Annotated in this window: 43 protein-coding genes and 1 pseudogene; 14 read left to right on the plus strand and 30 right to left on the minus strand. The window is 71.8% G+C overall.

The genetic code is table 11. The features are described from left to right. The 16 genes from ACFWBB_RS33475 to ACFWBB_RS33550 form a co-directional block, all read right to left on the minus strand. Positions 1-182, minus strand: a 182-nt coding sequence (locus ACFWBB_RS33475; protein ID WP_385280049.1) for a flavodoxin-dependent (E)-4-hydroxy-3-methylbut-2-enyl-diphosphate synthase, incomplete at its 3' end; no start/stop codon positions are given. Between the two features lie 4 nt (positions 183-186). Beyond that, positions 187-1,209, minus strand: a complete 1,023-nt coding sequence (gene hpnH, locus ACFWBB_RS33480) for an adenosyl-hopene transferase HpnH (RefSeq protein ID WP_385280052.1) — start codon at positions 1,207-1,209, stop codon at positions 187-189. A 5-nt stretch (positions 1,210-1,214) separates the two neighbouring features. Further along, positions 1,215-1,856 carry a 1-hydroxy-2-methyl-2-butenyl 4-diphosphate reductase gene (locus ACFWBB_RS33485; RefSeq protein ID WP_385280055.1) on the minus strand — a complete coding sequence of 214 codons (642 nt, stop codon included), beginning with the start codon at positions 1,854-1,856 and terminating at the stop codon, positions 1,215-1,217. Then, positions 1,856-3,877, minus strand: a complete 2,022-nt coding sequence (gene shc / locus ACFWBB_RS33490) for a squalene--hopene cyclase (protein WP_385280057.1) — start codon at positions 3,875-3,877, stop codon at positions 1,856-1,858. The genes ACFWBB_RS33485 and shc overlap by 1 nt, the downstream gene beginning before the upstream one ends. A gap of 117 nt (positions 3,878-3,994) precedes the next feature. Next, entirely contained in the window at positions 3,995-5,023 is a 1,029-nt protein-coding gene (locus ACFWBB_RS33495) for a polyprenyl synthetase family protein (protein ID WP_385280167.1), read from the minus strand. Positions 5,024-5,133: 110 nt separating this feature from the next. Then, positions 5,134-6,555, minus strand: a complete 1,422-nt coding sequence (hpnE, locus tag ACFWBB_RS33500) for a hydroxysqualene dehydroxylase HpnE (protein ID WP_385280060.1) — start codon at positions 6,553-6,555, stop codon at positions 5,134-5,136. Continuing rightward, the gene (locus tag ACFWBB_RS33505) at positions 6,552-6,704 is read right to left on the minus strand and encodes a DUF6380 family protein (RefSeq protein WP_385280063.1); all 153 of its coding nucleotides are present in this window, start codon (positions 6,702-6,704) and stop codon (positions 6,552-6,554) included. Before ACFWBB_RS33505 ends, hpnE begins: the two co-directional genes overlap by 4 nt. Continuing rightward, positions 6,704-7,657 (minus strand): presqualene diphosphate synthase HpnD, encoded by a 954-nt coding sequence (hpnD, locus tag ACFWBB_RS33510; protein WP_385280066.1) that lies wholly within the window; start codon positions 7,655-7,657, stop codon positions 6,704-6,706. Before hpnD ends, ACFWBB_RS33505 begins: the two co-directional genes overlap by 1 nt. Beyond that, on the minus strand, positions 7,654-8,565 hold the full coding sequence (gene hpnC, locus ACFWBB_RS33515; protein WP_385280069.1) for a squalene synthase HpnC: 912 nt from the start codon (positions 8,563-8,565) through the stop codon (positions 7,654-7,656). Before hpnC ends, hpnD begins: the two co-directional genes overlap by 4 nt. A gap of 359 nt (positions 8,566-8,924) precedes the next feature. Further along, entirely contained in the window at positions 8,925-9,713 is a 789-nt protein-coding gene (locus ACFWBB_RS33520; protein WP_385280072.1) for an ABC transporter ATP-binding protein, read from the minus strand. Further along, positions 9,706-10,635, minus strand: a complete 930-nt coding sequence (locus ACFWBB_RS33525) for an ABC transporter permease (protein ID WP_385280075.1) — start codon at positions 10,633-10,635, stop codon at positions 9,706-9,708. Before ACFWBB_RS33525 ends, ACFWBB_RS33520 begins: the two co-directional genes overlap by 8 nt. Positions 10,636-10,734: 99 nt before the next feature. Further along, positions 10,735-11,607, minus strand: coding sequence for a glycosyltransferase family 2 protein (locus tag ACFWBB_RS33530; protein ID WP_385280170.1), 873 nt, complete (start codon positions 11,605-11,607; stop codon positions 10,735-10,737). Between the two features lie 8 nt (positions 11,608-11,615). After that, positions 11,616-12,395, minus strand: coding sequence for a CDP-alcohol phosphatidyltransferase family protein (locus ACFWBB_RS33535; protein WP_385280078.1), 780 nt, complete (start codon positions 12,393-12,395; stop codon positions 11,616-11,618). Further along, positions 12,373-13,434 carry an iron-containing alcohol dehydrogenase family protein gene (locus ACFWBB_RS33540; protein ID WP_385280081.1) on the minus strand — a complete coding sequence of 354 codons (1,062 nt, stop codon included), beginning with the start codon at positions 13,432-13,434 and terminating at the stop codon, positions 12,373-12,375. Before ACFWBB_RS33540 ends, ACFWBB_RS33535 begins: the two co-directional genes overlap by 23 nt. Beyond that, a complete protein-coding gene (locus ACFWBB_RS33545; protein ID WP_385280084.1) occupies positions 13,422-14,174 on the minus strand; it encodes a sugar phosphate nucleotidyltransferase in 753 nt (250 codons plus the stop codon). Before ACFWBB_RS33545 ends, ACFWBB_RS33540 begins: the two co-directional genes overlap by 13 nt. Further along, on the minus strand, positions 14,171-16,009 hold the full coding sequence (locus ACFWBB_RS33550; RefSeq protein ID WP_385280087.1) for a DUF5941 domain-containing protein: 1,839 nt from the start codon (positions 16,007-16,009) through the stop codon (positions 14,171-14,173). Before ACFWBB_RS33550 ends, ACFWBB_RS33545 begins: the two co-directional genes overlap by 4 nt. Before the next feature lie 337 nt (positions 16,010-16,346). Between ACFWBB_RS33550 and galE the strand changes: the two genes are divergently transcribed. The 3 genes from galE (at position 16,347) to idi (ending at position 19,200) form a co-directional block, all read left to right on the plus strand. Beyond that, complete coding sequence (galE, locus tag ACFWBB_RS33555; protein WP_385280090.1) at positions 16,347-17,315, plus strand: UDP-glucose 4-epimerase GalE; 969 nt, start codon at positions 16,347-16,349, stop codon at positions 17,313-17,315. Between the two features lie 159 nt (positions 17,316-17,474). Further along, positions 17,475-18,416: a cation diffusion facilitator family transporter gene (locus tag ACFWBB_RS33560; RefSeq protein WP_385280093.1), complete on the plus strand. Its 942-nt coding sequence runs from the start codon at positions 17,475-17,477 to the stop codon at positions 18,414-18,416. A gap of 190 nt (positions 18,417-18,606) precedes the next feature. Beyond that, complete coding sequence (gene idi / locus ACFWBB_RS33565; protein ID WP_385280096.1) at positions 18,607-19,200, plus strand: isopentenyl-diphosphate Delta-isomerase; 594 nt, start codon at positions 18,607-18,609, stop codon at positions 19,198-19,200. Positions 19,201-19,203: 3 nt separating this feature from the next. On the opposite strand, the gene ACFWBB_RS33570 is transcribed toward idi, so the two are convergent. Further along, complete coding sequence (locus ACFWBB_RS33570; protein ID WP_385280173.1) at positions 19,204-19,722, minus strand: ATP-binding protein; 519 nt, start codon at positions 19,720-19,722, stop codon at positions 19,204-19,206. Between the two features lie 308 nt (positions 19,723-20,030). Here ACFWBB_RS33570 and ACFWBB_RS33575 point away from each other — a divergent pair, with 308 nt between their 5' ends. Next, positions 20,031-20,780: an enoyl-CoA hydratase/isomerase family protein gene (locus ACFWBB_RS33575; protein ID WP_385280099.1), complete on the plus strand. Its 750-nt coding sequence runs from the start codon at positions 20,031-20,033 to the stop codon at positions 20,778-20,780. Here the strand turns inward: ACFWBB_RS33575 and ACFWBB_RS33580 are convergent. Next, on the minus strand, positions 20,767-21,420 hold the full coding sequence (locus ACFWBB_RS33580; RefSeq protein ID WP_385280102.1) for a DJ-1/PfpI family protein: 654 nt from the start codon (positions 21,418-21,420) through the stop codon (positions 20,767-20,769). The two genes, ACFWBB_RS33575 and ACFWBB_RS33580, sit on opposite strands and share 14 nt — an antisense overlap. Positions 21,421-21,571: 151 nt before the next feature. Here ACFWBB_RS33580 and ACFWBB_RS33585 point away from each other — a divergent pair. Further along, positions 21,572-21,693, plus strand: a pseudogene (locus ACFWBB_RS33585) (LPFR motif small protein); the annotation flags it as partial. Positions 21,694-22,078: 385 nt separating this feature from the next. Here ACFWBB_RS33585 and ACFWBB_RS33590 read toward each other — a convergent pair. Further along, on the minus strand, positions 22,079-22,810 hold the full coding sequence (locus ACFWBB_RS33590) for an SDR family NAD(P)-dependent oxidoreductase (RefSeq protein ID WP_385280105.1): 732 nt from the start codon (positions 22,808-22,810) through the stop codon (positions 22,079-22,081). 95 nt (positions 22,811-22,905) lie between these two features. On the opposite strand from ACFWBB_RS33590, the gene ACFWBB_RS33595 reads away from it, so the two are divergent. Together ACFWBB_RS33595 and ACFWBB_RS33600 are read left to right on the plus strand one after the other, a co-directional pair. Continuing rightward, positions 22,906-23,757, plus strand: coding sequence for a LysR family transcriptional regulator (locus ACFWBB_RS33595; protein ID WP_385280108.1), 852 nt, complete (start codon positions 22,906-22,908; stop codon positions 23,755-23,757). A gap of 211 nt (positions 23,758-23,968) precedes the next feature. After that, positions 23,969-26,389 (plus strand): Tex family protein, encoded by a 2,421-nt coding sequence (locus ACFWBB_RS33600; protein ID WP_385280112.1) that lies wholly within the window; start codon positions 23,969-23,971, stop codon positions 26,387-26,389. Between the two features lie 188 nt (positions 26,390-26,577). Here the strand turns inward: ACFWBB_RS33600 and ACFWBB_RS33605 are convergent, their stop codons facing one another. Beyond that, positions 26,578-28,218 carry an ABC-F family ATP-binding cassette domain-containing protein gene (locus tag ACFWBB_RS33605; RefSeq protein ID WP_385280115.1) on the minus strand — a complete coding sequence of 547 codons (1,641 nt, stop codon included), beginning with the start codon at positions 28,216-28,218 and terminating at the stop codon, positions 26,578-26,580. A 94-nt stretch (positions 28,219-28,312) separates the two neighbouring features. Here ACFWBB_RS33605 and ACFWBB_RS33610 point away from each other — a divergent pair, with 94 nt between their 5' ends. Beyond that, positions 28,313-29,278: an FAD-dependent oxidoreductase gene (locus ACFWBB_RS33610; protein ID WP_385280117.1), complete on the plus strand. Its 966-nt coding sequence runs from the start codon at positions 28,313-28,315 to the stop codon at positions 29,276-29,278. A gap of 42 nt (positions 29,279-29,320) precedes the next feature. Here the strand turns inward: ACFWBB_RS33610 and ACFWBB_RS33615 are convergent, their stop codons facing one another. Then, positions 29,321-31,264, minus strand: a complete 1,944-nt coding sequence (locus ACFWBB_RS33615) for a Xaa-Pro dipeptidyl-peptidase (RefSeq protein ID WP_385280120.1) — start codon at positions 31,262-31,264, stop codon at positions 29,321-29,323. Positions 31,265-31,466: 202 nt separating this feature from the next. On the opposite strand from ACFWBB_RS33615, the gene ACFWBB_RS33620 reads away from it, so the two are divergent. Beyond that, positions 31,467-32,960, plus strand: a complete 1,494-nt coding sequence (locus ACFWBB_RS33620; protein ID WP_385280123.1) for a M1 family metallopeptidase — start codon at positions 31,467-31,469, stop codon at positions 32,958-32,960. A gap of 56 nt (positions 32,961-33,016) precedes the next feature. Here the strand turns inward: ACFWBB_RS33620 and ACFWBB_RS33625 are convergent, their stop codons facing one another. Continuing rightward, entirely contained in the window at positions 33,017-34,042 is a 1,026-nt protein-coding gene (locus ACFWBB_RS33625) for an adenosine kinase (RefSeq protein WP_385280126.1), read from the minus strand. A gap of 5 nt (positions 34,043-34,047) precedes the next feature. Beyond that, a complete protein-coding gene (locus ACFWBB_RS33630; RefSeq protein ID WP_385280129.1) occupies positions 34,048-34,530 on the minus strand; it encodes a macro domain-containing protein in 483 nt (160 codons plus the stop codon). 91 nt (positions 34,531-34,621) lie between these two features. Here ACFWBB_RS33630 and ACFWBB_RS33635 point away from each other — a divergent pair, with 91 nt between their 5' ends. Further along, positions 34,622-35,353, plus strand: a complete 732-nt coding sequence (locus tag ACFWBB_RS33635; RefSeq protein ID WP_385280132.1) for a MerR family transcriptional regulator — start codon at positions 34,622-34,624, stop codon at positions 35,351-35,353. Between the two features lie 36 nt (positions 35,354-35,389). Here the strand turns inward: ACFWBB_RS33635 and ACFWBB_RS33640 are convergent, their stop codons facing one another. The 3 genes from ACFWBB_RS33640 to ACFWBB_RS33650 are packed head-to-tail and all read right to left on the minus strand — an operon-like array spanning position 35,390 to position 40,160. Beyond that, positions 35,390-37,585, minus strand: coding sequence for a 3-hydroxyacyl-CoA dehydrogenase NAD-binding domain-containing protein (locus ACFWBB_RS33640; protein ID WP_385280135.1), 2,196 nt, complete (start codon positions 37,583-37,585; stop codon positions 35,390-35,392). A gap of 40 nt (positions 37,586-37,625) precedes the next feature. Then, complete coding sequence (locus ACFWBB_RS33645; protein WP_385280139.1) at positions 37,626-38,840, minus strand: acetyl-CoA C-acetyltransferase; 1,215 nt, start codon at positions 38,838-38,840, stop codon at positions 37,626-37,628. A 39-nt stretch (positions 38,841-38,879) separates the two neighbouring features. Continuing rightward, positions 38,880-40,160 carry a CaiB/BaiF CoA transferase family protein gene (locus tag ACFWBB_RS33650; RefSeq protein WP_385280142.1) on the minus strand — a complete coding sequence of 427 codons (1,281 nt, stop codon included), beginning with the start codon at positions 40,158-40,160 and terminating at the stop codon, positions 38,880-38,882. 183 nt (positions 40,161-40,343) lie between these two features. On the opposite strand from ACFWBB_RS33650, the gene ACFWBB_RS33655 reads away from it, so the two are divergent. Then, complete coding sequence (locus ACFWBB_RS33655) at positions 40,344-41,516, plus strand: saccharopine dehydrogenase family protein (RefSeq protein WP_385280145.1); 1,173 nt, start codon at positions 40,344-40,346, stop codon at positions 41,514-41,516. Between the two features lie 25 nt (positions 41,517-41,541). On the opposite strand, the gene mmpA is transcribed toward ACFWBB_RS33655, so the two are convergent. Then, a complete protein-coding gene (mmpA, locus tag ACFWBB_RS33660) occupies positions 41,542-41,688 on the minus strand; it encodes a morphogenic membrane protein MmpA (RefSeq protein WP_385280148.1) in 147 nt (48 codons plus the stop codon). A gap of 225 nt (positions 41,689-41,913) precedes the next feature. Between mmpA and ACFWBB_RS33665 the strand changes: the two genes are divergently transcribed. Then, the gene (locus ACFWBB_RS33665; RefSeq protein ID WP_385280150.1) at positions 41,914-42,102 is read left to right on the plus strand and encodes a hypothetical protein; all 189 of its coding nucleotides are present in this window, start codon (positions 41,914-41,916) and stop codon (positions 42,100-42,102) included. Here ACFWBB_RS33665 and ACFWBB_RS33670 read toward each other — a convergent pair. From ACFWBB_RS33670 to ACFWBB_RS33680, 3 genes are all read right to left on the minus strand, one after another. After that, positions 42,078-42,773: an endonuclease V gene (locus ACFWBB_RS33670; protein ID WP_385280153.1), complete on the minus strand. Its 696-nt coding sequence runs from the start codon at positions 42,771-42,773 to the stop codon at positions 42,078-42,080. The genes ACFWBB_RS33665 and ACFWBB_RS33670 overlap by 25 nt on opposite strands. A 61-nt stretch (positions 42,774-42,834) precedes the next feature. Continuing rightward, positions 42,835-43,164, minus strand: a complete 330-nt coding sequence (locus ACFWBB_RS33675) for a plasmid stabilization protein (protein ID WP_385280156.1) — start codon at positions 43,162-43,164, stop codon at positions 42,835-42,837. 48 nt (positions 43,165-43,212) lie between these two features. Continuing rightward, on the minus strand, positions 43,213-44,322 hold the full coding sequence (locus tag ACFWBB_RS33680; RefSeq protein ID WP_385280159.1) for a WD40/YVTN/BNR-like repeat-containing protein: 1,110 nt from the start codon (positions 44,320-44,322) through the stop codon (positions 43,213-43,215). A 224-nt stretch (positions 44,323-44,546) separates the two neighbouring features. Here ACFWBB_RS33680 and ACFWBB_RS33685 point away from each other — a divergent pair, with 224 nt between their 5' ends. Then, positions 44,547-44,963: an SsgA family sporulation/cell division regulator gene (locus tag ACFWBB_RS33685; RefSeq protein ID WP_385280161.1), complete on the plus strand. Its 417-nt coding sequence runs from the start codon at positions 44,547-44,549 to the stop codon at positions 44,961-44,963. A 267-nt stretch (positions 44,964-45,230) separates the two neighbouring features. Then, positions 45,231-46,853, plus strand: coding sequence for an ABC-F family ATP-binding cassette domain-containing protein (locus ACFWBB_RS33690; RefSeq protein ID WP_385280164.1), 1,623 nt, complete (start codon positions 45,231-45,233; stop codon positions 46,851-46,853). Positions 46,854-46,973: the final 120 nt, after the last annotated feature.

Here is a 46,973-nt window from a genome sequence, read left to right on the forward strand (position 1 = left end):
AGCTCGGCGATCTGCTGGAGGGTGGCGCCGATGTCGGAGGTACGGGTCGTGGTCATCGACTGCACGGACACCGGGGCGTCTCCGCCGACCGCCACCGGGCCGACCTGGATCCGCCGTGACTCACGTCGCGACGCCACCGGCCGGACCGGCACCTCGGGAACGCCCAGCGAAACGGCGGTCATGCCGTCACTCCCGGTTTCCGTTGACGGTCTCCCGCATGGCGCGCAGGGACTCCTTCAGCGAGCCCATGGTGGCCAGGACGGCGGTGGGCTCGTAGCCGCAGTGCGCCATGCAGTTGGCGCAGCGCGGGTCCTTGCCCCGGCCGTACTTGTCCCAGTCCGTCTTCTCGATCAGCTCGCGGTACGTCGGCACGTACCCGTCGCTCATCAGGTAGCAGGGCCTCTGCCAACCGAACAGCGAGTAGTTGGGGATCGCCCACGCCGTGCACGGGAAGTCGACCTTGCCCTCGAGGAAGTCGAGGAACAGAGGTGAGTGGTTGAGCCTCCAGCGCCGCCGGTTGCCGCCCGAGAAGGCCTTCTTGAACAGTTCGCGGGTCTGCTCCACCCCGAGGAAGTGCTCCTGGTCGGGAGCCTTCTCGTAGGCGTAGGCGGGCGAGATCATCATCTCGTCGACCTTGAGGTCGTCGTTGAGGAAGTTGAGCACCTCGATGATGGTCTGCGGGGTGTCGGTGTTGAAGAAGGTCGAGTTGGTGGTCACCCGGAAGCCGCGCCGCTTGGCCTCCTTGATGGCCGCCACGGCCTCGTCGAACACGCCTTCCTTGGCCACCGACTCGTCGTGCCGCTCCCGCAGCCCGTCGATGTGCACGGCGAAGGCGAAGTAGGGAGAGGGCGTGAACCTGTCCATCTTCTTACGCAGCAGCATGGCGTTGGTGCAGAGGAAGACGTACTTCCTCTTCGCCACCAACTGCCGCACGATCTCGTCCATCTGAGGGTGCATCAGGGGCTCACCGCCCGCGATGGACACCATCGGCGCACCGGACTCCAGCACCGCGCCGACGGCCTGGGCGACCGGCATGCGCTGCTTGAGCACTCCCGCCGGATGCTGGATCTTGCCGCAGCCCTCGCACTTGAGGTTGCAGGCGAAGAGGGGCTCCAGCTCGACGATGAGCGGGAACTTGTCCCGCTTGCGAAGCTTCTGTTCAGCCAGATATGTAGCGACCTTGATGGACTGACGCAACGGCATGGCCATGTGGCTCACCTCCGGGGGAGCAGAACATTACGGTGCCATTCGAAAAAAGCAGGCAGGACGGAGCGAAGGACGCGGAAAGCTGATATTCCACCGCGCACCGTGCCGATCCGGACGAGTTCATGTTCAGGAGCGTCCACGACCACCCGGACGGCCGCAACCGGGCGCGGTTCCTCGCGCACGGCGCTCAGAAGCGTGGCCGCCGACTCCATGTCGACGGCGATCGCGCCGGTCGCGAGCAGATCGGCCCGCTCGTGACCGCGAACGACGTGGTCGGAGCCGGTGAGCGGGCCGGTGTGGACGGTGCGCCCGGGCAGGGTGCGCACGAGTTCCTTGACGAGCAGCTCGGTGCCGACGCAGGGGACACCGCCGCGCGGATCGCGGGTCTCCTCGGCGACGACCAGGTCACCGGGGTGCATGCCGGGGGCGAGCCCCGCGCAGAAACCCGTGGCGAGCACCGCCGCCCCGGCGAACACCGGGTCGGCCAGCACGCGGGTGACGGAACGCTCCGCCGCCTTCGGCCCCATGCCCGTCCGCAGGACGGTGACCGGCCCGTCGGCTCCGCCGCGGTCACCCATGCGCAGGGCGAGGTGCTCGATGCCGAGGGCGCAGGCGATCAGCAGCGGGGCCGGGACGGGCTGCGTGCTCATCAGCTCCCCTTGGCCTCGGTGGGAGCCGCGTGCGTGGCGGACTGCTTGCCGAACGGCTCTCCGTGGACGTACCGGCCGAGCGCGGTCAGCGGGAAGACCTGTCGGTAGAGGTGGTAGTTGATCGAGAAGTCCCACGGGAAGCCGGTGCCGGTGAAGTAGGGCTCGTCCCAGGAGCCGTCCTCCCGCTGGGTCTGCGCCAGCCAGCCGACACCCCGCTCGACGGCCTTGGAGTCCTTCTCCCCGGCCGCCAGCAGCGCCATCAGCGCCCACGCCGTCTGCGAAGCCGTCGAGGCACCCCGGCCGCTCCAGCGGGCGGCGTCCTGGTAGGAGCGCAGGTCCTCGCCCCAGCCGCCGTCGTCGTTCTGCACCCGCTCCAGCCAGCCGACCGCCCGCCGGATCGCGGGGTGCTGGACGGGCATTCCCGCCGCGGTGAGGGCCGGCACCACCGACCCGGTGCCGTAGACGTAGTTGACGCCCCAGCGCCCGAACCACGAGCCGTCCGGCTCCTGTTCGGCCAGCAGCCACTCGATGCCGCGCCGGGTGCGCGGGTCGTGCGAGAGCCCCTCGATCGCCAGCATCTCGACGACGTGCGCGGTGACGTCGGCGGAGGGGGGATCGATGACCTCGCCGAAGTCGCAGAACGGCAGCCGGTTGGGGAACGGGCTGGTGTTGTCGACGTCGAAGGCGCCCCAGGCCCCGTTCCTCGACTGCATCCCGAGGTTCCAGCGCACTCCGCGCGCGACGGCCCGGTCCATCCGCTCCTGGTCGTGGTGCTTGACGCGGCGCAGCGCGAGGACGACCTCGGCGGTGTCGTCGATGTCGGGGTAGTTGTCGTTGTGGAACTCGAACGCCCAGCCGCCGGGCGGAAGCTGGGGCCTGCGCACCGACCAGTCGCCGGGCCGGACGACCTGTTCGCCGAGCATCCAGTCGGCGGCCTTGACCAGTTGCGGGTGGTCGGCGGGAAGTCCGGCGTCGGCGAGCGCGATGGTCGCCAGACAGGTGTCCCACACCGGTGACTGGCAGGCCTCGATCATCCGCGCGCCGTCCTCGCGCCAGACGGTGTAGCGGTCGAACGACTCCAGCCCCGCCCGCATCACCGGGTGTTCGAGGTCGTAGCCGAGCAGGTGCAGGGCGATCACCGAGTACACGGCGGGCGGCTGGATCCCGCCCCAGCAGCCGTCGTTCTCCTGCCGCTCGATGATCCAGCGGGCAGCGGAGTTCAGGGCCGCCTTGCGCAGCCTGCGCACCGCCACCGACCGGTAGCCGCGCACCACCTTGTCGAGCCGCTGGAAGAGTCCGTCCCAACTGTTGACCGGGGCAAGGGGTTTGGGCGGGTTGGGGTGGGAGGGATCGGTGTGCAGCTCATCGAGCGGGAACGGCGCCGGACGCACCGGACGCTTCGCCGACACGACGGTGAGCGGCACGATCGTCTGCCGGGCCCAGCAGCCGAAGTTGTAGATGCTCAACGGGAACCATTTAGGGAAGAACAAGAGCTCGGGCGGAAGTTCGGGCAGGTCCTCCCACTTCCACCAGCCGAACAGAGCAAGCCAGATCCGGGTGAAGACCCGGGCGGAGGCGATGCCCCCCTGCTCACGGACCCACCCGGAGGCCCGGCGCATGTGGGGTGCCTCGGGGTCGTCGCCGGCCAGCCGCAGGGCGACATACGCCTCGACGGTGGCGGAGAGGTCGGGCGGGCCGCCGTAGAACGTGGCCCAGGTCCCGTCCTCACGCTGCTCGCCGCGGACGAAGAGCGCGGTGGCGTGGGTGGTGGCCTCGTCGCGGATGCCCAGGAACTGACGGAGCAGCAGGTCCTCGGCGTCCATCGTGACGTTCGTCTCGAGGTCGCCCTTCCACCAGCCCTCGGCGTCCTGCTCGGCGAGCAGGAAGTCGGTGGCGCGTTGCATCGCGCGTGCGGCGGCTTCTTGTACCCCGGCCGCCACGGGGATGGTGATGTCGGTTTCGCTGGCCGCGGCAGCGCGGGGCGGGAGGGCCCCGGTGCTTCCGTCGGTCGTCGCTGTCATGGCTTCCCCTTCGTGCAGTGTGCATGGCGTTGCGTCTGCTGTGGGTCCGCCGTCGGCCGGTGCTCTCTCCTCGCACACCGGCCGGCGACTACGCGAGGGCTATTCGACCGATAGGGATCATCTCTTTCGTACGACGACGAAGTCGGCGAGCGCCGTGAACCGGTCCCGCACCTGCTCGGGCATGTCCACGACGTTCAGGGCTTCCAGGGCGACGGCGTGCTGGCGGCGCGCCTCCTCGGCGGTCCAGTCACGGCCGCCCGCCTCCTCGATCAGAGCGGCGCGGGCCGCGAACTCCCCCTCGGAGAAGGTCTCGAACTCGCTGCTCTTGGCGTCGGCGGCGAGGATCTCCCCGAGCCGCTCGGAGGCGGAACCGCCCGCCGCGAGCGCGGCCACCACCGGCAGGGACTTCTTGCGCTGGCGCAGATCGCTCCAGGTCTGCTTGCCGGTGGCCCCCGGGTCGCCCCAGATGCCGAGGAGGTCGTCGACGGCCTGGAAGGCCAGGCCGAGGTGGTAGCCGTACTTCTCCAAGGCGTCGGCGGTGCGCGCGTCCGCGCCGCCGAGCACCGCGCCGATGGAGCTGGCGCAGGCCAGCAGGGCGCCGGTCTTGTTGCCCTCCATCTCCAGGCACTCCTCGACGCTGACCCGGTCGCGGTGCTCGTAGGAGATGTCCTGGGCCTGGCCGTCGATGAGGGCGCGGGTGGCGACGGTCAGGCGGTGGGTGGCCCGGGCCGCTTCGACCGTGCCGAGCTCGAGGAGGATCTCGCCCGCGAGGGCGAACAGGGCGTCGCCGACCAGGATGGCCTGGGCGGGGCCGTGCACCTTCCAGACCGTGTCGCGGTGCCTGCGCTGTTCGTCGCCGTCCATCAGGTCGTCGTGCAGGAGCGAGAAGTTGTGGACCAGTTCGACGGCGACCGCGCCGGGGACGCCGACCTCGGGAGCGGCCCCGGTGACCTCGGCGGAGAGCACGGCGAGGGCGGGACGCACGGCCTTGCCGCCGTCGCCGTCGGTCGGGTTGCCCTGGGCGTCGATCCAGCCGAAGTGGTAGGCGGCGACCGTGTCCATGGGCGGTGCCAGACGGTCGACGGCCGCCCGCAGTACCGGTGTGGCCAGGGTGCGGCCGCGCTCCAGGAGCGCGGTCACGTCCACCGCGGTCCTCCGAGCGGCCGGCGTGGCCGGGGGCACAGTGGGCACAGTTTCTCCTCTTGTTGCGGTGCTGGAGAGGGTGCGGGGGTGTGCCGAGCCGTGCTGATCGAGCATCAGGCCGCCTCCTCGAACTCGAAGAGGTGGCGGGGGCGGGGCCGGCCCAGGGCGCTCAGTGCGGCGTCCGCCGCACTCACACCGCTGCGGACCGCACTCTCCATGGTCGCGGGCCACCCTGTGGCGGTCCACGCTCCGGCCAGGTACAGGCCGGGGGCTCTGGTGCGGGCGCCGGGCCGAAGGCGCCCGACGCCGGGGGCGGGGGCGAACGTCGCCGTACGCTCCCGGGTCACGAAGAAGTCCCTCACCTCGGCGCCGCGCGCACCCGGCAGCAGCCGTTCCAGTTCGGGCAGATAGCGCCCGCGCAGCGCGGCGACGGGTTCGTCGATGTCGTCCTGCGCGGCGGACTGGGACAGGGCGAGGTACTGGCCCTCGCGCAGCCCGGAGGCACTTGTGCGGTCGAAGACCCACTGCACGGGCGTGCCGAGCGCCGCGAAGAAGGGCTTGTCGAGCACCTTGCGGTCGTAGACGACGTGCACGTTGAGGATGGGCGCGGTGCCGATCTCCAGCAGCCGCCCCGCATCGTCGAGTGCCCCGTCGGGCAGCAGGTCGTACGCCTCGCGCTGCGGTACGGCGAGGACGACGGTGTCCGCGCGGAGCGTCTCGCCGGGAACCTGAACGCTCCACTTCCCGTTCCCGTCAGGAGAGAGGGAGGTGACGCGTGTACGGACCTCGGTACGCACGCCCGCGGAGTCGAGCGCCTCGCGGGCGAGCCGGTCGTGCAGTTCGCCCAGCGGGACATGCGCCCAGCCGATGTCGGCGGCGCCCGGGTCGGACAGCAGACCGGTCTTGAACACCATCGCGGCGAGCCCCAGCGAGGAGTCGCCCGCGACCGCGTTGAGGGTGGCGACCCCGACCAGGTCCCAGAGGGCCTCGACGGCGCGTGCCGACTGACCGTGCGCGGTCAGCCAGCTGCCGAAGTCCTGTCTGTCCAGGTCCGGATCGGTGAGGTCGAGCCCCTTGAGCGCGAGCGCGGCACGGCCCACCCTGGCGCGTTCGGCGAACGAGAGATGCGGATACGTGGCGAGGCTGCGCCCCAGGTGCAGCGGCACGGGCAGCGCGTCGCGCCGCAGTCTGCCGAGCCGCCGTCCCTCGGGTCTGGCCAGGTCGACGACGGGCACGTCGAGACGATCCTGCAACGGTGCCAGCGCACTGCCCTCGATGCGGTCGAGGAACCAGCGGTAAGCGGTGCAGCAGCGCAGGTACACGTGCTGTCCGTTGTCCACGGTGAGTTCGCCGCGCCGGAAGGAGAAGGCCAGGCCGCCGAGCCGGGGCCGGCCTTCGAGCAGGGTGACGCGCACCCCCGCGTCGGCGAGCGCGAGCGCCGCGGTCACACCGGCGAGCCCGCCACCCACGACGACGGCGGTACGCCCTGAGAAGCCGGACGCTTCCGAGGCGTCCGGGAACTGCTCGTCGTTCATCCTGCGCCCTCCCGTGCGGACCGGCCATGGTGTTCGAACTCTGCACCGCTGGCCGTCGCAGTCAGGGACGCCGCGCCGCACCGGAGGGTTGCGCGCCGCTTTACACGGGTGGAGTCGTCTTGGCCCACTTCGTCGCCCGCCGCGTCCATCAGATGTGCCTCCTGACGGTCTGCCGCGACACATGCCGGGTGTCCAGACCCGACAGCCCCCGCACGGCCACGTAGGCCTTCTCCCGTCCGGGCAGCGAGACCCGGCCGCGCAGCACGGCCTCGGGGTCGCGCTCGATACGGTCCAGGAGTCGGCGGTAGATGCCGGCCATGGCGGCGACACAGGCGCCGCTGCGGCGGTCCAGCATGGGGAGCAGCCGGTAGCCCTCGGCGAAGAGGGCCCGGGCCCGCCGCACCTCGAAGTGCACGAGGCCCGCGAAGTCGGAGCCCTCCGGCGGCTTCGACCCGTCGAACCCGGCCGAGCAGCCGAACTTCGCGAGGTCGTCGGCGGGCAGATACGTGCGGCCGCCCTCGGCGTCCTCGCGGACGTCTCTGAGAATGTTCGTGAGCTGGAGCGCGAGCCCGAGCGTGTCGGCGTACTCCGGCGCGCGTTCGGCACCGCGCGCCCCTGGTTCGGTACCGAACACGCCGAGCGAGAGCCGCCCGATGGCACCCGCCACACAGCGGCAGTACACCTTCAGGTCGTCCCAGGTCTCGTAGGTCTCGCCGCGCACGTCCATCAGCACGCCGTCGATCAGCTCGTCCAGGCCGCGCAGCGGCACCGGGAAGGCCCGGGCCGTGTGGGCGAGGGCGACCGCGACGGGGTCGGTGTCGTCCTCCTCGACCTCGCCCGCGCGGACCCGGGCGAGCAGCGCCCGGGTCTCCTCGAGCCTGGCGGTCTTGACCTCGCCGTCCAGTGCGCCGTCGCCGATGTCGTCGACGCGGCGCGAGAAGGCGTACAGCGCCGACATCGCGCGGCGCTTGGGCGTGGGCAGCAGCCTGATGCCGTACGCGAAGTTGCGGGCCTGCTGGCCGGTGACGGTCTCGCAGTAGCTGTAGGCGGCGAGTACCGGCGCGGACACGTGTGGTGACGACGACTCCACGACCCGGATCACCCCTCTCCTCGCAGGGTCACGCCCACCTCACGCAGCAGTTGGAGCCTGCCTGGCTTGGGCGGGCCGGGAAGTACGTCGTAGCCGGCGGCGGCGATCGCCTTGATCGCCGCCCTTCCCCCCGCCACGAAACCCGCGAGCAGCAGCCTCAGCCTGCCGTGAACGCTACCCACCAGGGGGGCGCCTTCATTCAGGAGATCGCCGGCGCGTTGCGCTTCGTACGCGACCAGTGCGCGCACCGACGCGCCCGCGGTCCTCGCGGCCAGATCGGATTCCCGGACGTGGAAGCGTTTCATGTCCGCGGCGGGGAGATAGACGCGGTCACGGCCGAGGTCCTCGGACACGTCCTGGAGGTGTTCGACGATCTGGAGTGCGGTGCAGATCGCGTCGGAGCGGCGGATCCGCTCGGGGGTGGCGGCGCCGGTGACGGCGAGGACCAGGCGGCCCACGGGGTTGGCGGACAGCGCGCAGTAGGCGAGGAGGTCGTCGTAGGTCTCGTAGCGGGTGACGAGCTGGTCCTGGCGGTTGGCCGCGATCAGCCCGAGGAAGGGCTCGGGGCCGAGCGAGCGGTCCCGGACGGTCGACTGGAGGCGGCGCAGCAGGGGATGACGGGGCGGGCCGTCGAATCCGTCGAAAACACGACGCAGATCGACCTCGAAGGCGTCCAGCAGGACGAGGCGGTCCTCCGCCCCGGTGGCGGACACGCCGAGCAGGCGGGCGTCGGCGCCGCCGGGGGCGAGGTCGCCGTCGCCGATGTCGTCGACGAGCCGGGCGAAGCCGTACACGGCCATCAGGTCCTCACGCCAGGCCCTGGGCAGGAAGAAGGGGGCTACGGGGAAGTTCTCGTCCGCGGCCTTGTCGAGGGTGCCGCGCTCCGGGTCGCCGACGCGCGGCACGGCGGGCGCCGTCATCGTCGGCCGCCCGGGGCGGGGACGGCACGGCCTGCGTCGATCTGGGGAGTTTCCGTAGCCATCGCCGTCACATCTCCCGTTCTACACTGCCGACCTGATACACACTATTTCGGACACGCCGCCCGGCCGCTCGTGCGGTGACCCCGACGGTGGGCGCTGAGCGTTATCACCCCACTTGACGCGATTCGGGGCCGGTCCAGCTTACGTTGTACAACGCCGCGTGGTTCGCGGGGGTGTCCTGGACATCACAACAACACACCGATTGGCGTCAAGATTCCTGGGCTGACCGGGAGTTGACGTTTCCTTTGCAGACGCAGGGCCCCGCCGGACAGTTCCGGCGGGGCCCTGGCCGAATCGCGCTACTTGCCCGAGAACTTCTCGTACTCCTTGAGGACCTCTTCGGTCGGGCCGTCCAACCGCAGTTCGCCCCGTTCCAGCCACAGCACGCGATCGCAGGTGTCCCTGATCGACTTGTTGCTGTGGCTGACCAGGAACACCGTGCCCGCGTGCTCGCGCAACTGCCGGATGCGTTCCTCCGAGCGCCCCCGGAACTTCGCGTCTCCGGTGGCCAGCGCCTCGTCGATCATCAGGACGTCGTGGTCCTTGGCTGCGGCGATGGAGAAGCGCAGCCGGGCCTGCATGCCGGAGGAGTACGTGCGCATCGGCAGGGTGATGAAATCGCCCTTCTCGTTGATGCCGGAGAAGTCGACGATCTCCTGGAAGCGCTGCTTGATCTGCTCACGGGACATACCCATGGCGAGCCCGCCCAGGGTCACGTTGCGCTCGCCGGTGAGGTCGTTCATCAGGGCCGCGTTGACGCCCAGCAGCGAGGGCTGGCCGTCGGTGTAGACCCTGCCGCTCTCCGGCGGCAGCAGACCGGCGATGGCGCGCAGCAGCGTGGACTTGCCCGAGCCGTTGGAGCCGATCAGACCGATGGCCTCGCCGCGGTGGGCGACGAAGGAGACACCGCGCACCGCGTGCACCTTGCGCACACCGCGTGCCGTGTCGTCGGAACCGCGCTTGACGATTCGGCTGAGCGCGGCGGTGGCACTGCCCTTGCCGGACTTGGCGCCGTTGACGCGGTAGACGATGTGGACTTGGTCGGCGATGACGGTCGGGACCCGTTGCCCCGGGAGCGGCTCAACCACGGCCGTACCTCTCCTCCGCCTGCCAGAAGTACACGAAGCCGCCGAGCGCGACGAGTACGGCCCAGCCGCCCGCGACCGCCCAGACGTGCGCCGGGAGGTTCTCGGCGTTGTACTCCTCGATGAGCGCGAAGCGCATCAGGTCCATGTAGATGGCGGCCGGGTTCCACTGGAGGATGTTGGCCACCCACTGCGGCTTGTCCGCGAGGAAGACGGGGATGGAGAACATCACGCCGGACGCGTACATCCACGTCCGCATGACGAACGGCATCAGCTGCGCCAGGTCCGGGGTCTTCGCGCCGGCCCGGGCGAAGATCAGCGCCAGACCGGAGTTGAAGCAGAACTGAAGGACGAGCACCGGGACGATCAGCGCCCAGGAGGCGTCCGGGTAGTTGCCGAAACCGATCACCACCAGGAACAGCACCAGCATCGAGTACAGCAGTTGCTGGAGTTGCTGGAGGGCGAACGAGATGGGCAGCGAGGCACGCGGGAAGTGCAGGGCGCGGACCAGGCCGAGGTTGCCGGAGATCGCCCGTACGCCGGTCATCACCGAGCTCTGGGTGAAGGTGAACACGAAGACGCCCGTGACGAGGAAGGGGATGTACACCTCCTTCGACATCCCCCGGCCGGCGTTCAGCAGCAGGCCGAAGATCATGAAGTACACGGCCGCGTTCAGCAGCGGCGTGGCCACCTGCCACAGCTGACCGAGCCTGGCCTGGCTGTACTGGGAGGCCACCTTCGCCCGGGAGAACGCCATGATGAAGTGCCGGCGCCCCCAGAGCTGGCGGACGTACTCCCGCAGCGGAGGCCGGGCGCCGCTCACGGCCAGCCCGTACCTGGCGGCCAGCTGCGCCGCCGTGAGGCCCTCGTCGGGCGACGGATACGCGGTCACCACGACTCCGACGTCATGCGTTGTCTCACTCACAAGTAGGAAACTTTCGTCTTCGGGATGCGCAGCCCTGACGAGGCCGGCACGAGCCGGGGGCCCGCGGGAAGGCCCGGGGTGCCCTCAGGAACGAGCTTGTCAGATCACCGGAGGCCGGCCCAGTCGGGTCAGCCGCCAGACCGTACGCCACTTCATGGGCCTACGAGGTCCGCACGGTGTGCTCCAGCCTTCCCGGAACCCGCCGAACCAGGCCTTCAGCGCGGACCCCGAGGGACGGCGCGCCAGCGTGAGCAGCAGCCAGACCCCGAGGTAGACCGGGACCAGCGGGGCGGGAAGGTTGCGACGGGCCAGCCAGACCCGGTTGCGGGCGACCATCCGGTGGTACACCGCGTGCCGCGAGGGCGCGGTCGTCGGGTGGTACAGCACCATGTCGGACCGGTAGTCGATCATCCAGCCCGCGTCGAGGGCCCGCCACGCCAGGTCGGTCTCCTCGTGGGCGTAGAAGAACTCGTCCGGGAGTCCGCCGACTTCCGCGAAGACCTTCGTCCGCACGGCGTTGGCGCCTCCGAGGAAGGTGGTGACCCGGGAGGAGCGCATCGGGTCGGAGGCACGCAGCCGGGGTACGTGGCGGCGCTGGGTGACACCGGTCTGCGGGTCGGCGATCCGGAAGCTGACGATGCCCAGCCCCGGATCGGCGCCGAAGGCCGCGCGGCACAGTTCGGCCGTGTCGTGGTGGGCCAGGAGACCGTCGTCGTCGAGGAACAGCAGGACGTCGACGTCGCGGCCGCTGGGGCCGAAGGCCTCGATGCCGACGTTGCGGCCGCCGGGTATGCCCAGGTTCTCGGGCAGCTCGACCGTCCTGACGCCCTCGGGGACGTCCGGGACGGGCGAGCCGTTGCCGACCACGACCACCTCGACCCGGTCGCCGTCCTGCTTGGCTATCGAGTCGAGCAGGGCCCTCAGCTCGTCGGGGCGGTTGCCCATGGTGATGACGACCGCCCCGACCTTCATGGGCGCGCTCACTTCAGCCTGCTCGACGCGAGGATGGAGACCAGGTGCAGCAGGGTCTGGAGCAGCGCGACACCGGCCAGTGCGGCGACGCCGAGCCGGGAGAAGAACAGGTCGCCGCGCACCTGGTCGAGGACGGCCAGGACCAGGATCAGCAGGGACGCCTCGATGCCGAGGATCAGCCGGTGGAACTGGAGCGCCGAGGCGGCCCGGCGGGCCAGTGCCATGCCGGAGGAACGCGGTTCGGACGCCGACTCCTTGACCGGCGGCAGCCCGCCCTGGTGCCGGGCGACGCCGACGAGGTCGGTCTCGGCCTTGATCAGGATCGCGCCGAGCGCGGCCAGCGTGCCGAGGAAGGCCCAGAGCCAGTCGATCCGCCCGGTGCCCCACAGGTCCGCGGCGCGCAGGCCGAAGCCGACGAGGACGGCGGCGTCGGTGAGATACGCCCCGACCCGGTCCAGATAGACCCCGCCCAGCGAGTACTGCTTCTTCCAGCGGGCGATCTCGCCGTCGACGCAGTCCAGCAGCAGGTACATCTGGACGCACACCACACCGAGCACGGCGCCCGCGATCCCCGGCACCAGCAGGGCCGGGGCGGCGAGCACCCCGAAGACGGTCATCAGGTACGTGAGCTGGTTGGGCGTGACCCTGGTGTTGACCAGGTAGCGGTCGACCCGCAGGGACACCTCACGCATGTAGAGGCGCCCCATCCAGTGCTCACCGCTGCGCCGGTCCTTCACCCCCGGAGGGTGGACGACCGGTCTGAGTTCAGCTACCGATGGCCTTGACATAGTCGGCGTAGATGTCCTTGATCTGTTCGGTCTTGAGGTCGAGGTGTTCGATGATCGTGTAGCGGCCGGGCCGGGTCTCGGGAGCGAACTCCACCACCCGGACGAATTCGTCGACGGTGAAGCCGATGTCCGTCGGCAGGACCGGGAGTCCGTGCCGTCGCAGCACCTGGGCCATGTGGGCCGACTCCTCGTGGGCTCCGCGCAAATACATCGCGAAGGCCGCGCCGAGTCCGCACTGCTCGCCGTGGGCGGCCGCCCGTTTGGGGAAGAGCAGGTCGAAGGCGTGGTTGATCTCGTGGCACGCGCCGGAGGACGGACGGGAGTCGCCCGACACCGACATGGCGACACCGCTGAGCACCAGCGCCTCGGCCAGCACTTGGAGGAAGTCGGTGTCGCCGATGCCGCCCGGGTGGCGCAGCACCGCCTCGCCGGCCTGGCGGGCGATCGCGGCGGCCAGGCCGTCGATCTTCTCGCCCTTGACCCGGTTGGCGAGTTCCCAGTCCGCGATGGCGGAGATGTTGGAGACGGCGTCACCGATGCCGGCCCGCACGTACCGGACCGGGGCCTCGCGGATGACGTCCAGGTCGATCACGACGGCGATCGGGTTCGGCACACCGTAGGAGCCGCGCCCCGCGTCGTTGTCGAGGGTGGCGACCGGCGAGCACAGGCCGTCGTGCGCGAGGTTCGTCGGCACGGCGACCAGGGGAAGGCCGACCCGTGCCGCGGCGAACTTGGCGCAGTCGATGATCTTGCCGCCGCCCAGACCGACGACCGCGTCGAAGTGGCCGGCCTTTATGTCGGTGGCCAGCTGGACGGCGTCGTCGAGGGTGCCGCCGCCGACCTCGTACCAGGTGGCGCCGGGCAGGGCCGGGGTGAGGCGCTCGCGCAGCCGGGCGCCCGAACCGCCGCTGACGGCGATCGCGAGCTTGCCGGAGTGTGAGATGCGCTCGTCGGCGAGGACCCCGACCAGGTCGTCGAGGGCACCCGGGCGGATGTCCACGACGACCGGTGAGGGGATCAGCCGGGTCAGTACTGGCACGCGATCTCCCGTCCACGGGCGAGATCGTCGTGGTTGTCGATCTCGACCCACTTGACGTCACCGATCGGCGCCACGTCGATCCGGAAGCCCCGGTTCACCAGTTCCTGGTACCCGTGCTCGTAGAACTGCTGCGGGTCGGCCTCCCACACGGCCTTGAGCGCGTCGGCCAGCTCGGGGGCGGCGTCGCCCTCGATGAGCGTGACGCCGATGTACTCGCCGGTGGCCTCGGAGGGGTCCATCAGCTTGGTGATCTTCGTCATGCCCTTCCCGGGGTCGACGACGACCTTCATCTCCTCGTCCGCGAGGGACTTCACGGTGTCCAGCGCGAGGATGATCCGCTTGCCCTCGCCACGGGCGGCGAGCAGCGTCTTCTCCACGGAGACCGGGTGGACGGTGTCGCCGTTGGCGAGGATCACGCCGTCCTTGAGGGCGTCCCGGCCGCACCACAGGGAGTAGGCGTTGTTCCACTCCTCGGCCTTGTCGTTGTCGATGAGGGTGAGCTTGAGGCCGTACTTCGCCTCCAGCGCCGCCTTGCGCTCGTAGACGGCCTCCTTGCGGTAGCCGACGATGACCGCGACCTCGGTCAGACCGATCTCGGCGAAGTTGCCGAGCGTCAGGTCAAGCACGGTGGGCTCGCCCTCTATGCCCGCGGGCCCCACCGGCACCAGCGCCTTGGGCAGGCTGTCGGTGTAGGGGCGCAGACGCCGTCCGGCGCCGGCCGCCAGCACGAGGCCGATCATGCGGGTTCTCCTTCATCGTGTACGGACGGGGCGCCCGCCCGGTGGGCGGCGACCCAGAAGCGGATGCTCTCGACGAGCACCACGACGGCGACGGCCACGGCGAGGGCCGTGAGCGCGACCGTGAACTGCGAAGCGGTGAGCACTGCGGCCAGCACGGCCACGAGCAGCGTGCGCCCGTCCTGGCCCCCGATGGCGCGCACCAGCCAGGCCGGCGGCGCTCCGGCGTCGCCGCGGATGCGGTACACCGTGTCGTAGTGATGGTAGGCGACGGCGGCGACGAGCCCGAAAGCCGCAGGGAGCGCTCCGTCCACCCCGGCCTTGGCCGCGAGGATGAGGATCGTGCAGTATTCGCCGGCCCGGAAGAGCGGCGGGACCAGCCAGTCGAGGGCGCCTTTGAGGGGGTGCGTGACGGCTTCGGCCGACAGCAGGACGTAGACGCCTGCCATCAGCACGACCCACCAGCTCGGTCCCCACGCCCAGGCCCCGAGCGTCACCACGACGGCGCCGGCGGCGGCGCTGAGGGACGCCGTCGCACGGCGCGAACCGGGCAGGAAGCGGACCAGTGACTCGGTCAGCGGCCCGCTGTCGGCCAGGTCGGCCAGTGCCTGTGCCGCCCGGTCCGTCCGCCTGGCCCTGCGGGTCAGTGAGCGCAGGACCCGGCCCGCCGTGGTGTAGGTCGCCGCGAACGCGCAGCCGACGAGCAGGGCGTAGAAGGTGATGCGGGGGGTGGTCAGAGCCGTCAGGACGGCGATCATGGCCCATCGTTCGCCGATGGGCAGGACTATCATCCGCCGCACCCAGACCGTCCAGCCGACGCTGTCCAGCTTGTCGGAGAGGGCGGCGGTGGGGCTGGTGTTGGCGGTGGCGTCGTGGTTGGCCTCGTTGAAGGAGAAGTCCACGACGTGCCGGCAGGTCTGGAGCACCATCGCGCCCAGCGCCAGCGCCCATACGTCGTCGCCGCCGCGGGCCGCTCCCAGCGCGAGGCCCGCGTAGTAGGCGTACTCCTTGGCCCGGTCGAAGGTGGCGTCGAGCCAGGCGCCGAGCGTGGAGTACTGCAGGGAGTAGCGGGCGAGCTGCCCGTCGGTGCAGTCCAGGACGAACGACGCGATCAGCAGGACGCCGGCCGCGACGAAACCGCCCCGGGTGCCGGTGGCCGCGCAGGCCGCCGCGATCAGCGCGGTGATCAGCGAGGCGGTGGTGACCTGGTTGGGGGTGAGGCCGCGGCGGGCGCACCAGCGGGCGAGGTAGCGCGAGTACGGGCTGATGCAGTACGTGGTGAAGAAGCCGTCGCGGGCCTTCACGGCCGACTTCAGGCGGATGGCCTCGTCGTCGACGGCGGCGACGGCCTGCCGTGCCTCGTTGCGGGCCTGCGGGTCGGCGGGGACCTCCGCGACCAGGCTGCCCAGTTCGGGGCGGTGCACGCCGGCGCCGTCGGCGTCGAGGGCGGTGACGATCCGGTCGGCGAGGCTGTCGTCCTCCCCCACGCTCGAGTTCGCTCGCGCGGGGGCACCCCCGTGGGCGGTGGCGCCACTCGCCGAGTTCTCCCGGGCCATCGCGCGGGTCAGGGCCTGACGACCGGCCGGTTGGGCGGTGAGCGCGCCCGGGATGGCGGCGAGCGGGAAGCGGGGGTCGGTGAGGCCGAGGCGCAGCGCGTGCTCGTGACCCACGAAGCGGGCGTCCACGACGGCGACGCGCTGGTCACCGGGGACGGCGGCGAGGAGGGTCTCGGCGTCACCGGCGTCGGAGGCGGTCCGGACGTCGAAGCCGAGGGACCGCAGGTCGCCCTCGATCGACGATCCGGGAACCGGCGAGCCGGTGAGGATGGCGGTCGACAACCGAACTCACTCCCTGGGTCCGGCGCGTTCACGCCGGTCATGTACACGGTGGAGGCGCCCCTGGGCCGCACCGGCGACTTCACCGGTGGCCGCACCAGGCGGGCGGCATGTCGGCAGAGGCTATCGGATGCCGGGAAGGCCGTGCTCACCGCCCGTTCAGGCGCGATCGGCGCGATCCGGCAGCACGGCTTGAACTCGCTTTGAACCGGCCTTTGCCGAGATCATCATCGGTGATCGGCGGCCCGGGCGACAAACCGCGCCCCTCAAGAGCCGACATCCGGGACATTGCCCACCGGCCCGGGGAGGGTCGCCTTCGGTCGGCATAGGGTCTACCGGCATGACGTGGCTGATCACCGGCGGGGCCGGATACATTGGGGCGCATGTGGCACGGGCGATGACCCGGGCCGGAGAGCACGTCGTCGTGCTGGACGATCTCTCCACCGGTGCCGCCACGCGGCTCGGCACGGACATACCGCTGGTCAAGGGTTCGGCGCTCGACGCTGGCCTGCTCGAGCGGGTCCTCGCCGAGCACGCCGTGACGGGCGTGGTGCACCTGGCCGCGCACAAGCAGGTCGCCGAGTCGGTGGCGCAGCCGACCCGCTACTACCGGGAGAACGTGGGCGGTCTTGCCACCCTTCTCGACGCGGTCGCCGCGGCCGGGGTCCGGCGGTTCGTGTTCTCCTCCTCCGCGGCCGTCTACGGCAACCCGGACGTGGACCTCATCACGGAGGACACCCCGTGCGCGCCGGTGAACCCGTACGGCGAGACCAAGCTCGCCGGGGAGTGGCTGGTCCGGGCGGCGGGCCGGGCGCACGGCATCGCCACGACCTGCCTGCGCTACTTCAACGTGGCCGGAGCGGCGGCGCCCGAGCTGGCCGACACCGGTGTCTTCAACGTCGTCCCGATGGTGTTCGACCGGCTCACCCGGAACGAGGCCCCTCGGCTCTTCGGCGACGACTACCCCACGCCGGACGGCACCTGCGTCCGTGACTACATCCACGTCGCCGACCTGGCCGAGGCGCACCTGGCGGCGGCCCGGCGGCTGACCGCGCCGGACACGGCGGGCGATCTGACGGTGAACATCGGCCGGGGCGTGGGCGTCTCGGTGCGCGAGCTGGTGTCCCTCATCGGCGAGGTCACCGGCGACAGCCGGCCGCCGGTCGTCGAGGGGCGCAGGCCGGGGGACGCGCCGCGCGCGGTGGCCTCGGCGGATCTGGCGGCCCGGGAGCTGGGCTGGACGGCCCGCCGCGAGGTGCGCGAGATGATCGAGTCGGCGTGGCGGGGATGGCGGCCGCTCCCCTCCTGACACAGGTGAGGATGCCCTGACCTGCGATTCGTTTACGCAGGTCAGGGCATATGACAACGGTGTTCAGTGCCGCGTTGCCGGGTACCCCCCAGCCGTAGTTCACTGTGATCCCGGGGCAGAACGCGACGGCCCGCTACGGACCACAGAAGGGCTGCTTCCATGGGGGCTGGGCACGACCACGGTCATACGCACACGCACGTGCCGGCCACCGGCACGGCCGCGGCGGCGTACCGGGGCAGACTGCGTGTCGCGCTGTCGATCACGCTCGGCGTCATGGTGGTCGAGATCGTCGGCGGGGTGCTCGCCGACTCCCTCGCGCTGATCGCGGACGCGGCCCACATGGCGACGGACGCGCTCGGCCTGGGCATGGCGCTGCTCGCCATCCACTTCGCGAACCGGCCGCCGAGCGGGAACCGCACCTTCGGGCTGGCCCGCGCCGAGATCCTGGCCGCCCTCGCCAACTGTCTGCTGCTGCTCGGGGTGGGCGGCTACGTCCTGTACGAGGCGATCCAGCGGTTCTTCACGCCGGCCGCCACCGAGGGCGGGCTGATGATCTGGTTCGGCGCGATCGGCCTGGTGGCGAACATGGTCTCCCTGTCGCTGCTGATGCGCGGCCAGGCGGAGAGCCTGAACGTGCGCGCGGCGTTCCTGGAGGTGGCGGCGGACGCGCTGGGCTCGGTGGCGGTGCTGATCTCGGCGGTGGTGATCCTGACCACCGGCTGGCAGGCCGCCGACCCGGTCGCCTCGCTCGTGATCGGCCTGATGATCGTGCCGCGGACCGTGAAGCTGCTGCGCGAGACGCTGGACGTGCTGCTGGAGTCGGCTCCCAAGGACGTCGACATGGCGGAGGTGCGGTCCCACATCCTCGCCCTGGACGGGGTGGAGGACGTCCACGATCTGCACGCGTGGACGATCACCTCCGGGATGCCGGTGCTGTCGGCGCACGTCGTGGTGCGCTCGGACGTACTGAACGCGATCGGCCACGAGAAGATGCTGCACGAGCTCCAGGGCTGCCTGGGCCACCACTTCGACGTGGAGCACTGCACCTTCCAGCTGGAGCCGAGCGGTCATGCGGAGCACGAGGCACGGCTCTGTCACTGACCGTGCACGGGCCGTCGGCGCCGGGTGATCCGCACAGGCGTTCCGGACGGTTCCGCGTGCCCGACCCCGGGCAAGATCACCTACCGGGTCCCCTGCCGGGCGCCGAACGTGCACGCTTTCGTGTGAAGTGCCGGGAGTGCCGGGCGCGTACGGCAGACTGGGGACGCGAGGACCGATGTTAAGGATGGGTATGCCGATCACACCTGCCACCGCGACACACACGTCGTCGAACGGCACCGCGGACGCGATCTTGCTGGAGCTGGTCGACGAGGACGGCGTCACGATCGGCACCGCGGAGAAGCTCGCCGCCCATCAGCCGCCGGGGCGGCTGCACCGCGCGTTCTCCGTGTTCCTCTTCGACGAGCGGGGCCGGCTGCTGCTCCAGCAGCGGGCGCTCGGCAAGTACCACTCCCCCGGTGTGTGGTCCAACACCTGCTGCGGTCACCCCTATCCCGGTGAGGCGCCGTTCGCCGCGGCCGCGCGGCGCACCTTCGAGGAGCTGGGGGCCTCCCCCTCGCTGCTCGCCGAGGCGGGCACCGTCCGCTACAACCACCCGGACCCGGACTCGGGTCTGGTGGAGCAGGAGTACAACCATCTCTTCGTGGGGCTGGTGCAGTCGGCGCTGCGGCCGGACGCGGAGGAGGTCGGCGACACGGCCTTCGTGACACCCGCCGAGCTGGCGGAGCGACACGCGAAGGGCACGTTCTCCTCCTGGTTCATGACCGTGCTGGACGCGGCGCGCCCGGCGGTCAGGGAGCTGACCGGGCCCTCGGCCGGCTGGTGACGCTCAGGACACCCGCACGGGCTTGAGCGGCAGGGCGGCCCAGATCACCTTGCCGCCGCCCGCCGTGTGCTCGATGTCGCAGATCCCGCCCGCCTCCCTGGTGATCTCACGCACCAGCAGCAGCCCGCGGCCGCCCGTCCGCCCGTGGTCGGTCTCCAGAGCGGTCGGGCGGTAGGGGTGGTTGTCCTCCACGGCCACCCGCACCCACTCGGCTCCGACGGCGACCTCCACGGCGAGCACCGGCGACAGCACCGCCGCATGCCGGACGGCGTTGGTCACGAGCTCGGAGACGATCAGCAGGAGCCCCTGGGCCAGGTCGTCGGAGACCGGCACGCCCTGGCGGTACAGCAGGTCCCGCACGGCGTGCCGCGCCTGCGGGACGGAGGCGTCCACGGCGGACGCGGTGAACCGCCAGACGCCCTCGTAGGGCAGCGGTCGCGGCTCGGTCTCCGAGGCGGATTCGGGAGGTTCGCCCGCGGCGCCCGCTGGGCGTGGGTCGGGCCCGCGCCCCTGATCGTCCATTGTCCGGTCGCCACCCTCGCGCTCGATTGTCACCACACGGGAAGTGTTGGCAACGACACACCCCCCTCCGGATGACTGAACAGAAGTCAGCAGTTATCGAGCGTTTCCGACCGGTCGTGGATGACGGAGTCGACCGCAGGACCGTTTCTGTCCGCTCCGCGCCGCGTTCGCGCACTTTTCGGGTTGTACGGGTTCGGCGGCGCCGCTCCTTCCCCTGACCGCCCTCCGGTGCTCCGTGCCTGCGGTGTCGTCCCTCTCACATCGGCCGCGGTGATCATGCGGGCAGCCCGGTGGCTAGCATCCGGAGCATGGAGCCCGAACTGCTGCACGGCATCACCGACGCGGTCGCCACCGTCGTCCTGCACCACCCGGCGAAGCGCAACGCCATGACGGCCGCGATGTGGGCCGCGCTGCCCCCCTTGCTCGACACACTGGCCGCCGACCCGGCTGTGCGGGCGCTGGTGCTGACCGGGGCGGGCGGCACGTTCTGCGCGGGGGCCGACATATCCACCCTGCGGGGATCGCCGGACGAGGCGCAGGCGCTCGCGGTGCGGGCCGAGGAGGCCGTGGCGGCGTTCCCGAAGCCGACCCTGGCGGCGGTCCGGGGGCACTGCGTCGGCGGCGGCGCCCAGCTCGCCGCCGCCTGCGACCTGCGGTTCGCCGAGGAAGGCGCGCTGTTCGGGGTGACGCCGGCGAAGCTCGGGATCGTCTACCCGTCCACCGCCACCCGCCGGTTGGTGTCCCTGGTGGGTCCGGCCGCCGCCAAGTACCTGCTGTTCTCCGGTGAGTTGATCGACACGGAGCGGGCCCTGCGTACCGGACTGGTCGACGAGGTGCTGCCCGCCGACGGACTCGACGAGCGCGTCACGGAGTTCACCCGCGTACTGGTGTCCCGCTCACAGCTGACGCAGGCCGCCGCGAAGGAGTTCGCGAACGGCCGCACGGACCGGGACGCCCACTGGAGCGCGCAGGCACGCGGCAGCGGCGACACCGCGGAGGGCGTCGCCGCGTTCCTGGAGCGCAGGGAGCCGCGTTTCACCTGGACTACGTCAGGATGAAGCGGCTGCGGGCCCGCAACTCCTCCACCAGGTGGGCGGGTGCCTTGTGCGGGGCGCCCGCGTCGTAGGGCGGCTGCGGGTCGTACTCCGTGCCCAGCTGCACGGCCCGGGCGTGGTCGTCGCCCGCGATCCGGCCGAGCAGGGCGAGCCCCATGTCGATGCCGGACGAGACACCGGCCGCGGTGACGTACTTGCCGTCGAAGACGACGCGTTCGTCGGTCGCCTCGACGCCGAATGCCGCCAGCTGACCGAGGGCCAGCCAGTGGGAGGTGGCCCGGCGGCCGTCCAGGAGACCCGCGGCGGCGAGCAGGGTCGCGCCGGTGCAGACCGAGACGCGGCGCTCCGCGCGCGGGGCGTGGACGCGCAGCCAGTCCGTCACCGGCGCGGTGTCCGGTCGGCGGGTGCCCCGGCCGCCGGGAACGAGCGGCGTGTGCGGGTCGCACGCGCGCGTGAGGGCTTCGTCCGGTACGAGGGTCAGCCCGCTGGAGGTGCGCACGGGAGCGCCGTCCAGGGAGGCCGTACGGATCCGGTATGTGTCCGGAGTGTGTCGCTCGGCGCCCGCGAAGACCTCCAGGGGGCCGGTCACGTCGAGACTCTGGACGCCGTCGAAGAGGACGACGAGAACCGTTCGCTGCGTCATGCGGACGATTCTTCGCGGACCGGGCGCAGGGCGGCAATGACGGGTTCCCCACCTTTCCTGCGATGAGTCGTCGGCACGGCCCGACGGTCTCGAGGTACCGGGACCTGCTCTGCCGGAGCGGCCGGGCGACGAGGAACGAAAGAGGAAGCTCGTGTTCCGTGCGACCGCGGACGTGCCGGGCAGACCGGTGGCGCCGACGCCACCGTGGTGACGCTCCCCTACCGGGCGCCGGCCCGGCTCCTCGGCGGGACGTCGGGCTCCGCCGGGAGCCGGAGTGTGACTGGGCGGGACAGTTCTCACCGAGGTGGGTCGGTGAGCCGGCGCCGGGCATCGACTTGAGCGCGGTATCACGCAGGCCAACAGCTCCTCGACCTTCCACAGGCATACTCAGAGGACCTTGCGCACCAGTGTGACGGGACGCGGCAGTCGGAACCATGGGGGTGTGGTGACCTTGCGCTTCGGGCCCCGCGGGTCACGCTTGTTGGAACCAGATGGTCACGTCGCCTACGACCTGCGGTGAATTGCCATTCATGTGGGAACCAGTAGCGGTGCGGAGCGTTGCCCCGGGCAGCGGAGCGTCGGCCGCCGCAGCCGATGAACCTGTTCGAGACACGCGGGCGAATCAGCCTGACCCGGCGGGAGATGACCGCCGTTCACATCACCAGGGCACTACGCCGGCGTCCTCGAAGAACTTGCCGGTCGGGCCGTCGTCGGGCAGGGTCGCGAGTTCGATGGCGATCGCCGCGCCCTGTTCGGGGGTGCGCACGCCGCGGAAGCCGTTGAGGTCGGTCGCGACGTAGCCGGGGCAGCCGGCGTTGATCAGGATGTTCGTACCGCTCAGTTCCCGGGCGTACTGGAGGGTGACGGCGTTCAGGAACGTCTTCGACGGCGCGTACGCCACGGCGATCGGACCCGTCGTCTGCTCAGCAGCGGTTCCTGACTGCCGGGTGAGGGAGCCGACACTGCTGGACATGTTCACGATCCGTGGTGAGGCGGAGCGGCGCAGCAGCGGCATCATGGCGTTGGTGACGCGGATGACGCCGATCACGTTGGTCTCCACGACCGTCCGGATGGTGGCGGGGTCGACCCGGGTGGGCTCCTGCGGCATGCCGCCGGTGATGGCGGCGTTGTTGACGAGCACGTCGAGGCGCCCGGCCTGTTCCTCGATCAGCCGTGCGGCGGCGGTCGCGCTCGCGTCGTCGGTCACGTCCAGTGGTACGCCGAACGCGTCGACGCCGGCCGCGCGCAGTCTTTCCACCGCGGCCTTACGGCGCTGATCGTCGCGGGCGCCGACGCCGACGCTCCAGCCGAGGGCGCCCAGGCCCGCGGCGATCTCGTAACCGATTCCCTTGTTCGCGCCGGTGACCAGCGCAATCGTTCGTTCACTCATGGGGACCATGCTGCCCTCGGACTCCGGTTGGGGTCCAAGACCGATCGGGTGGGCAACGATACTGCCAGGGTATTGATCCGGGGTACCGTGGCCGGATGGAGAGCCGGGAACTGCGATATTTCGTCGCTGTCGCTGAAGAGCTGCACTTCGGGCGCGCAGCGCAGCGGCTCGGGATCGCGCAGCCGCCCCTGTCGCGGGCGATCCAGCAGCTCGAACGCCGGCTCGGGGCAGCGCTGCTGGATCGGACCAGCCGCACCGTCACGCTGACCGAGGCCGGCTCGGTGCTGCTGGCCGAGGGCCGGGCCGCCCTCAACGCGGTCGACGCTGCTGAGCGCCGGACCCGCCGCGCCGCCCTTTCCGCGACCGGCCGTCCCGGCCTGGTCCTGGTGACGAAAGCCAGCGCGTCCCGCGAACTGCTGGCGAAACTGCTCGACGCGTACGCCGCCGAACCCGGCGCGGTCCCCGTCGACGTCATCCTGTGCGGCCCGGCCGAGCAGGAACGACTTCTGCGTGAGGGCCGGGCCGACGTGGCGCTGCTGCACCGGCCGTTCGACTCGACGGCCGGGTTCCACACCGAAGTACTCAGCACGGAGGGCCAGGTCGTGGTCCTGCCGGCCGGGCATCCGCTCACCGTCCGGGCCCAGGTGCACATGGCCGACATCACCGGGCTGCCGGGCCTGCCCCTGCCACGCTGGCCCGACCGCGACGGCACCTACCCGCCCGGCCCCGGCCCGCAGGTCCGCGACCACGCACAGTTGTTGCAGCTCGTCGCGCTCGGCCGGGCCTGCGCGGTCTCACCGGAGTCGTGCCGGACCCAACTGCACGGTGACCTCGCCGCCGTGCCCGTGCTGGACGCGCCGAAAGTCACCACCGTGATCGCCTGGCCACCGCACAGCCGGTCCAGAGCCGTCGCCGACCTTGTCCGGACGGCTACACGTCTCCAGTAGTTCCAACATGTCTGGCCAGGTTCCACCTGTCGTGGCCCGGCTCAACCATGATCCACCACCGAATCCAGGCCCAGGGACAGGTGTCGTGCCCAGATGACAACCATCTCGCCCAGTCACCCGGAGTGCCCGATGACCGCGCCCTGATCCCCGGGTGTCGGTGCCACCTGCCACAATTGCCGCGCAACCTCAGTGGAGAAGGCGGTACGGGATCGTGACGACACCCGGGTCCATCGAAGTAGGGTCCATCGAAGGCAGGATCGCCGAGGAGCTCGGCGTACGGCAGCGGCAGGTGAAGGCCGCCGTGGAGCTGCTCGACGGCGGCTCGACGGTGCCTTTCATCGCCCGCTACCGCAAGGAAGCGACCGAGATGCTCGACGACGCGCAGCTGCGCACGCTCGAGGAGCGGCTGCGCTACCTGCGGGAGCTGGAGGAGCGGCGGACGGCGATCCTGGAGTCGGTGCGTGAGCAGGGCAAGCTCACCGACGCGCTTCGGGCGCAGATCCTCGGCGCAGAGACCAAGGCGCGGCTGGAGGACATCTACCTGCCGTACAAGCCCAAGCGGCGCACCAAGGCGCAGATCGCGCGTGAGGCGGGCCTCGCACCGCTCGCCGAGGGGCTGCTCGGTGACCCGACGGTCGATCCGCTCGCGGCGGCCGCCGCGTTCGTCGACGCCGACAAGGGCGTCGCCGACCCGCAGGCCGCGCTGGACGGCGCGCGGGCGATCCTCACCGAGCGGTTCTCGGAGGACGCCGACCTGATCGGCGAGCTGCGCGAACGCATGTGGGCGCGTGGGCGCCTCGTGGCCAGGGTGCGCGACGGCAAGGAGGAGGCGGGCGCGAAGTTCGCCGACTACTTCGACTTCGCCGAGCCGTTCACCGCGCTGCCCTCGCACCGCGTCCTGGCGATGCTGCGGGGCGAGAAGGAGGAGGTCCTCGACCTCGTCCTGGAGCCGGAGGAGCCCTCCGGGCAGCCCGGCCCCTCCTCGTACGAGGGAATCGTGGCCGGCAGGTTCGGCATCGCCGACCGGGGCCGTCCGGGTGACAAGTGGCTGACGGACACGGTCCGCTGGGCCTGGCGCACCCGTCTCCTCGTCCACCTCGGCATCGACCTGCGGCTGCGGCTGCGGACGGCCGCCGAGGACGAGGCGGTGAACGTCTTCGCCGCCAACCTCCGCGACCTGCTGCTCGCCGCCCCGGCCGGCACGCGCGCGACGCTGGGCCTGGACCCCGGCTTCCGTACGGGCGTGAAGGTCGCCGTCGTCGACGCGACCGGCAAGGTCGTCGCCACGGACGTGATCCACCCGCACGTCCCGGCGAACAGGTGGGACGAGGCGATCGCCAAGCTCGCGCGGCTGGCCAAGGAGCACACGGTCGACCTGATCGCCATCGGCAACGGCACCGCGTCCCGCGAGACCGACAAGCTCGCCGGTGAACTCATCACCAAGCACCCGGAGTTGCAGCTCACCAAGGTGATGGTGTCCGAGGCGGGCGCCTCCGTGTACTCGGCCTCGGCCTTCGCCTCCCAGGAGCTGCCCGACATGGACGTGTCGCTGCGCGGCGCCGTGTCGATCGCCCGCCGGCTCCAGGATCCGCTCGCCGAGCTGGTGAAGATCGACCCGAAGTCGATCGGTGTCGGCCAGTACCAGCACGACCTGTCCGAGGTGAAGCTGTCGCGTTCGCTGGACGCGGTGGTGGAGGACTGTGTGAACGGCGTGGGCGTGGACGTCAACACGGCCTCGGCGCCGCTCCTCTCGCGGGTGTCCGGCATCTCCTCCGGGCTCGCCGAGAACATCGTGGCGCACCGCGACGCCAACGGGCCCTTCGCCTCCCGCTCCGAGCTGAAGAAGGTGGCCCGGCTCGGCCCCAAGGCGTACGAGCAGTGCGCGGGCTTCCTGCGCATCCGTGGCGGCAGCGACCCGCTGGACGCCTCCAGCGTGCACCCGGAGGCGTACCCGGTGGTGCGCCGCATGGTGAAGACCTCCGGCCAGGAGGTGGCGTCCCTGATCGGCAACACGGGTGTCCTGCGCTCGCTGCGGCCGACGGAGTTCGTGGACGAGACGTTCGGTCTGCCGACCGTCACGGACATCCTCAAGGAGCTGGAGAAGCCCGGGCGCGACCCGCGGCCCGCTTTCAAGACGGCCACCTTCAAGGAGGGCGTGGAGAAGATCTCCGACCTGTCCGCCGGGATGGTCCTGGAGGGCGTCGTGACCAACGTGGCGGCCTTCGGGGCGTTCATCGACGTGGGCGTCCACCAGGACGGTCTGGCGCACGTCTCCGCGCTGTCGAAGACGTTCGTCAAGGACCCCAGGGACGTCGTCAAGCCCGGCGACATCGTCAAGGTGAAGGTCCTCGACATCGACATCCCGCGCAAGCGGATCTCGCTGACGCTCCGGCTGGACGACGAGGCGGCCGCGCAGGGCGGCGAGGGCCAGTCCTTTGGCGGTGGCCGGTCGCAGCGGGGCGGCGGACGTCCGCCGCAGCAGCGGCAGCAGGGCGGCCAGCGCGGCGGGGCCGGTGGCGGCGGAGGTGGCGGGGGCGGCGGTTCGCGCCAGGCTCCCGCACCGGCCAACAGCGCGATGGCCGACGCACTGCGCCGGGCGGGCCTGGCCGACCCGAAGAAGGGCAGGCGCTGACCGGGACGAACCAGGCCGGGGCCCGGCAGGACAGGAGCCACCCGGGGGCGACCCGGCCTGAGGCGGGCCGCAGCGGGCCCCGGCGGCCCTCGTGAAACGGCCCGCCCCGCGACGCGCGGGGCGGGCCGGGTTCGGCAGGGAGCCGGGAGGCGGGGCGGGACACCGCACGGCGACCCGCGCCGGACGCCCTACCGCTCCGTCACCTTGCCGTCCGCGACCTCCAGCCGGCGGGTGACATGGACGGCGTCCAGCATGCGCCGGTCATGGGTGACCAGGAGCAGAGTGCCCTCGTAGGCGTCGAGAGCCGACTCCAGCTGCTCGATGGCCGGCAGGTCGAGGTGGTTCGTCGGCTCGTCGAGAACGAGGAGGTTGACGCCCCGGCCCTGGAGCAGCGCGAGGGCGGCGCGGGTGCGCTCGCCGGGTGACAGGGTGGCCGCCGGACGCGTGACGTGGTCCGACTTCAGGCCGAACTTGGCCAGCAGCGTGCGCACCTCGGCCGGTTCGGTGTCGGGGACGGCCACGCGGAACGCGTCCAGCAGGGCCTCGGAGCCGTAGAACAGCTGCCGTGCCTGGTCGACCTCGCCGACCAGCACACCGGAGCCCAGGGATGCCTGTCCGGCGTCCAGCGGGACCCGACCGAGGAGCGCGCCGAGGAGGGTCGACTTGCCCGCGCCGTTCGCGCCGGTCACCGCGACCCGGTCGGCCCAGTCGATCTGGAGGGACACCGGCCCGAAGATGAAGCCGTCGCGCCGTACCTCGGCTTCGCGCAGGGTGGCGACGACAGCGCCGGAGCGCGGGGCGGACGCGATCTCCATGCGCAGCTCCCACTCCTTGCGCGGCTCGTCGACGGTCTCGAGGCGTTCGATCATGCGCTGGGTCTGCCGGGCCTTCGCGGCCTGCTTCTCGCTGGCCTCGCTGCGGAACTTGCGGCCGATCTTGTCGTTGTCGTTGCCCGCCTTGCGGCGCGCGTTCTTCACACCCTTGTCCATCCAGGAGCGCTGGACCTGCGCGCGGTCCTGGAGGGCCGCCTTCTTGTCCGCGTACTCCTCGAAGTCCTCGCGGGCGTGCCGGCGGGCCACGTCCCGCTCCTCCAGGTAGGCGTCGTAGCCGCCGCCGTAGAGGTTGATCTGCTGCTGGGCGAGATCGAGTTCGAGGACCTTGGTGACCGTGCGGGTGAGGAACTCGCGGTCGTGGCTGACGACGACGGTGCCGGCGCGCAGCCCGGTCACAAAGCGTTCGAGGCGCTCCAGGCCGTCGAGGTCGAGGTCGTTGGTCGGCTCGTCGAGGAGGAAGACGTCGTAGCGCGAGAGGAGGAGGGAGGCGAGGCCCGCGCGGGCGGCCTGCCCGCCGGACAGGGAGGTCATCGGCTGGTCGAGGTCGATCCCGAGGCCGAGGGAGTCGGCGACCTCCTCGGCGCGCTCGTCGAGGTCGGCGCCACCGAGGTCGAGCCAGCGTTCCAGGCTCGTCGCATAGGCGTCGTCGGCGCCGGGCGCGCCGTCGACCAGGGCCTGGGTGGCCTCGTCCATCGTGCGCTGTGCCTCGGCGACGCCGGTGCGGCGGGCCAGGAACTCCCGCACGCTCTCACCGGGCCGGCGCTCCGGTTCCTGGGGCAGATGGCCGACGGACGCGGTCGGCGGCGAGAGCCTGAGCTCGCCCTGCTCGGGCGTGGTGAGCCCGGCGAGCAGCTTCAGCAGGGTGGACTTGCCGGCGCCGTTGGCACCGACCAGCCCGATCACGTCCCCGGGGGCGACGACGAGGTCGAGCCCGGAGAAGAGGGAGCGGTCGCCGTGGCCGGCGGCGAGATTCTTGGCGACGAGGGTGGCAGTCATCAGGTCGTAGATTCTAGTGGTCGTCCCGCAGTGCGGTCGCGCCGGATTACCCGCGGTCCCGCTGTCCGGCGCCGTGGTCGGTTAACGTCCGGACGTGGACACTCGGTTGAACAGCGATGTGATCGTGGTCGGCGGCGGGGTCATCGGGCTGGCGACGGCCCTCGCACTGGCCGAGCGCGGCCTGCGGGTCCGGGTCTGGACGCGTGAGCCGGCCGAGCGGACCACCTCGGCCGTGGCCGGTGCGCTGTGGTGGCCGTACCACATCGAGCCGATCGTGTCGGCGCGGGCATGGGCGCTGCGCTCGCTGGAGATCTACGAGCAGCTCGCCGAGCGGCCCGGGGAGAGCGGCGTACGGCTCGTCGAAGGGACGCTCGGCGAGACGGACCTGGACAGGGTCGAGAGCTGGACGGCGGGCCGGCTGGCCGGGCTGCGCCGGTCCACGGCAGACGAGTACGGCGCGGGGACCGGCGTACGGGCGCGGCTGCCGCTGATCGACATGTCGATGTTCCTGCCCTGGCTCCGGCAGCGGCTGCTGCGGGCGGGCGGCACCGTCGAGGAGCGCACGGTGACCGACCTCGCGGAGGCCGAGGCGCCGGTGGTGGTCAACTGCGCGGGGCTGGGCGCCCGGGAGCTGGCGGCGGACCCGTCGGTGCGGCCCGTGCGGGGGCAGCTCGTCGTCGTGGAGAACCCCGGTGTCGACACCTGGCTGGTCTCCACCGGCCCGGACGGCGAGATGGCGTACCTGTTCCCGCACTCCGGGCGGCTGCTGCTGGGCGGCACGGCGCAGGACGACGTCTGGTCGCTGGAGCCGGATCCGAAGGTGGCCGAGGCGATCGTACGGCGCTGCGCGGCCCTGCGGCCGGAGGTCGCCGGGGCTCGGGTCCTGGAGCACCGGGTGGGGCTGAGGCCGGTCCGGGACACGGGCCGGCTGGAGCGTGCGGAGCTGCCGGACGGGCGGACGGTGGTGCACCACTACGGGCACGGCGGGGCGGGCGTCACGGTGGCGTGGGGGTGTGCGGAGGAGGCGGCCGCGCTGGTGCTCTCGGCCGCCTCCTCCTGACCCCGCCGCGGTGACCAGAATCCGGTGGTAAGGGATCCGGTGTCAGGGGATCCGGTACGGGTGGTGCGGTGTCCGTACGCCGTTCAGGGGCCGGGCCCCGGGGGTGACCGCCGCCGCTCCGGAGGTGGCGCGGGCGAAGGCGTCGGCGCCTCCGACGAGCGGCACCCGGGCCGAGGTGCGGGACAGGTCCAGGGTGAGGGTCGGGGTGTCGGCGGGCGGGTCGATGAGGTCCCTGTCGGTGCCCGCGACGATCAGTGCGAGACGGTGACCGGCCGGGACGACATGGTCGGTGGCCGCCAGGTCGATGGTGAGGGTGTACGCCCTGCCCGGGGTGAGCGGGACGCCCCTGCCCGGGTCGGCGTACGTGCCGAGGTCGGCCCAGCCACGGCTGACGACCGTCTGGCCGACGGTGGCGGTCCTGGCGGCGGTCTCCCTGAAGCACGCGCTGTCGCCCGTGGTGCTCGCACCCCAGCAGGTGCGGTCGGTGAGCGTGCTGATGCCCTCGCCGCTCGCCGCGTAGTCACGGATGGTGTCCGGGCCGAGGTCGACGAGTACGGCGCTCAGGTGGGCCGTCGCGGTGGTGGGCGTGGCGGTGACGGTGACCTGCGAGGAGCCGGACAGGCGCAGGTCACGGGTGAGGGCCCCGGTGACGAATCCGGCCTTGTCCGGGGTCGGGCTGTCAGTCTGCGCGGCCCACTCGGTCTCGCTCAGCCGCGGGTTGTCGGTGAAGGTGGCGGTGCCCGTGCCCTTGCGCAGGCCGAGGGTACCGACGCCGGGCTGGACGCCGGTGGAGGGGCGCAGGGTGGCGGTCCGGGTGCCGTGCGGCGGCCAGACGGCGGAGGTGGCCCACTGGTCGGGGTGACGTTCGATGTCGGCCATGGGCTCGCGGTCGATGCCGTTGTCGTAGCCGAGCAGTTCGTGGTCGAACCAGCGGTGCAGGGTGTCCACCCAGGCGGCTCGGCGGAAGTCGAAGGGGTCGACGTGGCCGGTCTGGGACAGCCAGATCTTGCGCTCGACGCCGTTCTTCGCGAGGGCGTCCCACCACTGGCCGAGGTGCTTGGTGCGGACGTTGAGGTCCTGGAGGCCGTGGATGAGGAAGACGCTCGCCTTCACCTTGCGGGCGTCCCTGACGTAGTCGCGCTCGGTCCACAGCGGCGTCCGGTCGCCGGTGCGCGGGGCCTCGTCGACGAGCTTTTGCTGAACGGCGGCGCACTTGGCGCGGGCCCCGGGGCTGTCGACGTAGTCGGCGAGCCAGTCGGGTCCGGAGTCGTAGAGGGGCGCGCCCTGGGCGAAGAAGTAGTCGTACCAGGAGGAGATGGCGGAGATCGGGACGATGGTCTTCAGACCCTTCACGCCGGTGGCGGCCACGCCGTTGGCTATGGTGCCGTCCCAGCTCTTGCCGATCATGCCCGTTCTGCCGTTGGTCCAGCCCGCCTTGGCGCTCGTGGTGCCGGTGCGGGTGGTGAAGGCCCTGGTGCGGCCGTTCAGCCAGTCGACGACGGCCTTCGCGGACTGGATGTCGGAGCGTCCTCCGGCGTCGTCGCATCCGTCGGAGCGGTTGGTCCCGGCGAGGTCGACGCCGACGAAGGCGTAGCCGCGCGGCACGAAGTAGTTGTCGTAGAACAGCGGCATCCCGACGACGTTTCCGGCGGCGTCGTACGTCTTGTGCTGGCTCTCGTTGCCGCGTCCGCAGCAGGAGTAGTAGGGGCTGGCGTCCATGATGACGGGCACCTTGCGGCCCTGGGCGGCGGGTTCGCGGGGGCGGACGATGTCGACGGCGACGCGGTCCGTCCTCCCGTCGCTGTCGCCGTCGAGCCCGGTGTCCACCCAGACGGCCTCACGGATGGCGTTCTCGTACGAGTAGACGGGCCGGCTCTCGCGCGGGGCGCCGTGGGCCGCGGCCGGGGTGAGGAAGGCGGCCACCAGGAGGGTGATGGCGGCGGTCGCGAGCGGTCTCCAGATCGTGAAGCGCATGCGTGTCGACATGTGCCGGACGCTACCCCGGGTCAACTCCCGTACAGAAGAGGGCAGCTGTGGGTCCGCTGTGGCCGGAACACGTCCATGGGAGTGGTCTGCCCGTGACGGCCGAATGGCGATCGTGTGACAGGAGCGGCGGTGGGCAGGCCCTGGGACACAGGGAGTCAATAGGCTCCGAACTGACCTCGTGACCCTACGACTTGGAGCTTTCGTGCACCGCAGAATCATCGCGCCGGGCGCACTCGCTGCCGCGTCCGTCCTGCTGGCGATCCCGGCATCGGCCGCGAGCGCCTCCCCCGGCGCCCCGGGTATCGGCGACCCCTACTACCCGGCGTACGGCAACGGCGGATACGACGTCTCCCACTACGACCTGCGGCTGAAGTACCAGCCGTCCACGGACGAGTTGGAGGGGACGGCGACGATCCTGGCGCAGACCACACAGGAGCTGTCGCGGTTCGATCTGGACTTCCTGCTCGATGTGAGCGAGGTGCGGGTCAACGGCGCCGAGGCGGCGTTCGCGACCTCGGGCGAGCACGAGCTGGAGATCACGCCGAAGACGCCGCTGGCCAAGGGCGCGACGGTCACGGTCGTGGTGCGGTACAGCGGGATCCCGTCGTCGAAGCAGGCGTACGGCTTCACCAGTTGGCACCGCACCCCGGACGGCGGCGTCGGCGCGAACGAGCCCGAGGCGGCCTGGTGGTGGTTCCCCGGCAACGACCACCCGCTCGACAAGGCCACCTACGACGTGTCGGTGCTGGTGCCCGACGGCTCCCAGGCCATCTCCAACGGAACGCTCCAGTCGACGAGTTCACGGCTCGGCTGGACCCGCTACAACTGGCGTTCCAACAAGCCCCAGGCCACCTATCTGGCCACACTCGCCGTGGGCAGGTTCGACATCACGACGGGCACGACCGAGAGCGGCATCCCGGTCGTCAACGCCTACAGCAAGGATCTGGGCGACAACGCCGGGGCGGCTCGGGCGAGCATCGAGCGGACCGGGGAGATCGCCGACTGGCTGAGCGGGTACTTCGGGCCGTATCCCTTCGACGCGCTCGGCGGATACGTGCCGAACACGACCACCGGATACGCGCTGGAGACACAGACCCGGCCCTTCTACAGCCCGCGACAGTTCGCGAACGGCTCCAACGTGTCCGTGGTGGTGCACGAGCTGGCCCACCAGTGGTACGGCGACTACGTGTCCGTGGCCGGGTGGAAGGACATCTGGCTCAACGAGGGCTTCGCCCGGTACGCGCAGTGGCTGTGGTCCGAGCACGAGGACGAGGGCACGGCGCAGGACCTCGCCGACTACGTGTACGCCTCGCACCCGGCCGACGACGCGTTCTGGACGGTCAGGCCGGGCGATCCGGGCGCGGCGAACCAGTTCGACATCGCCGTCTACGACCGGGGCGCGCTGGCCGTCCAGGCGCTGCGCAACGAGATCGGCGACGACGCCTTCTTCGCCGTCCTGAAGGGCTGGCCGCGCAAGCACGCGTACGGCAACGCGAGCGTCGCCGACTTCCAGAAGTACGCCGAGCAGATCTCCGGCAGGCAGCTGGGCGCCCTGTTCGACACCTGGCTGTTCCAGCCGGAGAAGCCGGCCGGGTCGGCCGCGCGTACCGCGTCCCTCGCCGAGGCGCCGGCCGCTCTCGTACAGCCGAAGTCCTGGAAGAAGATCGCGGCGACGAACGACGTGCACGAGCACTGACCGTCGTCAGCGCTCGATGAAGGGACGTCCAGGCCCCCGCTCCCGGCCCGGAGGCGCTACCGCCCGGTGGCCGCCGCCCGGGCCGGGAGTGCGTCGCGCGGCATCGCGGCGCTGTCCGTGGACGGCACCGTGCACGCGTACGCCCCGGCCAGCGCGCCGAACTCGGCGCACCGGTGCGGCGGCTCGCCGCCCAGGCGCCCGAAGAGGAAGGCGGACGCGAAGGCGTCACCCGCGCCGTTGGAGTCGACCACCGGCCCCGGCGGTGCGGCGGCCGGGATGTGGGTCAGCTCGCCGCCGGTGAGCAGGTACGCGCCCTTCGCACCAGCGGTGGCGACGACCACCTCCGCGTGACCCCGCTCGGCGATACGGCGCATGGTCGCCTCGGGGTCGGTCAGTGCGGTCACGGAGACGAAGACGACGTCCGCCTCGTAGGCGAAGGCCTCGTGGTAGGGGTTCTCCCCGTCCCAGTTGTGCAGGTCGGTGGAGATGCCGACGCCCGCCTCGCGCAGCACGGGCAGGGCCTCGGCACAGGGATGGGTGATGGACACGTGCGCGTGGCGGCTCGCGGCGGCCAGGGTCCGCAGGGTGTCCTGCGGGAAGCGGTCGTCCGGGCGCCCTCGGCTGTTGTCGTACAGCGACAGCCGACGCCCGTCCGGGCCGACCAGGTTGACCGCGCGCTTGGTGCCGGCGGGCTGCGGGATCGCGGTGAGGGCGATGCCCTGCTCCCGGTGCAGGGCACGGACCAGATCTCCCTCGGGGTCGTCGCCCAGGAAGTCGAGGTGGTGGACGCGCAGGCCCAGTGCGGTCAGGCCCAGGGCGACGAAGTCACCGGTCTGTCCGGCGCGGGCGCGGATCCCGCCGTCGATCATGTAGCTGTCGGCGTACGGAAGCGGTAGCTCCGGCACATGCACGATCGTGTCCACGCCCGCCCCGCCCAGGACCAGGACGTCGACGTCGTCGGTGGTGCCGAAGTGCTCGACGATCTCGGCGTTCCCGGGGCTCCCGGCGTTCCCAGCGTTCCCGGCGTTCCCGGCGTTCCCGGCGTTCCCGGCGTTCCCGGCGTTCCCGCTGTCAGCGTGCATGGGTGCTACCCCTCCCCGTGGTCGTACACCGTCACCGCGACGCCCCGCTCGACCAGCCGCCCGGTGACGAGCGGTTCGACGCGGGACCACTTGCCGCCGGCCAGACCGCAGCCTATCCGGGGCATGTGCACCGACGCGCCGAGTTCGATGGCACGGTCGGCGAGGCGGGCCAGTGCCGTGTCGATGGCCGGGTAGCGCACCGGGACGCCCTTGCTGCCCGTCCTGGTGCCGCGCTGGCCGATCATGTTGGCGACCCAGACGTCGGGCTTGACCCGGACGAGCTGGAGCGCGCCCAGACCGAAGTCGTTCGAGGCGCGCTCCCGGTGCCAGGCACGGTAGGCGGCCTCCGGCTCGGGCCAGCGGCGGGACAGCGCCAGGACGAAACCCTTCCCCCATCCGCCGATGTCGTTGCAGACATGGGCGATCACCTTGACGCCCTTCACCGACGGAACGGTGGCGTCACCCCGGACGTAAGTGATCTCCGACATGACGCCACGGTAGGCGATGCCACTGACACTGGCTCCGGCCCGCTGACGCGACCGGTTTCACAGCGGTGGTGTCACAGCGATACTGCTGCACATGACGATCGAGACCGAGGAGCCGACCCTCACGGTCGACGAGCTGGCCGCCCGCGCGGGCGTCACGGTACGGACCGTGCGCTTCTACGGCACCAAGGGCCTGCTGCCCCCGCCGGTCATCGGTCCGCGCCGGGTGGGGCGCTACGGGCCCGGGCATCTCGCGCGCCTGGGGCTGATCGAGGAGCTGCGCCGGCAGGGCCTGACGCTGGCGGCGATCGAACGCTATCTGGACCGGTTGCCGCCCGGTCTCGACGCCCACGACCTCGCCGTGCACCGGGCCGTGGTGGCCTCGTGGGCGCCGGACGCCGTGGAGACGGTGGAGCGGGAGGAACTCGGGCGGCGGGCGGGGCGGGCGCTCGGCGAGGAGGACGTGGACCGGCTCGCGGCGATGGGCGTGCTGGAAGCCGGCGCCGGGGATGCGGCCGGCGAGGACTCGTACCGCGTCGACGCGGGGCTGCTGAGGCTGGGCGTGCGGCTCCTCGACGTACCGCTGTCCCCGGAGGCGATCCGCGCGGCCCGGACCGTCCTCCTCGACCACGCGCGTGCCGCGGCCCACGAGCTGTCGCGGCTGCTGCGCGAGGAGGTGCCGGAGGGCGACGCGCGGGTGGTGAGGTCGCTGTCGGCGCACATGCAGCCCCTGGTCGTCCAGGCTCTGCTGACGGCTTTCCAGCGGTCGCTCACGCAGGAGCTGCGGGAGTGGCTCGGGGAGCCGCCGGCGGACGGCTCCCCCTGACGGGCCCGGCGGGGCTCCCCCGACGGGCCCGGCGGCTCAGCGGCCGTCCGTGAAGGTCTCCCCCTTCTCCGCCTTCTCCACCAGCAGCGCGGGCGGGGTGAAGCGGTCGCCGTAGCGTTCGGCGAGCCGGCGCGCACGGGCCACGAACGCGGGGAGCCCGGTGCCCAGTTCGGCGCCGCCGTCGTAGCCGTTGATGTACTGCAGGACGCCTCCGGTCCAGCCGGGGAAGCCGATGCCGAGGAGAGAGCCGATGTTGGCGTCCGCGACGGACGTCAGGACGCCCTCCTCGAGGAGCTTGACCGTGTCGAGGGCCTCGGCGAAGAGCATGCGTTCCTGCATGTCCCTGAAGGGGATCCCGGCGTCCGCGCGCGTGAAGTGCTCGCGCAGGCCCGGCCAGAGTCCGGCCCGCCGGCCGTCCTCGCCGTACTCGTAGAAGCCGGCGCCCCCGCTGCGGCCGGTGCGGCCGAACTCGTCGACCATGCGGTCGATGACGGCCTCGGCGGGGTGCCCGGGCCAGGTGCCGCCCGCTTCCTCCACGGCCCGCTTGGATTCGTTGCGGATCTTGCGCGGGAGGGTGAGCGTCAGCTCGTCCATCAGGGACAGGACCTTGGCCGGGTAGCCCGCCTGGGCCGCCGCCTGTTCCACGGACGCGGGCTCGATGCCCTCGCCGACCATGGCGACGCCCTCGTTGATGAAGTGGCCGATCACCCGTGAGGTGAAGAAGCCGCGCGAGTCGTTGACGACGATCGGTGTCTTCTTGATCTGCCGGACCAGGTCGAAGGCGCGCGCGAGCGCCTCCTCGCCGGTGCGCTCGCCCTTGATGATCTCGACGAGCGGCATCTTGTCCACGGGTGAGAAGAAGTGCAGCCCGATGAAGTCGTCCTGGCGCTCGACGCCCTCGGCGAGGGCCGTGATCGGCAGAGTGGAGGTGTTGGAGCACAGCAGGGCGTCGGGGGCGACGACCTGCTCGATCTCCTGGAACACCTTGTGCTTGAGGGAGGTGTCCTCGAAGACGGCCTCGATCACGGCGTCGCAGCCGGCCAGATCCTGGGGGTCGGCGGTGGGCGTGATGCGGGCGAGCAGCGCGTCCGCCTTCTCCTGCGTCGTACGCCCCCGGGAGACGGCCTTGGCGCACAGCTTCTCGGAGTAGGCCCTGCCCTTGAGGGCGGCCTCCGGGGTGACGTCCTTCAGGACGACGTCGATGCCCGCGCGGGCGCACGAGTAGGCGATGCCCGCGCCCATCATCCCGGCGCCCAGGACGGCCACCTTGCGGACCTGGCGGGGCGCGACGCCCTTGGGGCGGCTGACGCCGGAGTTGACGGCCTGGAGGTCGAAGAAGAACGCCTGGATCATGTTCTTCGACGTCTGCCCGGCGGCCAGCTCGACGAAGTAGCGCGCCTCGATGACCTGTGCGGTCTCGAAGTCGACCTGGGCGCCCTCGACGGCCGCGGCGAGGATGCTGCGCGGAGCCGGGTAGGGGGCGCCGTTGGTCTCCTTGCGCAGACTGGCCGGGAACGCGGGCAGGTTGGCGGCGAACCGGGGGTTCGACGGGGTGCCGCCCGGGATGCGGTAGCCCGGCCTGTCCCAGGGCTGCTGCGACTCGGGGTTGGCGTCGACGAAGGCGCGGGCCTTGGCCATCAGTTCGTCGGGCGAGGTGGCCACCTCGTCGACGAGGCCGTTCTCCAGGGCTCGCCGCGGGCTGTACTGGGTGCCCTTGAGGAGGACTTTGAGGAGGGCGTCGGTGATGCCCAGCAGCCGGACGGTGCGCACGACGCCGCCGCCGCCGGGGAGCAGGCCGAGGGTGACCTCGGGGCAGCCGATCTTCGAGCCGGGCGCGTCGAGGGCGACGCGGTGGTGGCAGGCGAGGGCGAGCTCGTAGCCGCCGCCGAGGGCCGCGCCGTTCAGCGCGGCGACGACGGGCTTGCCGAGGGTCTCGATGCGGCGGAGGTTGCGCTTGATCTCCAGTCCGCCGTCCAGCAGGTCCTGGGCCGTCTCCGGGGTGACGCGGATGAGGTCGCGCAGGTCGCCGCCCGCGAAGAAGGTCTTCTTGGCGGAGGTGAGGATGATGCCCCGGATGGAGTCCTTCTCTGCCTCCAGGCGGTCGGTGACCGCGGCGAGGGAGGCGCGGAAGGCCGCGTTCATGGTGTTCGCGGACTGGTCGGGGTCGTCCAGGACGAGGGTGACGAGGCCGGTGCGGTCCTGTTCCCAGCGGATGGTGGTGCTCTGTGTCATGACGGGGTCTCCGTAGAAGTCTGTGAGTTCCGCTGGGTGGTCAGACGCGCTCGACGATGGTGGCGATGCCCATGCCGCCGCCGACGCAGAGGGTGGCGAGGCCGTAGCGCTTGTCCTGGCGCTCCAGTTCGTCGACGAGCGAGCCGAGGATCATCGCGCCGGTGGCGCCGAGCGGGTGACCGAGGGCGATCGCGCCGCCGTTGACGTTGACCTTGTCCAGGGACAGGCCCATGTCCTTGGCGAAGCGCAGGACGACCGCCGCGAACGCCTCGTTGATCTCGACGAGGTCGATGTCGTCGATGGTCAGACCGGCCTTGGCGAGTGCCTTGCGGGTCGCGGGCGCGGGGCCGGTGAGCATGATCGTGGGCTCGGAGCCGGAGACCGCGGCGGCGACGATCCGCGCGCGCGGGGTGAGTCCGTGGCGCTCGCCGACCTCCCTGGAGCCGATCGCGACCAGGGAGGCGCCGTCGACGATGCCGGAGGAGTTGCCCGCGTGGTGGACGTGATCGATCTTCTCCACCCAGTGGTACTTCTGGAGCGCCACCGCGTCGAAGCCGCCCAGCTCACCGATGTCGGCGAAGGACGGCTTCAGCCTGCCCAGCGAGTCGGCGGTGGTGCCGGGGCGCGGGTGCTCGTCGTGGTCGAGGACGACGAGGCCGCTGCGGTCCTTCACCGGCACCACGGAACGGTCGAAGCGGCCCTCCTTCCAGGCCGTCGCCGCCCGCTCCTGCGACAGGGCCGCGTACTCGTCGACATCGCGCCGGGAGAAGCCCTCGATGGTGGCGATGAGGTCGGCGCCGATGCCCTGCGGCACGAAGTTGACGGCCAGGTTGGTCATCGGGTCGTTGAACCAGGCTCCGCCGTCCGAGGCCATCGGCACCCGGGACATCGACTCCACCCCGCCCGCCAGGACGAGGTCCTCCCAGCCCGAGCGGACCTTCATGGCGGCCAGGTTGACCGCCTCGAGGCCCGAGGCGCAGAAGCGGTTCTCCTGTACCCCCGCCACCGTGTCCGGCAGGCCGGCCGCGATCGCGGCGGTGCGCGCGATGTCGGAGCCCTGGTCGCCGACGGGGCTGACCACGCCGAGCACGATGTCGTCGATCGCGGCCGGGTCGAGGCCCGGGAAGCGGCTGCGCAGCTCGTGGATGAGGCCGACGACGAGATCGATGGGCTTCGTGCCGTGCAGGGCGCCGTTCGCCTTGCCGCGCCCGCGCGGGGTGCGGATCGCGTCGTACACGTACGCTTCGGTGCTCACTGATAAGCCTTTCGGGAGGGTGGGCCGAGCCGGGCGGGGTCAGTCGCCCTGGTGCGGGAAGTCCTTGACAGGGTTTTTCACGGTGGTCTTCGCGGGGAGCTCCGCGGGAGCCTCGGCGGCGGCCTTCGCGGAACGCTCCGCGGCCGCCTTGGCGGGGGCCTTCTCCGGGGGCTCGGCAGGCGTCTCCCCCGGGTCCGTCATCAGGCCCGGTATGTCCCAGTCATGGGCCACCTCGCGCGTGTGGGCGCCGGGCCGGGCGGGCGCGGTGCGGACGGCCGTGGGCGTCGCGGAGAAGCGGGGTGCGGGGGCCGGCTGGGTGATGCCGCCGTGGTCGGTGAAGGTGCCGCGGGCGGCGAGATGCGGGTGGTGCGGGGCCTCGCGCAGCGACAGCACGGGCGCCACACACGCGTCGGAGCCCTCGAACACGGCGGTCCACTCGTCCCGGGTGCGGGACCTGAAGCGGGCCGCGACGGCCTCGCGCAGTTCTCCCCAGCGCGTCCAGTCCTTGCGGGCCGCACGGAGGTCCTCGAGGCCGAGGAGGTCCACGAACGCGTCGTAGAACTGGGGTTCAAGGGCGCCGACGGCCATGTACCCCCCGTCGGCGGTCTCGTAGGTGCCGTAGTACGGGCAGCCGCCGTCGAGCAGGTTGGCGGCGCGCCGGTCCTGCCAGCCGCCGGCGGAGAGCATGCCGTGGATCATCGCGGAGAGATGCGCCGTGCCGTCGACGATGGCCGCGTCGACGACCTGGCCGGTGCCGCTCACGCGCGCGTGGTGCAGGGCCGCGAGGACGCCGACGACGAGGTAGAGGGAGCCCCCCGCGAAGTCGCCCAGCAGGTTGGCGGGGACGGGTGGCGGCCGGTCCGGGGCTCCGATCAGGCCGAGCGCGCCGGTGACGGCGATGTAGGAGACGTCGTGACCGGCACGGTCGGCGAGCGGGCCGTCCTGGCCCCAGCCGGTCATCCGGCCGTAGACCAACCGGGGGTTACGGGCGTGGCAGTCCTCGGGGCCGACGCCGAGGCGCTCGGCGACGCCCGGCCGGTTGCCCTCGATGAGCACGTCGGCGCGGGCGGCGAGGTCGAGCACGCGCGCGGGGCCGTCCGGGGCCTTGAGGTCGACGATCACCGAGCGCTTGTTGCGGTTGGTGACGTCGTGGGCGGGATCGATGGCGAGAGCGGAGCCGCCGGGGCGGTCCACGCGGACGACGTCGGCGCCGAGGTCTGCGAGCAGCATGCCCGCGAAGGGACCTGGGCCGATCCCGGCGAGTTCCACCACGCGCACGCCCGCCAGCGGGCCGTGCCCGGCCGTCCGTTCCGTTGTCATCCAGCCCCCTTGCTGTGACACAACCGATGTAACACCAGTGATGCTAGGAACGCGTTCCAGTGGACACAAGAGGTGAGCGAGCAAGCGCTTAGACACTTTAGGGGCACCTGCCGTCGGCCTCCGCACCGCTCACGCTAGCCTCAGCCACCGACAGCGGCGCGGGCTGCACGGCGAAGGGGTGTCATGAGCAGGCTGAAAAGGTCGGACCGTCCGTACGACATCGTGCTCTTCGGGGCCACCGGCTTCGTGGGAACACTCACCGCGGAGTACCTCGCCGCCCACGCGCCCGCCGAGCTGCGCTGGGCGATCGCAGGGCGGAGCGAGGAGAAGCTGGAGCGGCTGCGCGAGCGGCTCGGCGTGGACGCCGGGGTGCTGCGGGCCGACGTCTCGGACCCGGCGTCCCTGCGCGGCCTCGCGGAGCACGCGCGCGTGGTGGCCACGACGGTGGGCCCCTATGTGTCGTACGGCGAGGACCTCGTGGCGGCCTGCGCGGACACCGGCGCCGACTACCTCGACCTCACCGGCGAGCCGGAGTTCGTGGACCTGATGTATGTCCGGCACGACGCACGCGCGCGTGAGACGGGTGCGCGGCTGGTACACGCGTGCGGATTCGACTCCGTCCCGCACGACCTGGGCGTGTACTTCACCGTCCGGCAGCTTCCCGAGGGCGTGCCTCTGAGCGTGGACGGCTTCGTGACCGCCGACGCCGCCTTCTCGGGCGGCACCTTCGCCTCCGCGCTGGGCCAGTTCGCGCGCGGCCGGCAGATGGTGGCCGCCGCGCGGGAGCGAGGGCGGCACGAACCGCGCCTGCTGGGCCGCCGGGCAGCCGCGCCGGTGGGCGCGCCCCGGTTCGCCCCGGAGGTCGGCGCCTGGGCCCTGCCGCTGCCGACCATCGACCCGCAGATCGTGCTGCGGTCGGCGAGGGCGCTGCCCCGCTACGGGCCCGACTTCCGCTACCGGCACTACGCGGCCGTACGGCGGCTGCCCGTCGCCGTGGGCGGGGTCGCTGCGGTCGGAGCGCTCGTCGCCGCGGCTCAGCTGCCGCCCGCACGGCGTTGGCTGTCGGACCGGCTCAGCCCCGGGGAGGGGCCGAGCGCCCAGAAGCGGGCACGAAGCTGGTTCTCGGTGCGGTTCGTCGGCGAGGGCGGCGGTCGGCGGGTGTGCACCGAGGTCGCGGGCGGCGACCCCGGTTACGACGAGACGGCGAAGATGTTCGCCGAGGCGGCGCTGGCCCTGGCCTGCGACGACCTCCCGCCGACCGCGGGGCAGGTGACGACGGCGGTGGCGATGGGTGACGCGCTGACCGGGCGGCTGACCCGGGCGGGTGTCCGCTTCCGGGTCGCGGCGCGCCGCTGACCGTCCCCTCGCCGCGTCCGCGGCCTCAGACCGGCCACTGCGCGAGCGTGTAGACCACCCCGACGATCCAGCCGAGACCGGCCAGGACGGCGAGGATCAGCGCGGCGTTCACGGCACGCTCGACAGGGCGGTCCGGGTCGGCGAGGGGCTTCGGAGCACGGTGCGTGGTCATGGGCCCAGCCTGCCGAGCGGAGGGCCGGGCGCACATCCGTACGGGTACTCAGACGACGTACTCAGGCAGCGGGTGCGCTCGGCCCCTCGCCCCGCCCTGCTTTGAGACTTGCCGCCCCTGCTCCCCGTCGCCACCTGGGCTTCCTGGCCGTCAAACGCCCCGAAGTATCAATGGGCACTTCAGTGAAACGATGGAAGCACTTGATCGGAGCGAGAGGGGAGCAGCATGAAGTTCGTTCTCGAAGTCACCGTGGACGAGGGTGCGTTGGCCGAGGATCCGGTGGGCGAGCTGGGGCGCATCCTGCGCTACTGGGGCGGCAACCTGAAGCACCACGCCCTGGAGGCCGGAGACGGCTCGGCGGTCTACGACTCCGCGTACCAGGAGGTCGGTCAGTGGCGGGTGGTCGCCTCCTGAAGGGCCCGTCGGCACAGTGAGTCCGCCCGCCGGGTCGTTTCCGGGAGGCGGAAACGCGGGGTGAGGGCAAGGGTGTGGGCACAGGCGCCGTCCAGGGTGACGCGATGGCCGACGGAGACGAAGACCGGCTTCACCCCCGCCTGGGTGCGCAGCGCGCGCCCCACCTCGTCGTCGCCCGCGAGCAGCGGGGCCGTCGACCCGCGCGGGGCCTCCGGGTCGTCGTACGTGAAGGTGAACGGGTTCTTGGCGACGCCGATGGTGGGCAGGCCGGTGAGGACCCCGAGGTGGCTGGCGAGGCCGAAGCGGCGGGGGTGGGCCAGGCCGTAGCCGTCGCAGACGACCAGGCCGGGCGGGCGGGGCAGGGCGTCCAGGGCGGCGAGCACCGTGGGGATCTCGCGGAAGGCGAGCAGGCCGGGCACGTACGGGAAGGAGATCCGTCCGACGGCGGTGGCCTCGGCGACGACCTCCAGGCTCGCCGCGTCCAGCACGACGGCCGCGGCCGCGACGACGTCGCGCTCGTCGTCGTAGGCGACGTCGACCCCCGTCACGTGCCCGGTACCGGGCGGCGGCCCGGGTTCGTCGAGCACCACCCGGGCCCGCAGCTCGTCCTGGACGGCGCGGGCCGCTTCCTCGGTCGCGGGCCAGCCCGCGGGAATGTCTACGGTCGTCATCGTGCGGACGAGCGTACGGCTCCCGGGAGCGGGCCCGCGATCGTGTTCCGGAGCAGCACAGTCAGCTCTTGTCGCCGAGCGCGCGTTGCAGCCGGCTCTTGTTCATGTCCGAACGGCCCTTGACGCCCCGGCGCTTGGCCTCCTCGTAGAGCTGGTCGTAGGTGGGCCCCTGCGAGCCCGTCCCGGACCGTCGGCCGCCCCGCTCGCCGGACGACATGTCCTGCGCGGAGGTGCGGCTCGCGGTCTTCGACTCGCCGGACCGGGCGCGCTCCTTGTTGACCGTCCGGGCGGCGATCTCCTTCGCGCGGCCGGCGCTCTCTCCCCGGTCCTGCGCGCTCTCCTTGATGTGCTCGTACTGGCGCTCCCGCTTGGGGCTGGAACCGCGTGGCATGTGTGCTCTCCTTCCGTGTCCGCGCCGCCCGGGTACCCCGAAAGGGGCTCAGTTCTCCAGACGTGCCACCCGCCCCTGTTCGCCGGCGGCCCAGCAGCCGAGGTCGGGGGTGCAGTCCACGGTGTCGTAGGAGCCGGTGTCGAGGGTGCGCCAGGTGCGGCCGGCGTCGGTGGTCAGGTCGGTGCCCATGGGACCGACCGCGAGGGCGGCGGAGCGGCTGTGCGGGAGCCAGGCGACGCCGGAGCGGTAGGCGGAGGGGGGTGTGGCGGACGGCCGCCAGGTGCGTCCGGCGTCGCCGGTCGTGGCGGCGGACCTCGGGGAGGGCTGGTCGGCACGGTAGTCGCCGCCGACGGCGAGGCCGTGGGTGCGGTCGCGAAAGGCGAGGGCGAAGACACCGCGCGCGGGGTCCCCGGCGGGAATGGGGCTCTCGGTGGCGCTCCAGGTCAGTCCGCGGTCGGACGAGTGCAGCACACGCGCGTGTGCGGCCCCGCCGGTGGCCAGCCAGACGTCCTTGGCGCCGGAGGCGACCAGGCACTGGCCACTGGCCGCGAAGCCCGCCTCACCGGCCAGGGCGGCCGGCATGCCGTCGTTCGGCAGTACCTTCCAGGAGCGGCCGCCGTCGCCGGTCGACAGGATGCGGAACTTCCCGTCCACCGGGTCGCTCATGGCGAGGCCGTGACGGCGGTCGAAGAAGGTCAGGCAGTCGTAGAAGGCGTGGGCGTCGGTGTTGCGGAAGGACTCCGTCCAGGTCGTCCCGCCGTCCTCTGTGCGGTACACGCGCGATGCCTCTCCCTCGCCGATGGCGAGCACCACCGCCCGGCGCGCGTCGAACGCCTCGATGTCCCGGAACTGCAGGTCGGCGGCGCCGGGCGGCGAGACGTTGCGCCAGCTCCGGCCGCCGTCGGAGGTGCGCAGGACGGTGCCCCGGGTGCCGGCCACCCATGCCGTGTCCCGGTCGACCGCCGCGAGACCGCGGAACCGTACGGCGGTCGTGCCGGTCTCCTTCAGGTCCCAGTGCGGCGCCGTGGGCCTTGCTGTGTGCGCCTGGGCGGGCAGGGCGGTCAGGACGGCGAGGGCCGCCCCACAGGCCGCCGCCGCCACTCGGCCGCTCTTGCGTGCTGTCCGTACCGTGCGTCGCGTCTTCCCCAAGCGCCTCATGGCGGGCGAAGCTAGCCCACGGCTTTCGGTGCCGTCCAGATGCCCTCGACCACCTCAACGGTCCTGTGGGGCACGGCAGGAGAAGTGAGTCACTCCCGTGCATGAAAAGCGGTGACCGAGGTCACTAGGAATGGGTGTGCACGGATCGGCCGGTTCCGGCGTCTCTTCCAGTGTCCGGACGCACCGCCCGGAAGATCGTCCCGCCGTCACGAGGGAGCAAGGCGTTGTCCACTGTCATCGAGCAGCCCGTAGAGGCACGTCTGGTCGCCGCCGCGCCTCGGATGCAGACCATCCCCGCCACACTGAGCTACGACCGGCAGGATCCCTTCGCCGTCCGCATGACCTTCCCGGCTCCGGCCACCCTGGAGGGCGTCGAGGTCTGCTGGACCTTCGCCCGTGACCTGCTCGCCGCCGGCCTGCACGACGCCGAGGGCCACGGCGACGTCCGGGTACGGCCCTACGGATTCGGCCGCACGGTGCTGGAGTTCCACGCGCCCGAGGGCACCGCCGTCGTGCACGTCCACTCGGCGGACATCCGCTGCTTCCTGCTGGCCACGAACGAGCTGGTGCCCGCCGGCACGGAGTACCGGCAGCTCGACCTCGACCATGACCTGGCGGAGCTGATGCGGGACGCCTGTTAATCCGTTGACAGTCCTTCCGGGCCCTCCTACGGTGTAGAACGGTTCTGTTGCCGCCGATAGGAGAAGGACGTTGCTCGTCTGAGGTCTTGAGACACCGCGCCACACCTTCGGAGTGTGTGCGTCGCGTGCGACCTCGGCCTTCGAGCCGTCCTTGCGGAGCAGGACTCTTCCCATGTCTTCGCGCTCCCCCGCTGCCGCGGTGGTCGCCGCATTCCGGTGTCTCGACACGTGTCGCCCCTGACCGCACACGCACCCACGAGGCCCGTTTTGACTCACTCCATCACCTGCACCTCCCTCGCCTTCTCCTGGCCGGACGGCACCCCCGTCTTCGACGGGCTCGACGTCGCCTTCGGCCCCGGCCGGACCGGACTCGTCGGCGTCAACGGTTCCGGCAAGTCGACCCTGCTGAAGCTGATCGCCGGGGAGCTCGCCCCCGCCGACGGCACGGTGCGCCTCGCCGGCGAGGTCGGACACCTCCCGCAGAGCGTCACCCTCGACACCACGCTGAAGGTCGACGCCGCGCTCGGTATCGCCGCACAGCGGGCCGCGCTGCACGCCATCGAGGCCGGTGACGTCTGCGAGCGGCACTTCGAGACCGTCGGCGACGACTGGGACGTCGAGGAGCGCGCCCTGGCCACCCTCGGCGAGCTCGGGCTCGGCCACGTCGATCTCGACCGCACCATCGGCGAGGTGTCGGGCGGCGAGTCCGTCCTGCTGCGGCTGGCCGCGCTGCTGCTGCGCCGGCCGGACGTCCTGCTGCTGGACGAACCGACCAACAACCTCGACCTGTACGCCCGGCGGCGGCTGTACGCGGCCGTCGCGTCCTGGCCGGGTGTGCTGGTCGTGGTCAGCCACGACCGGGAACTGCTCGACCTCGTCGACCAGATCGCCGACCTGCGCGCCGGCGAGGTCACCTGGTACGGCGGCAACTTCTCCGCCTACGAGGCGGCCCTGGCCACCGAGCAGGACGCCGCCGAGCGCATGGTGCGCGTCGCGGAGGCCGACCTGCGCAAGCAGAAACGCGAACTGACCGACGCGCAGGTCAAGCTGGCCCGGCGCAAGCGGTACGGGCAGAAGATGTTCGACCAGAAACGCGAGCCGAAGATCGTCATGGGGGCACGCAGGCGCTCGGCGCAGGAGTCGGCGGGCAAGCACCGGATCATGCACGAGGAGAAGCTCGCCGAGGCCCGGGAGCGGCTCGACGACGCGGTGGAGGCCGTACGGGACGACGACGAGATCCGCGTCGACCTGCCGTACACGGCCGTACCGCCGGGGCGCGAGGTCCTCACCCTGATGGGTCTGCGGCTCGCGTACGGCGCGCGCGTGGACGGCGGTCTCGACCTGCGCGGTCCCGAGCGGGTCGCGCTGGTCGGGCGCAACGGCGCGGGCAAGACGACGCTTCTGCGCACCATCGCCGGGGAACTGGCGCCGGAGGCGGGCGAGGCGCACGCGCACGTACCGCTGCGTTTCCTGCCCCAGCGCCTCGACATCCTCGACGGCGAGCTCACGGTCGCCGAGAACGTGGCCCGGTTCGCGCCCGGCGCCACCAACAACCGGGTCCGGGCCCGGCTGGCCCGCTTCCTGTTCCGGGGCGCCCGCGCCGATCAGAAGGCGGCGACCCTGTCCGGCGGGGAGCGCTTCCGGGCGAGCCTGGCCGCACTGATGCTGGCCGAGCCGGCGCCCCAGCTGCTCATGCTGGACGAGCCGACCAACAACCTCGACATGGCGAGTGCGCGCCAGCTCACGACCGCCCTGGAGTCCTACGAGGGCGCCCTGATCGTGGCCAGCCACGACGTGCCGTTCCTGGAATCCATCGGCATCACGCGATGGCTCCTGCTGGACGGGAAGCTGCGGGAGACGACAGCGAAGGAGGTGACGGGCCCGGCCTAGGACCGCGGGAACGCGGGGCGCGGGGCGCGGGAACGCGGGAACGCGGGGCGCGGGGCGCGGGAACGCGGGGCGCGGGGCGCGGGGCGCGGGGCGCGGGGCGCGGGAACGCGGGGCGCGGGG

The sequence above is a fragment of the Streptomyces sp. NPDC060000 genome (assembly GCF_042737375.1).
Lineage (GTDB): Bacteria > Actinomycetota > Actinomycetes > Streptomycetales > Streptomycetaceae > Streptomyces.

Coding starts and splice junctions, on each gene's coding strand:
- ACFWBB_RS33595 (WP_385280108.1), top strand. CDS start 22,906: ATGGAGAGCCGGGAACTGCGATATTTCGTCGCTGTCGCTGAAGAGCTG.
- ACFWBB_RS33505 (WP_385280063.1), bottom strand. CDS start 6,704: ATGGACGCGGCGGGCGACGAAGTGGGCCAAGACGACTCCACCCGTGTA.
- ACFWBB_RS33665 (WP_385280150.1), top strand. CDS start 41,914: ATGAAGTTCGTTCTCGAAGTCACCGTGGACGAGGGTGCGTTGGCCGAG.
- ACFWBB_RS33485 (WP_385280055.1), bottom strand. CDS start 1,856: ATGAGCACGCAGCCCGTCCCGGCCCCGCTGCTGATCGCCTGCGCCCTC.
- ACFWBB_RS33670 (WP_385280153.1), bottom strand. CDS start 42,773: ATGACGACCGTAGACATTCCCGCGGGCTGGCCCGCGACCGAGGAAGCG.
- ACFWBB_RS33635 (WP_385280132.1), top strand. CDS start 34,622: ATGACGATCGAGACCGAGGAGCCGACCCTCACGGTCGACGAGCTGGCC.
- ACFWBB_RS33640 (WP_385280135.1), bottom strand. CDS start 37,585: ATGACACAGAGCACCACCATCCGCTGGGAACAGGACCGCACCGGCCTC.
- ACFWBB_RS33655 (WP_385280145.1), top strand. CDS start 40,344: ATGAGCAGGCTGAAAAGGTCGGACCGTCCGTACGACATCGTGCTCTTC.
- ACFWBB_RS33630 (WP_385280129.1), bottom strand. CDS start 34,530: ATGTCGGAGATCACTTACGTCCGGGGTGACGCCACCGTTCCGTCGGTG.
- ACFWBB_RS33650 (WP_385280142.1), bottom strand. CDS start 40,160: ATGACAACGGAACGGACGGCCGGGCACGGCCCGCTGGCGGGCGTGCGC.
- ACFWBB_RS33680 (WP_385280159.1), bottom strand. CDS start 44,322: ATGAGGCGCTTGGGGAAGACGCGACGCACGGTACGGACAGCACGCAAG.
- ACFWBB_RS33570 (WP_385280173.1), bottom strand. CDS start 19,722: ATGGACGATCAGGGGCGCGGGCCCGACCCACGCCCAGCGGGCGCCGCG.
- hpnH (WP_385280052.1), bottom strand. CDS start 1,209: ATGGCCATGCCGTTGCGTCAGTCCATCAAGGTCGCTACATATCTGGCT.
- hpnC (WP_385280069.1), bottom strand. CDS start 8,565: ATGACGGCGCCCGCCGTGCCGCGCGTCGGCGACCCGGAGCGCGGCACC.
- ACFWBB_RS33530 (WP_385280170.1), bottom strand. CDS start 11,607: ATGAAGGTCGGGGCGGTCGTCATCACCATGGGCAACCGCCCCGACGAG.
- ACFWBB_RS33590 (WP_385280105.1), bottom strand. CDS start 22,810: ATGAGTGAACGAACGATTGCGCTGGTCACCGGCGCGAACAAGGGAATC.
- hpnE (WP_385280060.1), bottom strand. CDS start 6,555: ATGAACGACGAGCAGTTCCCGGACGCCTCGGAAGCGTCCGGCTTCTCA.
- ACFWBB_RS33545 (WP_385280084.1), bottom strand. CDS start 14,174: ATGATCGGCCTCGTGCTGGCGGCCGGCGCCGGACGGCGTCTGCGCCCC.
- idi (WP_385280096.1), top strand. CDS start 18,607: ATGCCGATCACACCTGCCACCGCGACACACACGTCGTCGAACGGCACC.
- ACFWBB_RS33675 (WP_385280156.1), bottom strand. CDS start 43,164: ATGCCACGCGGTTCCAGCCCCAAGCGGGAGCGCCAGTACGAGCACATC.
- ACFWBB_RS33615 (WP_385280120.1), bottom strand. CDS start 31,264: ATGTCGACACGCATGCGCTTCACGATCTGGAGACCGCTCGCGACCGCC.
- ACFWBB_RS33605 (WP_385280115.1), bottom strand. CDS start 28,218: ATGACTGCCACCCTCGTCGCCAAGAATCTCGCCGCCGGCCACGGCGAC.
- ACFWBB_RS33625 (WP_385280126.1), bottom strand. CDS start 34,042: ATGCACGCTGACAGCGGGAACGCCGGGAACGCCGGGAACGCCGGGAAC.
- mmpA (WP_385280148.1), bottom strand. CDS start 41,688: ATGACCACGCACCGTGCTCCGAAGCCCCTCGCCGACCCGGACCGCCCT.
- ACFWBB_RS33575 (WP_385280099.1), top strand. CDS start 20,031: ATGGAGCCCGAACTGCTGCACGGCATCACCGACGCGGTCGCCACCGTC.
- shc (WP_385280057.1), bottom strand. CDS start 3,877: ATGACAGCGACGACCGACGGAAGCACCGGGGCCCTCCCGCCCCGCGCT.
- galE (WP_385280090.1), top strand. CDS start 16,347: ATGACGTGGCTGATCACCGGCGGGGCCGGATACATTGGGGCGCATGTG.
- ACFWBB_RS33535 (WP_385280078.1), bottom strand. CDS start 12,395: ATGTCAAGGCCATCGGTAGCTGAACTCAGACCGGTCGTCCACCCTCCG.
- ACFWBB_RS33580 (WP_385280102.1), bottom strand. CDS start 21,420: ATGACGCAGCGAACGGTTCTCGTCGTCCTCTTCGACGGCGTCCAGAGT.
- ACFWBB_RS33560 (WP_385280093.1), top strand. CDS start 17,475: ATGGGGGCTGGGCACGACCACGGTCATACGCACACGCACGTGCCGGCC.